The sequence below is a fragment of the Flavobacterium sp. KH_001 genome (assembly GCF_057840745.1).
In genome coordinates this window covers 576714-634384 of record NZ_CM174520.1, presented here as the reverse complement: position 1 = coordinate 634384, position 57671 = coordinate 576714, and the positions used below count along the sequence as shown (strand labels likewise).

At 34.3% G+C, this 57671-nt stretch carries 44 protein-coding genes, 2 tRNA genes and 3 rRNA genes (2 of these 49 cut by a window edge); 37 read left to right on the top strand and 12 right to left on the bottom strand.

Features of this window, described 5'->3' with window-relative positions:
* The 18 genes from AC3ITQ_RS02940 to AC3ITQ_RS02855 form a co-directional block, all read left to right on the top strand.
* Positions 1–1621 carry the 3' portion of a ribonucleoside-diphosphate reductase subunit alpha gene (locus tag AC3ITQ_RS02940; protein WP_489236748.1) on the top strand. 773 nt of this gene lie to the left of the window's left edge, so only the last 1621 of its 2394 coding nucleotides appear in the window; its start codon lies beyond the left edge, outside the window; the stop codon is at positions 1619–1621.
* Between the two features lie 132 nt (positions 1622–1753).
* Complete coding sequence (locus tag AC3ITQ_RS02935; RefSeq protein WP_489236747.1) at positions 1754–3634, top strand: AAA family ATPase; 1881 nt, start codon at positions 1754–1756, stop codon at positions 3632–3634.
* A gap of 328 nt (positions 3635–3962) precedes the next feature.
* The gene (locus AC3ITQ_RS02930) at positions 3963–4805 is read left to right on the top strand and encodes a prephenate dehydratase (RefSeq protein ID WP_489236746.1); all 843 of its coding nucleotides are present in this window, start codon (positions 3963–3965) and stop codon (positions 4803–4805) included.
* 131 nt (positions 4806–4936) lie between these two features.
* Positions 4937–6082 carry a pyridoxal phosphate-dependent aminotransferase gene (locus AC3ITQ_RS02925; RefSeq protein ID WP_489236745.1) on the top strand — a complete coding sequence of 382 codons (1146 nt, stop codon included), beginning with the start codon at positions 4937–4939 and terminating at the stop codon, positions 6080–6082.
* A 110-nt stretch (positions 6083–6192) separates the two neighbouring features.
* Positions 6193–7053 (top strand): prephenate dehydrogenase, encoded by an 861-nt coding sequence (locus AC3ITQ_RS02920; RefSeq protein ID WP_489236744.1) that lies wholly within the window; start codon positions 6193–6195, stop codon positions 7051–7053.
* 12 nt (positions 7054–7065) lie between these two features.
* Positions 7066–8148 carry a bifunctional 3-deoxy-7-phosphoheptulonate synthase/chorismate mutase type II gene (locus AC3ITQ_RS02915; protein ID WP_099709674.1) on the top strand — a complete coding sequence of 361 codons (1083 nt, stop codon included), beginning with the start codon at positions 7066–7068 and terminating at the stop codon, positions 8146–8148.
* A 304-nt stretch (positions 8149–8452) separates the two neighbouring features.
* Positions 8453–9436, top strand: coding sequence for a ribosome small subunit-dependent GTPase A (gene rsgA, locus AC3ITQ_RS02910; protein WP_489236743.1), 984 nt, complete (start codon positions 8453–8455; stop codon positions 9434–9436).
* Between the two features lie 30 nt (positions 9437–9466).
* Positions 9467–9829, top strand: a complete 363-nt coding sequence (locus AC3ITQ_RS02905) for a four helix bundle protein (RefSeq protein WP_489236742.1) — start codon at positions 9467–9469, stop codon at positions 9827–9829.
* 34 nt (positions 9830–9863) lie between these two features.
* On the top strand, positions 9864–10316 hold the full coding sequence (gene dtd, locus AC3ITQ_RS02900) for a D-aminoacyl-tRNA deacylase (protein ID WP_489236741.1): 453 nt from the start codon (positions 9864–9866) through the stop codon (positions 10314–10316).
* Between the two features lie 63 nt (positions 10317–10379).
* On the top strand, positions 10380–12287 hold the full coding sequence (locus tag AC3ITQ_RS02895; RefSeq protein WP_489236740.1) for a DUF3858 domain-containing protein: 1908 nt from the start codon (positions 10380–10382) through the stop codon (positions 12285–12287).
* A 7-nt stretch (positions 12288–12294) separates the two neighbouring features.
* Positions 12295–14319, top strand: a complete 2025-nt coding sequence (locus AC3ITQ_RS02890; RefSeq protein ID WP_489236739.1) for a DUF3858 domain-containing protein — start codon at positions 12295–12297, stop codon at positions 14317–14319.
* Between the two features lie 4 nt (positions 14320–14323).
* Positions 14324–16294, top strand: a complete 1971-nt coding sequence (locus AC3ITQ_RS02885; protein WP_489236738.1) for a DUF3858 domain-containing protein — start codon at positions 14324–14326, stop codon at positions 16292–16294.
* Position 16295: 1 nt separating this feature from the next.
* Positions 16296–18287, top strand: coding sequence for a DUF3858 domain-containing protein (locus AC3ITQ_RS02880; RefSeq protein WP_489236737.1), 1992 nt, complete (start codon positions 16296–16298; stop codon positions 18285–18287).
* A gap of 2 nt (positions 18288–18289) precedes the next feature.
* Positions 18290–18616: a nucleotide pyrophosphohydrolase gene (locus AC3ITQ_RS02875; RefSeq protein ID WP_012022600.1), complete on the top strand. Its 327-nt coding sequence runs from the start codon at positions 18290–18292 to the stop codon at positions 18614–18616.
* 134 nt (positions 18617–18750) lie between these two features.
* Entirely contained in the window at positions 18751–19974 is a 1224-nt protein-coding gene (gene aroA / locus AC3ITQ_RS02870; protein WP_489236736.1) for a 3-phosphoshikimate 1-carboxyvinyltransferase, read from the top strand.
* 340 nt (positions 19975–20314) lie between these two features.
* A complete protein-coding gene (gene queA, locus AC3ITQ_RS02865; RefSeq protein WP_026983475.1) occupies positions 20315–21364 on the top strand; it encodes a tRNA preQ1(34) S-adenosylmethionine ribosyltransferase-isomerase QueA in 1050 nt (349 codons plus the stop codon).
* Between the two features lie 174 nt (positions 21365–21538).
* A complete protein-coding gene (gene kynU, locus AC3ITQ_RS02860) occupies positions 21539–22816 on the top strand; it encodes a kynureninase (RefSeq protein WP_489236735.1) in 1278 nt (425 codons plus the stop codon).
* A gap of 238 nt (positions 22817–23054) precedes the next feature.
* Positions 23055–23480, top strand: coding sequence for a YMGG-like glycine zipper-containing protein (locus AC3ITQ_RS02855; protein WP_489236734.1), 426 nt, complete (start codon positions 23055–23057; stop codon positions 23478–23480).
* A 56-nt stretch (positions 23481–23536) separates the two neighbouring features.
* Here AC3ITQ_RS02855 and AC3ITQ_RS02850 read toward each other — a convergent pair whose 3' ends face one another.
* Positions 23537–25348: a hypothetical protein gene (locus AC3ITQ_RS02850; RefSeq protein WP_489236733.1), complete on the bottom strand. Its 1812-nt coding sequence runs from the start codon at positions 25346–25348 to the stop codon at positions 23537–23539.
* Between the two features lie 159 nt (positions 25349–25507).
* Entirely contained in the window at positions 25508–27070 is a 1563-nt protein-coding gene (locus tag AC3ITQ_RS02845; RefSeq protein ID WP_489236732.1) for a hypothetical protein, read from the bottom strand.
* Between the two features lie 113 nt (positions 27071–27183).
* On the opposite strand from AC3ITQ_RS02845, the gene AC3ITQ_RS02840 reads away from it, so the two are divergent.
* Positions 27184–29571, top strand: coding sequence for a penicillin acylase family protein (locus AC3ITQ_RS02840; protein WP_489236731.1), 2388 nt, complete (start codon positions 27184–27186; stop codon positions 29569–29571).
* Positions 29572–29666: 95 nt separating this feature from the next.
* Here the strand turns inward: AC3ITQ_RS02840 and AC3ITQ_RS02835 are convergent, their stop codons facing one another.
* From AC3ITQ_RS02835 to AC3ITQ_RS02805, 7 genes are all read right to left on the bottom strand, one after another.
* The gene (locus AC3ITQ_RS02835; protein WP_489236730.1) at positions 29667–30116 is read right to left on the bottom strand and encodes a hypothetical protein; all 450 of its coding nucleotides are present in this window, start codon (positions 30114–30116) and stop codon (positions 29667–29669) included.
* A gap of 159 nt (positions 30117–30275) precedes the next feature.
* Entirely contained in the window at positions 30276–31724 is a 1449-nt protein-coding gene (locus AC3ITQ_RS02830) for a serine hydrolase (protein WP_489236729.1), read from the bottom strand.
* Between the two features lie 231 nt (positions 31725–31955).
* Positions 31956–32456, bottom strand: a complete 501-nt coding sequence (locus AC3ITQ_RS02825; RefSeq protein ID WP_489236728.1) for a nuclear transport factor 2 family protein — start codon at positions 32454–32456, stop codon at positions 31956–31958.
* The gene (locus AC3ITQ_RS02820; RefSeq protein WP_489236727.1) at positions 32456–33988 is read right to left on the bottom strand and encodes a serine hydrolase domain-containing protein; all 1533 of its coding nucleotides are present in this window, start codon (positions 33986–33988) and stop codon (positions 32456–32458) included. The genes AC3ITQ_RS02825 and AC3ITQ_RS02820 overlap by 1 nt, the downstream gene beginning before the upstream one ends.
* A gap of 77 nt (positions 33989–34065) precedes the next feature.
* On the bottom strand, positions 34066–34812 hold the full coding sequence (locus tag AC3ITQ_RS02815; RefSeq protein WP_489236726.1) for a helix-turn-helix domain-containing protein: 747 nt from the start codon (positions 34810–34812) through the stop codon (positions 34066–34068).
* A 122-nt stretch (positions 34813–34934) separates the two neighbouring features.
* Positions 34935–35774, bottom strand: a complete 840-nt coding sequence (locus tag AC3ITQ_RS02810) for an alpha/beta fold hydrolase (protein WP_489236725.1) — start codon at positions 35772–35774, stop codon at positions 34935–34937.
* Positions 35775–35860: 86 nt separating this feature from the next.
* On the bottom strand, positions 35861–36454 hold the full coding sequence (locus AC3ITQ_RS02805; RefSeq protein ID WP_489236724.1) for a GNAT family N-acetyltransferase: 594 nt from the start codon (positions 36452–36454) through the stop codon (positions 35861–35863).
* A 393-nt stretch (positions 36455–36847) separates the two neighbouring features.
* Between AC3ITQ_RS02805 and AC3ITQ_RS02800 the strand changes: the two genes are divergently transcribed.
* Positions 36848–38191, top strand: coding sequence for an FAD-dependent oxidoreductase (locus AC3ITQ_RS02800; RefSeq protein ID WP_489236723.1), 1344 nt, complete (start codon positions 36848–36850; stop codon positions 38189–38191).
* Between the two features lie 98 nt (positions 38192–38289).
* On the opposite strand, the gene AC3ITQ_RS02795 is transcribed toward AC3ITQ_RS02800, so the two are convergent.
* A complete protein-coding gene (locus tag AC3ITQ_RS02795) occupies positions 38290–39807 on the bottom strand; it encodes a helicase HerA-like domain-containing protein (protein ID WP_489236722.1) in 1518 nt (505 codons plus the stop codon).
* A 380-nt stretch (positions 39808–40187) separates the two neighbouring features.
* Here AC3ITQ_RS02795 and AC3ITQ_RS02790 point away from each other — a divergent pair, with 380 nt between their 5' ends.
* The 8 genes from AC3ITQ_RS02790 (at position 40188) to AC3ITQ_RS02755 (ending at position 46672) form a co-directional block, all read left to right on the top strand.
* Positions 40188–41012 (top strand): MotA/TolQ/ExbB proton channel family protein, encoded by an 825-nt coding sequence (locus AC3ITQ_RS02790; protein WP_072969652.1) that lies wholly within the window; start codon positions 40188–40190, stop codon positions 41010–41012.
* Positions 41013–41059: 47 nt separating this feature from the next.
* Positions 41060–41686, top strand: coding sequence for an ExbD/TolR family protein (locus AC3ITQ_RS02785; RefSeq protein WP_375034028.1), 627 nt, complete (start codon positions 41060–41062; stop codon positions 41684–41686).
* A gap of 19 nt (positions 41687–41705) precedes the next feature.
* On the top strand, positions 41706–42263 hold the full coding sequence (locus tag AC3ITQ_RS02780; protein ID WP_375034029.1) for an ExbD/TolR family protein: 558 nt from the start codon (positions 41706–41708) through the stop codon (positions 42261–42263).
* Between the two features lie 37 nt (positions 42264–42300).
* Complete coding sequence (locus tag AC3ITQ_RS02775; RefSeq protein WP_489236721.1) at positions 42301–43098, top strand: energy transducer TonB; 798 nt, start codon at positions 42301–42303, stop codon at positions 43096–43098.
* Positions 43098–43328, top strand: a complete 231-nt coding sequence (locus AC3ITQ_RS02770) for a hypothetical protein (RefSeq protein ID WP_489236720.1) — start codon at positions 43098–43100, stop codon at positions 43326–43328. Before AC3ITQ_RS02775 ends, AC3ITQ_RS02770 begins: the two co-directional genes overlap by 1 nt.
* Before the next feature lie 2 nt (positions 43329–43330).
* Positions 43331–44254: a PstS family phosphate ABC transporter substrate-binding protein gene (locus AC3ITQ_RS02765; protein WP_489236719.1), complete on the top strand. Its 924-nt coding sequence runs from the start codon at positions 43331–43333 to the stop codon at positions 44252–44254.
* A gap of 16 nt (positions 44255–44270) precedes the next feature.
* Positions 44271–45938, top strand: coding sequence for a tetratricopeptide repeat protein (locus AC3ITQ_RS02760; RefSeq protein ID WP_489236718.1), 1668 nt, complete (start codon positions 44271–44273; stop codon positions 45936–45938).
* A gap of 101 nt (positions 45939–46039) precedes the next feature.
* Positions 46040–46672: a 7-carboxy-7-deazaguanine synthase QueE gene (locus AC3ITQ_RS02755; RefSeq protein WP_056187446.1), complete on the top strand. Its 633-nt coding sequence runs from the start codon at positions 46040–46042 to the stop codon at positions 46670–46672.
* A gap of 74 nt (positions 46673–46746) precedes the next feature.
* Here the strand turns inward: AC3ITQ_RS02755 and AC3ITQ_RS02750 are convergent, their stop codons facing one another.
* Complete coding sequence (locus tag AC3ITQ_RS02750; protein WP_489236717.1) at positions 46747–47292, bottom strand: YfiT family bacillithiol transferase; 546 nt, start codon at positions 47290–47292, stop codon at positions 46747–46749.
* A 19-nt stretch (positions 47293–47311) separates the two neighbouring features.
* A complete protein-coding gene (locus AC3ITQ_RS02745) occupies positions 47312–48019 on the bottom strand; it encodes a class I SAM-dependent methyltransferase (protein WP_489236716.1) in 708 nt (235 codons plus the stop codon).
* Positions 48020–48093: 74 nt separating this feature from the next.
* Between AC3ITQ_RS02745 and AC3ITQ_RS02740 the strand changes: the two genes are divergently transcribed.
* From AC3ITQ_RS02740 to lpxA, 9 genes are all read left to right on the top strand, one after another.
* Complete coding sequence (locus tag AC3ITQ_RS02740; RefSeq protein ID WP_053472553.1) at positions 48094–48588, top strand: YkgJ family cysteine cluster protein; 495 nt, start codon at positions 48094–48096, stop codon at positions 48586–48588.
* A 118-nt stretch (positions 48589–48706) separates the two neighbouring features.
* Positions 48707–49942 (top strand): ABC transporter permease, encoded by a 1236-nt coding sequence (locus tag AC3ITQ_RS02735; RefSeq protein WP_489236715.1) that lies wholly within the window; start codon positions 48707–48709, stop codon positions 49940–49942.
* 1010 nt (positions 49943–50952) lie between these two features.
* Positions 50953–52466, top strand: a 16S ribosomal RNA gene (locus tag AC3ITQ_RS02730).
* A 123-nt stretch (positions 52467–52589) separates the two neighbouring features.
* Positions 52590–52663: transfer RNA gene (locus tag AC3ITQ_RS02725), tRNA-Ile, on the top strand.
* Between the two features lie 108 nt (positions 52664–52771).
* Positions 52772–52845 (top strand) — tRNA-Ala (locus AC3ITQ_RS02720).
* 136 nt (positions 52846–52981) lie between these two features.
* A 23S ribosomal RNA gene (locus AC3ITQ_RS02715) occupies positions 52982–55866 on the top strand.
* Positions 55867–55994: 128 nt separating this feature from the next.
* Positions 55995–56104 (top strand): 5S ribosomal RNA (rrf, locus tag AC3ITQ_RS02710).
* Together the 16S, 23S and 5S rRNA genes with 2 tRNA genes alongside form the textbook arrangement of a ribosomal RNA operon.
* Positions 56105–56567: 463 nt before the next feature.
* Positions 56568–57131: a Crp/Fnr family transcriptional regulator gene (locus AC3ITQ_RS02705; RefSeq protein ID WP_489236714.1), complete on the top strand. Its 564-nt coding sequence runs from the start codon at positions 56568–56570 to the stop codon at positions 57129–57131.
* 59 nt (positions 57132–57190) lie between these two features.
* Positions 57191–57671: the 5' portion of an acyl-ACP--UDP-N-acetylglucosamine O-acyltransferase gene (gene lpxA / locus AC3ITQ_RS02700; RefSeq protein ID WP_489236713.1), read on the top strand. Its footprint extends 296 nt past the window's final position; the window shows 481 of its 777 coding nt (coding positions 1–481); it begins with the start codon at positions 57191–57193; the stop codon falls past the right edge of the window.

The following is a 57671-nucleotide window of genomic DNA, read 5'->3' as shown; positions in this document are numbered from 1 at the left end:
ATCTTACATTCGTGGTACAAACGGAACTTCAAACGGAATCGTTCCGATGTTGAGAGTTTTCAACGATACGGCTCGTTACGTAGATCAGGGTGGTGGAAAACGTAAAGGAAGCTTTGCGATTTACATCGAAACATGGCATGCTGATATCTTTGAATTTTTGGATTTGAAGAAAAATACAGGAAAAGAAGAAATGCGTGCGAGAGATTTATTCTTCGCCATGTGGACTTCAGATTTATTCATGAAACGTGTACAGGAAGATGCTAGTTGGACATTAATGTGCCCTAACGAATGTCCTGGATTATACGATGTTTACGGAGAAGAATTCGAAACCATGTATTTGGATTATGAATTTAGAGGAAAAGGTAGAAAAACCATTCGTGCACGTGAATTATGGGAGAAAATCCTTGAATCACAAATCGAAACGGGAACGCCTTATATGTTGTACAAAGATGCAGCAAACCGTAAATCGAACCACAAGAATTTAGGAACAATTCGTTCTTCTAACTTGTGTACAGAGATTATGGAGTACACTTCTAAAGATGAAATTGCAGTTTGTAACCTGGCTTCTATTTCGTTGCCAATGTTTATTGAAAACGGAAAATTCGATCACCAGGCGCTTTACAATGTTACAAAACGTGTTACTCGTAATTTGAACAAAGTAATCGACAGAAACTATTACCCGGTAAAAGAAGCTGAAAACTCTAACATGCGTCACCGTCCGGTTGGATTGGGAGTACAAGGTTTGGCTGATGCTTTTATCATGTTGCGTTTACCGTTTACAAGCGATGAGGCTAAAGTATTAAATCAGGAAATTTTCGAAACTTTATACTTCGCAGCTGTAACCGCTTCTATGGAAATGGCGAAAGAAGAAGGACCATATTCTACATTTGAAGGTTCTCCAATGTCTAAAGGAGAATTCCAATACAACATGTGGGGAATGAAAGATGAAGAATTATCAGGCCGTTGGGACTGGGCTTCATTAAGAAAAGAAGTTGTAGAACACGGAGTTCGTAACTCGCTGTTAGTTGCTCCAATGCCAACTGCTTCAACTTCGCAAATTCTTGGAAACAACGAAGCTTTCGAACCATATACATCAAACATTTACACACGTCGTGTATTGTCTGGAGAATTCATTGTAGTAAACAAACACTTACTTCATGATTTAGTAGAAAGAGGTTTGTGGAATGAGACTTTGAAACAAGAAATCATGCGTCATAACGGATCAGTTCAAAATATTGATGTGATTCCAGCAGATTTAAAAGAACTGTACAAAACAGTTTGGGAAATGTCGATGAAAGATATTATCGATATGTCACGTCAAAGAGGTTATTTCATTGACCAATCACAATCACTGAACTTGTTCATGCAAGATGCAAACTATTCTAAACTTACGTCAATGCACTTTTACGCTTGGCAGTCTGGTTTAAAAACAGGAATGTATTACTTGAGAACGAAGTCAGCAGTTGATGCAATTAAATTCACATTAAACAACGATAAAAAAGAAGAAACAGCTCCGGCTTTAGTTGCAGAAACTGAAGAGATCAATATTGAGGAATATAAAGCGATGTTGCTAAAAGCACAAGCTGCAGGTCCTGAGGATTGTGAGATGTGTGGGTCTTAATTTTCTTTTAGAAGAAAGATAATAGAGTAAAGAAAAAAGATTATATCTATTAAATAATTAGAGAAAGCAGTTGTTGTAATGATAACTGCTTTTTTTATTTAGGATTTATCTTGATTAAAAAACATACAATTTATGGATCAACAATTAATAAAATTCAAAACGTTTATAGAAGAATCTTTACATGACTTAAAATTTCATAAAGAAGTTGCTGTAGAATGCGAAATTGAAAAATCAATTCTTGATGATTTTGAGAAAGTGATTATTTTGACTGATTCTTTAATTGAGATTTCTGAGGAATATAATTTTTCAACTAATTATATAAATCAATTTACACAGAATGTAAATACATTTTTAAATGCTTTGCCATTTAGAGGGCAAACTAGATTAGATTTTGTAAATACAAATAAAATTCATTTTAAAAATCAGATTGAGAATAATTTTCGCCATATAAATTTGCAATATGAAAATGTAAATTTTAATTTGGAGTTTTTTAAGAAGATTAATTTTTTTTCTGATAATGTCGTTGCTATTGGCGCAAATGGAAGTGGGAAAACAACATTGTCAAATAAATTTAAGACCTACTTGTTAAATAACGGTGTCGTGATTTCTGCACAAAGGGTTTTATTTATTAGAGACATTATCGGAATTTCAAACCCTACAAAAACAAAAGAAGATTTAAATAAATATCAAAAAATTGACAAAACAAATAAGGACCCAAATAATTTCGATTATTTAAAATCTGAATTTGAAATTGTTCTTAAAAATCTTTTGGCGGAAAATAATTTCATAGGAAACGATTATAGAAAAAAATCAATTGTGCAAGATTCTGAGGGTAAATTAATATCTAAACCTCCAGTAACCAATTTAGATAAAACTTTTGAAATCTGGAATTCTTTAATCGAACATAGAAAAATTGATTGTATTGATGGAATGAATATTACATTGCAATTCCAATCTGCAAATCACTACTCAATTAAACAAATGAGTGATGGTGAAAAAGTAATGCTATTCCTTATTGCGCAGGTTTTGCAGGCTCCCAAAAATGGATTTGTAATTATTGATGAGCCCGAAATGTATTTACATAAAACCATTTTAAAAAAGTTGTGGGATAGATTAGAAATAGAAAGATCAGATTGTTTATTTGTGTATTTAACCCATGATTTAGATTTTGCTACTAGCAGGACCACTGCAAAAAAAATATGGATCAAATCCTTTGAATTTCCAGACAAATGGGAGATAGAAGATATTCCAAATAATGAGATACCGGAAGCTTTGTTGTTCGAATTGTTAGGAAGTAGAAAAAATATTCTTTTCTGTGAAGGAGAAAAAGGTAGTATTGATGAGAAAATTTACAACATATTATTTCCCAAATACACTATCACTCCAGTTGGTAATTGCTTTCAAGTTATTAATCACACAAAAGCATTTAATAAAATGCCTAATATTAATACAAAAGCTATTGGAATTATTGATGGGGATTATCATTCGGTAGAAAGAATAGAATCAATTAAAAAAGAGAATATTTATATCTACAAAGTTGCCGAGCCTGAAAATTTATTGCTTGATGAAGCGTTCCTTGCTAAACTTTGTAAAACAACTTTGACAGATTTGGCTAAAGTAGAATCGATTAAAAAGGAAATATTAACTGAATTATCTGCTAAAAAAGAGCTACAAATTTCAAATTATTTGTCAACAAAAATGAATTATTATTTTCAAAATACTCATGTTAAGAGGGGGAATGATTTGTCAATAATTAGTGCAAATTTCCAAAATTTCATTGAGGAGGTGAATTTGGAGCAATGGTATTCTAAAAGAGAAGAAGAAATAAATGAAATTATAAAAACTGAAAATTACAGTATGATTTTAAGTATATTTAATGACAAAGGTTTGAAGAAAATTGCCAATAAAAACTTTCAGATTAGTAATTTTACAGAACGAGCTATTAAGTTATTACAGAGTGACGGTTCAACTCATGAATTGTTAAAAAAGTATTTTCCAGAAGAAATATGCTAATCTTAGAAACTCAAAACCAATTGCCTAAATCGCATTTTAAGACTGATTTATTAAATTATCCTACAAAACTGGTAGATTTTGTTAAGAAATCCTTTTTTGTTTCATAAAATTCATTATTTTTTTTGGTGCACTAAAAATAATTTATACATTCGCAGAGAATTTAAATAATAACACAAACAAAATGGCATCTAACCGTTTTTATTTTAGCAACTCTTTTTATTTCTTCTTTAGTAGAAGTAAGGATTGTGCTATGGTTATTTGAGAAATATAAAAGACAAATAAAACTAATATACAATCCTGATGAAAATCAGGATTTTTTTTTGAATATATGACAACTAAAATTGCAATACAAGGTATAAAAGGTTCTTTCCATCATCAGGTAGTGAAGGAGTATTTCTCTGAAAATGTGGCTATTGATGAGTGTTTGTCTTTTGAAGAATTAATTGACAGCCTTCTTTCAGGAAAATCGGATCAGGCGGTTATGGCGATTGAAAATTCGATTGCAGGTCCAATTATTCCGAATTATGCTTTGATTGACAAGAACAATTTACACATTATTGGAGAGCATTATTTAAGCATTCACCAAAATTTAATGGCTTTAAAAGGTCATAAAATTGAAGATATAAAAGAAGTTCATTCACACCCAATGGCAATTTTACAATGTATGGATTTCTTAAAACAGTATCCAAACATTAAATTGGTTGAAGATAAAGATACAGCTGAAACTGCAAGAAGAATTCAGGAAAAACAATTAACAGGAATCGCTGCAATTGCAAGTAAAACGGCTTCTGAAATGTATGATTTAGAAATCATCGCTCCGGAAATTCAAACGATCAAAAACAATATGACTCGTTTTGTAATCATTAAAAAACAGAATTCATTTTTACCGGAGAGCGAAATCAACAGAGCTTCAATCAAATTTGAATTAGATCACAAAAGAGGAAGTTTAGCAGCAGTTTTGAATGTAATGAGCGACTGCAAATTGAATTTAACAAAGATTCAGTCGCTTCCAAAAATTGAAACACCTTGGAAATATTCGTTTTTCGTAGATGTAACATTTGAGAAATACGAAGATTTTGCAAAAGCCAAAGCGTTACTAAATATAATGGCAGAATATTTTAAAGTGTTAGGAGAATATAAAAACACTAAACCTTTGAGTAGTGAGTCATAAAGTCATAAAGTCATAAAGTTGGAAAGTCGAAAGTCTTAAAGTCCAAAAAGCTTAGAGCTTACTGTCTAAAGCAAAAATAAAAGTTTAAAAAGAGCCTAAAGCCTAAAGCTTACGGCCTAAAGCAAAAAATAATGATTACAACAGCAAAAAGATTAGATACAGTTGAAGAATACTACTTCTCATCAAAATTGAGAGAAGTGCGTCAACTAATGTCTGAAGGAAAATCTATCATCAATATGGGAATTGGAAGCCCTGATTTGAGTCCGTCGAAAGCAGTAATTGAAGCGGTTGCCGCGGCAATTCAAGATGAAAACGGGCATGGATATCAGAGCTATCAGGGATTACCGGAATTGAGAAAAGGAATGGCAGATTTTTATCAGAATCAATTTGGTGTTGCATTAAATCCGAATAATGAAATTTTGCCTTTGATGGGTTCAAAAGAAGGAATTATGCACATTTCGTTAGCTTTTCTAAATGAAGGCGATCACGTTTTGATTCCGAATCCAGGTTATCCAACGTATACTTCGGTAACTAATTTGGTTGGAGCGGTTCCGGTTTATTACGATCTGAAAGAAGCAAATGCATGGGAACCGGATTTTGAAGCTTTAGAAAAACTAGATCTTTCGAAAGTGAAAATCATGTGGCTGGGATATCCGCACATGCCAACAGGAGCGAGAGGAAGTTTAGCGTTATTTGAAAAATTGGTTGCTTTTGCTAAAAAACATAACATATTATTGGTCAACGATAATCCGTATAGTTTTGTTTTGAATGATAATCCGATGAGTTTATTGCAGGTTGAAGGAGCGAAGGAAGTGGCTTTAGAATTAAATTCATTAAGTAAAACATTCAACATGGCGGGCTGGAGAGTTGGAATGGTTTTAGGAAATCCTGAAATTATCGATGCAGTGCTGAAAGTAAAAAGCAACATGGACAGCGGAATGTATTACGGAATTCAGAAAGGTGCAATTGCAGCGTTGAATTGTGATAAATTATGGTTTGAAGATCAAAACAAAATTTACAGACGCCGAAGAGAATTGACAGAAAAACTAGCAGAAAAATTAGGCTGCGAAGTTTATAAAGAAGGAGTTGGACTTTTTGTTTGGGCCAAATTACCGGAAGGAATCGAATCAGCAGAAAAGTTCATTGACGAAATATTATACGAGAAACACATTTTTATCACACCGGGAACAATCTTCGGAAGCAATGGAGAAGGATATATCAGATTCTCGTTATGTGTGAAAGAAGAAAAAGTACAAGAAGCGATAGATCGGTTTTAAAGATTTTAGAATCAAGAATCAAGATTTTTGTCCAGATTGTTAGGCTGAGCGAAGTCGAAGCCCTTTTAATTGGAATTTGGAATTTAAAACTTGGAATTTAAAGAAATAGTATGAAAGTATACGTAATAGGAATAGGGTTAATAGGAGGTTCGATGGTGCTGGACATCAAAGACCAACATCCAAACGCGACTATTTTTGGGATTGACAGCAACGAAAAACATTTGCAGGAAGCAATTGATTTGGGTGTTATCGATCAGGCAGGGAACTTTGAAGATTTGGCTGGAGCCGATTTTGTAATTGTTTCGGTTCCGGTTGATGTGGCGCTGGTTGTTTTGCCAAAAGTATTGGATTTAGTTGGAGACAAAACAATTGTTTTTGAAGTGGGTTCAACTAAAAAACCAATTTGTGATGCAGTTGCCAATCATCCGAAAAGAAGAAATTTTATCGCAACGCATCCAATTGCAGGAACAGAGTTTTCTGGACCTTCGGCGGCGATAAGAGGTTTGTTTAAAGGAAAGACAAACATCATTTGTGAAGTGGAAAAAACCACTTTTAAATTGCAGGAAAAGGCGTTACAGCTTTTCAACGAAATCGGAATGAGGATTCGATATATGGATCCGACTTCGCACGACAAACACATTGCTTACGTTTCGCATTTGTCGCACATTAGTTCGTTTATGCTCGGAAAAACGGTAATGAACAAAGAAAAAGACGAACAGGATATTTTTGATATGGCGGGAAGTGGATTTGAAAGTACGGTTCGTTTAGCAAAAAGTTCTCCCGCAATGTGGACGCCGATTTTTAAGCAGAACAAAGAACACGTTATTGAAACATTAGAAGAATATATTTCAAATCTCAGTCGGTTTAGAGATTTGCTAAAAGAAGATAATTACAATGCCATTTTTGAAGAAATGGAAAGCACAAATAAAATAAAAGAAATACTAAACGGATTAACAACAACTAAAAAGTAAATTAGAATTAAGATGGAAAATAAGAAAGAAATGAGAAAGTGGTTAGAAGATTTCAATTTAAATCACCCACTTGTGATAGCTGGACCTTGTAGTGCAGAAACGGAAGATCAAGTATTAAAGATTGCTCATGAATTGAAAGATTCAAAAGTTAGTGTATTCAGAGCTGGAATCTGGAAACCAAGAACGCGTCCGGGAGGATTTGAAGGTGTTGGAGAAATTGGTTTAAAATGGTTGCAAAAAGCTAAAAAAGAAACTGGTTTATTGATGGGAACTGAAGTTGCGACTGCAGCTCACTGTAAACTGGCTTTAGAACATGATATCGACGTTTTATGGGTTGGTGCCCGTACAACTGCAAACCCTTTCGCAGTTCAGGAAATTGCTGATACTTTGAAAGGAACTGACAAAATCGTTTTGGTTAAAAACCCAGTAAACCCGGATTTAGCTTTATGGTTAGGTGGTGTTGAGCGTTTACACATGGCTGGAATTGAGAAGTTAGGAGTTATTCACAGAGGTTTCTCTACTTACGAAAAAACAAAATACAGAAACATTCCAGAATGGCAGATTGCTATCGAATTACAAAATAAATTTCCTGATTTGCCATTAATCATCGATCCATCTCACATTACCGGAGATCGTAAAATGATTTTTGAAGTAACGCAAGAGGCTTTAGATTTGAACTACGATGGTATGATTATCGAAACGCACTACGATCCGGACAACGCTTGGTCTGATGCTGCTCAACAAGTTACTCCAGATGCTTTGAAACAAATCATTAAAGATTTGACTATCAGAAAAACAGATGATACTACAGATGAGTACAGCCAAAAAATGACTAAACTAAGAGCTAATATCGACGTACTTGATGCTAACTTATTAGAGTTATTAGGAAAACGTATGAAAGTTGCTGACGAAATTGGTCAGGTGAAAAAAGATGCAAACGTGGCGATTCTTCAAAACAATCGTTGGAATGAAATCTTAGGGAAAATGATTTTAGAAGGTGAGAAAAAAGGTCTTACTGAAGAATTTGTTTTGAGAATGTTCAAAGCAATCCACCAGGAAAGTATTGGTCATCAGGAGAAAATTTTCAACGCATAATTTTCTCTAAAAACATATAAGTGATATAAGTTAAATTTGGTTTTATCTGAATTTTGTTATTTGGTTTTCTTATATCATAATTTTAAAAATAGATTGTTTTTTTAATCCCCATTTCTTCGAAAGAAGAGTGGGGATTTTTGTTTTATAATATATAGCCAACGGTTTCAACCGTGGTGACGTAATCAATAATCATAATCTTTATCCCTACGGATGAAACCTAGGACAATCTTTAAAATTATTCATTTATCTTTGCAAAGATTTAATTTCAATCTGAAATCTAAAATCTGAAATCTAAAATTAAAGAATGACAGGACTCGTATATAAATCTACAGGAAGTTGGTACACCGTAAAATCGGAACAAGGCGATTTTATAGAATGCCGTATGAAAGGGAAGTTTAGGATGAAAGGTATTAAAAGTACTAATCCTATTGCTGTAGGTGATATTGTCGATTATGAATTGGAAGAAACTTCAGATGCCGTAACCGGAACGATTTTTAATATTCACGAAAGAAAGAATTACATCGTTCGTAAATCGGTTAATCTTTCGCATCAAATGCATATTATTGCTTCGAATATTGATCGTGTGTTTTTACTTATAACGATTAATAATCCGCCAACAACCTTCAATTTTATAGATCGTTTTTTAGTAACTGCCGAAGCTTACAATATTGAAACTATTTTGGTTTTTAATAAGATTGATACTTTTGATGAACCAACTCTGGAAGATCAATTGTATATGCAATACGTATATCAGCAGATTGGTTACAAATGTCTAAGAGTTTCTTCAACTGAAATGAAAGGGGTTGATGAATTAAAGGAAATGATGATTGGTAAAGTAAGCATGTTCTCCGGACATTCAGGTGTTGGAAAATCGACTTTGGTAAATGCTATGGAACCTTCTTTGCATCTTAAGACCAAAACCATTTCTGAAGCCAGTAAACAAGGTCAGCATACAACGACTTTTGCCGAAATGTATGATTTATCCTTTAATGCCAAAATTATTGATACACCCGGAATTAAAGGTTTTGGAATTGTGGATATGGAGAAAGAAGAAATCAGCGGTTATTTCCCTGAATTTTTTAGATTAAAAGATCAGTGCAAGTTTAACAATTGTTTGCATAAAGAAGAACCGCATTGTGCTATTAAAGCCGCATTAGAAAGAGACGAGATCGCGTGGTCCCGTTATAATAGTTATTTGAAAATCCTCGAAGGCGATGAAGAAAATTATCGCACAGACACTTATGATGAGGATCGTAAAATTAGCGATGAAACAAGAAATCAGAAGTAATTGTGAATTGTAAATGGTTAATTGTGAATTATGGCTGATAACGTTATAAAAACAAAATCTTTTAATTTTGCTTTGAGGATTATTAAACTGTTTCAGTTTTTAAATCAAGAAAAAAGAGAGTTTGTCTTAAGTAAACAATTACTTCGTAGCGGTACTTCTATAGGAGCATTAGTTCGTGAATCAGAACAGGCAGAAAGTAAAAAAGATTTTATACATAAACTTGCCATTGCACAGAAAGAAGCAAATGAAACGGATTATTGGTTAGAATTGTTGTTTCAGTCCGATTATTTAAATGAATCTCAATTCAAATCAATCAAATCTGATATTGTAGAAATCAATAAAATTCTAGCTTCAATCATAATTACAACGAAACAAAAATTAACTTCAATATAAATTCACAATTAACCATTCATAATTCACCATTTTCATGAAAGTTGTTCTTCAAAGAGTATCACAAGCATCCGTAACTGTCGAATCTAAAATTGTTGCCGATATTCAAAAAGGATTATTAGTTTTAGTCGGAATAGAAGATGCCGACACTCAGGAAGACATTGACTGGCTGGTTGGAAAAATCATTAAAATGAGAATTTTTGGTGATGAAAATGACGTAATGAACTGCTCGGTTCAGGATATTGATGGTGATATTATTGTGGTAAGCCAATTTACACTTCACGCTTCTACAAAAAAAGGCAATCGTCCATCCTACATAAAAGCCTCAAAACCAGAGTTTGCTATTCCAATGTATGAGACCTTCGTAAAATCCCTGGAAAAAGACTTTGATAAAAAAATACAGACCGGAATTTTTGGTGCTGATATGAAAGTCAGCCTGTTAAATGATGGGCCTGTTACAATTATAATGGACAGCAAAAACAGGGAATAAAAAATACTAAACAAATGTTAAGAATTTCTAAAAATAATATATATTTGAAGAAATTACTTACTAATGAAAAGCCCTTTTTTTGCGTTAATTTTTTTATTGTTTACGCTTATTTCTTCTGCTCAAAAGAGCGATTATTCTGTATTAACTATTTCAGATAGTCTTAAGGCAAATGCAGATGCTGTGGTCCGTTTAGATAAAATGGATATTGTCATTACTTCGCAACGCAGTATGAATATTAAAGTACAAAGAGTAGTAACGGTTTTTAACGGAACGGGGTTAAGTGATATCGATGCTTATCAGGGGTATGATAAATCAACTTCAGTAAAAAGTATTGAAGCAATTGTTTATGATGCTTTTGGCAATGAAATCAAGAAAGTTAAAAGAAAAGATTTTAAAGACCAGAGTGCTGTCAGCGGAAGTACTCTTTTTTCGGACAATCGTGTGATTTTTTTAGAATATACTCCGGTTTCTTATCCTTTTACTGTGGTTTACAATAGCGAGATTGAAAGTTCAAATACAGCTTTTTTACCTCAATGGTATTTCTTGGGAGGTTATGCTGTAAGTATTGAGAAATCTGTTTTGAATGTTACTTTTCCTAATAACCTCGGATTCAAAAAGAAAGAATTCCATTTTTCGGGTTATGCAATCAAGAAAACTTTAGATACGGATACGCAATTAAGTTATGTTGCGACTAATATATTAGCTCAGAAATCGGAAAGTTTAAGTCCGTCTGGCAGGGATCTTTTTCCCAGAATTATGATGGGTTTAGAGAATTTTCATTTAGAAGGTGTTGACGGAACTGCTAAAACCTGGGAAGCTTTTGGGAGATGGTACAGTGACAAAATTCTAACAGGAACCACCGATTTATCAGAAGAAACTAAAGTGAAAATAAAAGCATTAGTAGGAGATGAAAAAGATCCGATAAAAAAAGCAAAAATCATTTACGACTATGTTCAGAAGAAATCAAGATACGTAAATATTGCTGTTGGAATTGGAGGATGGAAGCCGATGCTGGCAACGGATGTAGATCGCTTAGGTTACGGAGATTGTAAGGCTTTGTCAAATTATACTAAGGCACTTTTACAAGCTGTCGATGTTCCTTCCTATAATACGATTTTATATGGTGATACTTATAAGTCTGATATCCAGTCAGATTTTGTCTCCATGCAGGGAAACCATATGATCCTGGCAATCCCGAACGGAGATAACTATACTTTTCTGGAATGTACGAGTCAGGATGATCCTTTTGGATATCAGGGAACTTTTACAGACGATCGTGATGTTTTGGTAGTTAAGCCGGAGGGCGGAGTAATTGTCAGAACTAAAATTTATGAAGACAAAGGTAATAGGCAAATTGATAAAGGAATTTTTACGATTGATGAAAGCGGGAATTTTTCGGGTTCAGTTTCGATACTTTCAGAAGGCTCAAAATATAGTTTAAAGCAAAGACTGGAGAGTTTTCAGCCAACAGAAAAAGAATCGCATTATAAAAAATACTGGGATAATATCAATAATTTGAAACTCGGAAAAATAGCTTTTACAAACGATAAGGAGAATATTCGTTTTACAGAAGATCTTCAGGTTAGTGCTACAAGTTACGCATCGATATCAGCAAATAAAATGATTTTTGCAATTGATGCTTTTAATCAAAACACAGGAAATGTTAAGCGAATCAGAAATAGAAAGAATCCATTTCAGGTTCAGCGTGGTTATTTAGACACAGATGAAATAGAAATTAATTTACCAACTGGTTTTACTATCGAGTTTATTCCTTCAAACTATGAATTAAAAGGAAAATTTGGAGAGTATAAGACAGAAATTATTAAAAAAGAAAACAACAAACTGCTTTACAAACGCTCCATGTTTGTAAATAAAGGTAATTATTCAAATAAAGAATATGACGAATACCGCCTTTTTATGGAGCAAATTGCAAGAAATGATAACGCAAAAATTATACTAACCAAGAATTAGCCACAAAATGAAATGTATTAAATTATTTACTCTATTAACTGTTTTGTTCTTTTTTTCGAGAACTACTGCTCAAGAATTTAAATTAGGAAAAGTATCCATAGCTGAATTAGAGCAAAAAGTACATCCAAAAGATTCATCGGCGTCAGCTGCTATTTTGTATAAAAAAGGAAGTTCGAGAATTGAATACAATCAGAATGACGGTTTTGTTACAATTACGGATGTCGAAACAAGAATTAAAATCTATAAAAAAGAAGGGTACGATTGGGCGACCCACGAAGTTTGGTATTATAATAATACTAACTTGTCTGAGAAAGTGTCTTTTAATGATGCCGTTACTTATAATTTAGTCAATGGTAAAATTGAGAAAACTAAATTAAAAAGTGAAGGCATGTTTGATGAAGTTCTTAATAAATTCAGAGGACAGAAAAAAATAACAATGCCTAATGTTAAAGAAGGCTCGGTGATAGAATTTAAGTATACGATTAGGAGTACCGCCAGAATGATCAGAGAATGGAATTTTCAAACCAGTATTCCTGTCAACTATTCTGAATTTATAACATACATTCCGGAGTATTATACTTTTAACTCTCAACAAAAGGGCTATGTTTTTCCTAAAGTAACTGTCGAAAAAAATAGTAAATCGATCGTGTTAACTTCTAAAGAAAGAGTTTCTTCAGGAGGTCTTCTGGGAGGAACTACAAAAACAGAATTTTCTCAGGATAAAATAGATTATATGGAGACAAAAACGACTCATATCGCAGAGAATTTTCCGGCGATAAAAGACGAGGCTTTTGTTAACAATATTGATAATTATACTGCTAGTATTCAATATGAATTGGCTATGGTAAAATTTCCAAATGAAACAATTAAGTCTTATTCTACAGATTGGAGTTCAGTTGCAAAAACAATTTACGATTATGATACTTTTGGACCCGAATTAAATAAAACGGGTTACTTCGAAGAAGATTTAAAAACAGTATTAGCAGGAAAAAACACGCCTGATGAAAAAATATTAGCGATATTAAATCATGTAAAATCGAATATAAAGTGGAATAAATATACAGGTTATGATTGCGATCTTGGAGTCAAAAAGGCTTATAAAGAAAAAACAGGAAATATTGGCGATATCAATTTAATGTTGACTGCTATGTTGCGTTACGCTGGCTTAACAGCGAACCCGGTTTTAGTAAGTACGCGCTCTAACGGAATTGCATTATTTCCTAACAGAACTGCTTTTAATTATGTAATTGCTCAAGTCGAAACACCAGAAGGAAATGTTTTATTAGATGCTTCTGATAAATACTCGGTTCCAAATGTTTTACCTTTTAGAACTTTAAATTGGTATGGAAGATTGATTCGTAAAGACGGAACTTCTGAAGAAGTAGATTTAATGCCTAAGAAATCATCAAATGATATGATTTTTATGAATTATAGTATTGATGCTGAGGGTAAAGTTACAGGTAAAACAAGAAGACAATGTACAGATTACAATGCCTTGATTACAAGAGATAATATGGATGGGGTTGTAGAGGAAGAATATTTGGAGAAACTAGAAAATGAGAATAATAAAATTGAAGTAAGTGAATATGCAAGGAAGAATGAGAAAGATATTTTGTTGCCAATGATCGAGACTTATACGTTTACTGGAAATAATTTGTGCGAAATGATTGGCGGAAAAATTTATGTAAATCCGATGCTGTTTCTTACGAATAAAGAAAATCCATTTAAACAGGAAGTAAGAGAATATCCAGTGGATTTTGGATTCCCATTTACTGATAAATATAATATCACAATTAAAATACCGGAAGGCTTTGTAGTTGAAACATTGCCAACACCTGCTGTAATTACAATGGAAGATAATATAGGTACCTTCAAATTTAATATTGTTGCAAATGATGGAACTTTACAATTGGTAGTTTCACATCAAATTAATGAACCAATCGTGTCAACTGAAAAATATGAAATGCTAAAAGAATATTACAAAGGAATGGTTGCAAAAGAAACAGAGAAAATAGTTTTAAAAAGAATATAAAAAAATGAGATTACGATTAATGGTTGTATCAGCTTTATTGGTTTTTGGGGCTTCAAAAGTCAATGCTCAAAATTATGAGTTGGGAAAAGTTACAATTGCTGAATTACAAGAAAAATCGAATGCAAAAGATACAGCGGCTCCGGCCGCTATTTTGTTTAAAAAGGGAAGGACCTTTTTTACTTACAGTCAAGGTAAGGGTATCGTCGCTAATAACGTTTATGAATTCAGGATTAAAATTTATAAAAAAGAAGGATTAAAATGGGCGAATCAGGAAGTTTCTTATTATGTAGGATATGAGAATCTGAATGATGATACTGTGAATTTTTCTAATGCTGCAACATACAATCTGGAAAATGGAGAAATTGTAAAAACCAAACTGAATAGTGAGGGGAGTTTCAAAAGTAAAATAAACAAATATTGGAACCAGGCTACTATTACTTTGCCAAATGTAAAAGTGGGTTCTGTTATAGAATTTAAATATGTTTTGAAATCAGAAAACATAGTAAAACTTCCTGATTTTGATTTTCAATATAATATTCCGGTCAATTATTTTGAATATAAAACAGAGATTCCTGAATTCTTTATTTATAAATCCTTGCTTGTTGGAACTTCAAAAATAGAAACAAATGCAGAAATAGTTTTGAGCAGTCAGGTATTTGCAAGTGGTTACAAACAGATTAACAGTTTCTATACTTCAAAAGATATTCCGGCACTTAATGAAGAACGATTCGTTGATAATATAAATAATTATAAAGGATCGATTCAAAACGAATTGGAAAGAGAAAGATATCCTGATAAACCAGTTGTAAATTATACCAATACATGGGAAGGTGTCGCAACTTCAATTTATAAGAGTAAAGATTTTGGAGAAGAACTTAAACAAAGGGATTATTATTCAGCTGATTTAAAAGAAATATTACAGAAGACAGACTCTAAAAAAGAACGTTTAAGTTTGATTTTTCAGTTTGTTCAATCCAGAATGAACTGGACCGGAAAGAAAGGGTATTTGGTAGATAAAGGCGTAAAAAAAGCTTATGAAGAGAAATCAGGAAATATTGCCGAAATAAATTTCATTCTCATTTCGATGTTGAAAACTGCAGGAATCGAAGTAAATCCGGTTTTAGTAAGCACTGTTGAAAATGGCGTTCCTGTATTTCCAAATCGAACTGTTTTTAATTATATCATTGGTGCTGCTGAAATTGAGGGTCAGAAAATTTTGCTTGATGCTACAAGTAAGTTTACGACACCTAATATTCTGCCATTAAATGTTTTAAACTGGAAAGGGAGACTTATCAAAGAAGATGGCTCTTCTCAGGAAATTGACCTGATTCCAAAAATAACTTCAAAAGAAAATTATACAATAACAGCAAGTATAAACCCTGATCTGGGTGAAATTGACGGAAGGTTACGCATCAAGAAAACGGACTATGAGGCACTTCGATTTAGAGAAATAAATTCAAATAATAACGAGAATTCTTATTTGGAAAAATTAGAGAACGATTTAGGTAAGATTGAAATCGAAGACTATAAAATTGAGAATAAAATTGGAGATTTATCAAAACCAGTGCAGGAGGAATTTAATTTTAAGGCCAGAAATTCTTATGATATTATTGGTGGGAAAATATTTTTAAAACCAGTACTTTTTTTTACTGATGTCACTAATCCATTTAAGCAGGAAAAGAGACATATGCCTATTTATTTTGGGTATCCGGGTCAGGAAACTTATAACGTTTTTTTAGATATTCCGAATGGTTTCGTTGTTGAATCGCTTCCAAAGCCAATGCGAATTGTAACAGAAAATAGAGATGCCTCTTATACAATGAATATGATTTCTGAAGAAAATAAAGTACATATTCAGGTTGTGAAGGAAATAAACAAATATATTTTTGCTACCGATGATTACGACATGTTGAAAGACTTCTTTCAGAATATAATTGTGAGTCAAAATGAGAAAATAGTTCTAAAAAGAATCTAGTATGAAATTCCAAAAAAATGTATTTGTTATTGTTTTATTTTGTTGCCTTTCTAAAATTAATGCACAGGACAATAAACTAGGAAAAGTAACGGTTGAAGAATTAAAAGAAAAAGTAAATCGAAAAGACACAACTGCGGCAGCAGCTATTTTGTTTAAAAAAGGAAAAACCTTTTTTACTTATAATAAAAAGAATGGTTTTTCAGCTAATCATGTTTATGAATTTAAAATTAAAATTTATAAAAAGGAAGGACTTCGCTGGGCTGATCAAAAAGTAAGGTTTTATATTGGCTACGAAAAGTTAAACGACGACCAATTGGAGTTTTCACAAGCTATTACTTATAATTTAGAAAATGGAGTAATTGTTAAAACAAAAATGGACAATCAAGGTACTTTTAAGAAAAAGGTAAATAAATACTGGAACGAAAAAACCATAACATTACCAAATGTAAAAGTCGGGTCGATTATTGAGTACAAATACATTTTGAAATCAGAGAATATTGTGAAGCTTCCTGATTTTGATTTTCAATATGAAATTCCGGTAGTTTATTTTGAATATAAAACGGAGATTCCTGAGTTTTATATCTATAAAACAATTTTAACAGGAGAAACAACAATAACATCAGATTCTAAACTAGTCTCAGGAGGCCAAAGTTTTGATAACGAACATAATCAGACCAACACGATTTCGTACCAACAAATTAATTCTTTTTACACAGGAAAAGATATTTCACCATTACTATTTGAACCTTATGTAAATAATATTGATAATTATAAAGGAAGTATTCAATTCGAACTTGAACGGGTACGATATCCTGATGAGCCTGTAAAGGATTATGCTTTGACATGGGAAGGTGTAGCCTCAACAATTTTTAAGGACAAAGATTTCGGCAAAGAACTCAGTCAAAATGATTTTTTGATAGAAGATGTCAAAGCACTTGTAGGCAATGTAGAATCTCTCAATGAAAGATTGAATATTATTTTCAAATTCGTTCAGAATAAAATGAACTGGAATGAAGAAAACGGTTATTATACCGATAAAGGAATTGTAAAAGCATATGCGGACCAAACCGGGAACATAGCCGAAATTAATTTTATCTTAATCAATATGTTGAAATTGGCAGGGATAGAGGTAAATCCGGTTCTGGTAAGCACTGTAGAAAATGGAGTTCCGGTTTATCCTACAAGAACTGGTTTTAATTATGTTATTGCAGCCGCTGAAATTGATGGGAAACAAATTTTGCTGGATGCAACTCATAAATTTACGTCACCCAATATTCTTCCCTTAAATGTTTTAAACTGGAAAGGCAGACTTATTAAGAAAGATGGTAAATCGCAGGAAATAGATTTATATCCTGCTTCATTGTCTAAAGAATTTTCAAATACTATAGCCAAATTAGATGCTTCCGGCAAAGTAGAAGGAAAGGTTAGAGTACAAAGAACAGATTATGACGCCTATAGTTTCAGGGTTCAGAATGCTAATAAAAATCAGGAAAATTATCTTGAAAAATATGAAGCGGAATTAGGAGATTTGAAGATATCAAATTATGCAATTCAAAATAAGGAAACAAATCTCGTCAATCCTATTATAGAGAATTTTTCTTTTAGCTCAGATAATCAATCTGAAATTATTGGAGACAAAATATTTATAAATCCACTTTTGTTTTTTACCAAATCTAAAAATCCTTTTACACAGGAAAAAAGGCAAATGGCAATTTATTTTGGCTATCCAACACAGGAGAAAATCAATTTGAATTTAGATATTCCTGAGGGATATATAGTCGAATCAATGCCTAAACCTATCCGTATTTCTTCTGAAGATAAAGAGATCGTTTATATTTTTAATATTTCAAACGAAGGGAATAAAATTCAAATTAGTTGTGTAAAAGAGATTAACAGTAGTATTTTTGCAGCTGATGAGTATGCCGGATTAAAAGATATTTTCCAGAAAATGCTTGCCAGTCAAAATGAAAAAATTGTTCTTAAAAAAATATAACAATGGATTTGAAAAATGCCCAACTTGATGTAGATACCTGGATAAAAGAGCACGGTGTTCGCTATTTTAACGAATTGACCAATATGGCGCAACTTACCGAAGAAGTAGGTGAAGTAGCCCGAATTATTGCACGCAGATATGGCGAACAATCAGAAAAGGAAAGCGATAAAAACAAAGATTTAGGCGAAGAATTGGCCGATGTTGTTTTTGTAGTTTTATGTCTGGCTAACCAAACCGGAATAGATTTACAAGCTGCGTTTGATAAAAAAATGGATTTAAAGTCTGTTCGCGACAAAGACCGTCATAAAAACAACGATAAATTAAAATAATTGTGAAATATCACTCATAAGTTTTGAATTATGAGTTTTGAATTTTGAATTATGAATGGGGAGTGGTAAATTGCGGGGCTGAATTATGTTTGCAATCATTCATAATTCATAATTTACAACTTACAATTAAAAAAATGAATTTACTACTTCAAACAACTCAACATAATTTACAAGGACAAATTGCAGTAACAGGATCAAAAAGCGAAACGAATCGTTTATTGTTGTTAAAAGCATTGTTTCCAAATATTACACTTGCCAATACTTCAAATTCTGATGACAGCGAAGTAATGCAAAAAGCTTTGATTGGAAATGACGAAATTGTAGATATCCATCACGCCGGAACAGCAATGCGTTTTTTAACCGCTTATTTTGCTGTGAATGAAGGCAGAGATGTAGTAATGACGGGTTCAAACAGAATGCAGGAGCGTCCGATAAAAATTCTTGTGGAAGCTTTGGCACAATTAGGTGTTGAGATTTCATATGAAAAAGAAGTAGGTTATCCACCGATAAAAATTAAAGGAAAAAAAGTTACCGCTTCAAAAGTAACTTTGGCAGCAGATGTAAGTAGCCAGTATATTTCAGCACTTTTATTAGTGGCTTCAAAATTAGAAAATGGTTTAGAACTGACTTTGGAAGGAGAAATTACTTCTATTCCATATATCAAAATGACTTTGGCTTTGCTGAATGATTTAGATATTCAAACCAGTTTTGAAGGAAATGTAATTAAAGTTTATCCGAAGGAAAGCGTTGCTTCAAAAGAAATGGTTGTAGAATCAGATTGGAGTTCAGCATCTTACTTTTTCAGTTTAGTGGCTTTAGCTGATACAGCATCAATAACTTTAACTAGTTATAAAGAAAATAGTTTACAAGGAGATTCTGAGTTGGTTTCACTTTATGAGAAATTAGGAGTAAAAACTACATTTCAGAACAACAAAATGACCTTAGTGAAACAAGAGAATTTCAAATACGAAACTGTAAATTTTGAATTGAACAACACACCGGATATTGCGCAAACAATCGTTGTGACTTGTTTAGGTTTGGGAATCGGTTGCCATTTAACAGGTCTTCATACTTTAAAAATTAAAGAAACAGATCGATTAGAAGCACTTAGAATCGAGCTTACAAAATTAGGCGCTAATGTTTCTGTAACAAATGATTCCTTGACTTTAACAGCTTCAGAAAACATCAACCATAATGTGAAAATTGCAACCTACAACGATCACCGTATGGCAATGGCATTTGCACCATTAGCACTGAAAGTTCCAATAATCATTGAAGATGCCGGTGTAGTTTCAAAATCATACCCGGATTTTTGGAATGATTTAAAAACATTGAATTTCCAAATCTCAGAATTGTAAAATTTTCCACCATATAAGAAATATAAGTTCATTTAAACAAAGTGAGCGTAATTTGAATAGCCCCTGGTTTTAACCAGGGGTTTTTTTATATGATCTTTTTTCGGCTTTAGCCAAATAATTGAGTTGCAATTCTTAAAGAATCCAATTTAAATGAACTTATATTTCTTATATGGTGAAAATAATAGTTTTTAACGAGTTCAAACCATCAGTAAATCAACGACTTTTGAAAATAAACAGCAAAACACTTGACAACGCCTATCTCACAATCGTATATTTGCACACGATTTATAATTTTAGATATAAAATCTAAGATCTACACTTTAAAATCAACAATTCAAATATGAAATTATCACATTTTCAATTTAATTTACCAAAAGAACTTTTAGCGGAATTTCCAGCAGAAAATAGAGATGAGTCTCGTTTAATGGTAATTGACCGTGCAAAACAAACTATAGAACATAAAATGTTTAAAGATGTTATCAATTATTTTGATGACGGAGACGTTTTAATTCTTAACAATACAAAAGTTTTCCCTGCTCGTTTGTACGGAAACAAAGAAAAAACAGGAGCGAGAATTGAGGTTTTCTTATTAAGAGAATTAAATTCAGAGCAACGTCTTTGGGACGTTTTGGTTGATCCGGCTAGAAAAATCCGTATCGGAAACAAACTTTATTTTGGTGATGACGATTCGTTAGTTGCTGAGGTAATTGACAATACAACTTCTCGTGGTAGAACTTTACGTTTTTTATATGACGGTTCTTACGAAGAATTCAGAAACAAATTAACAGAACTTGGAGAAACTCCAATTCCTAAATACATCAACAGAGAAGTAACTGCTGAAGATGCTGAAAGATACCAAACTATTTATGCAAAAGAAGAAGGAGCTGTTGCTGCACCAACTGCAGGTTTACACTTCTCAAAACACCTTTTGAAAAAATTAGAAATCAAAGGAGTAAACTTTGCTGAGGTTACACTTCACGTTGGTTTGGGAACTTTTAATCCGGTTGAGGTTGAAGATTTATCGAAACACAAAATGGATTCTGAGGAATTGATTATCAAACAAGAGGCTTGCGATATTGTAAACGAAGCAAAAGCAAAGAAAAAACGTATCTGTGCTGTTGGAACAACTTCAATGCGTGCTATTGAAAGTTCAGTTTCATCTCAAAATACTTTAAATCCTTACGAAGGTTGGACAAATAAATTCATTTTTCCTCCTCACGATTTTAGTATCGCAAACTGCATGATCACGAATTTCCACACACCAAAATCAACATTATTAATGATGATTTCTGCTTTCTGTGGACATGATTTAATGAAAAAAGCATACGACGAAGCAATCAAAGAGGGATACAAATTCTATTCTTATGGAGACGCGATGTTGATTATCTAATTTATAGAAGTATTAAATATTTAAAAACCTGTCAGTCATGACGGGTTTTTTTGTGTTTTAAAAGTTTCAAGTTTCAGGTTTCAAGTTTCAAGTTGTGCTCAACGTTAAACTTGAAACCTGAAACTTGAAACAAAAGAAACATTTCCCTATTTTTACGCCTCAAAACAAAACGCAATGACTTTTCAAAATACACGCGAATTCGCACGAGAGCTTGATTCGCAAGACACTTTAAATCATTATCAGGATGAGTTTATTTTCCCGAAAGTGAATGACAAACGCGTAATCTATTTCACAGGAAATTCTTTAGGATTACAGCCAAAACGTACAAAAGCTTATGTTGACGAAGTAATGAGCGATTGGGCAGAACTGGCTGTTGAAGGTCATTTTTATGCACAAAAACCATGGTGGGATTATCAGGAAAGATTTGCTGAACCGTTAAGTAAAATAGTGGGAGCTTTGCCTTCAGAAGTTACGGTAATGAATACTTTGACTGTGAATCTTCATTTATTGATGGTTTCTTTTTACCAGCCAAAAGGCAAACGTTATAAAATTATCTGCGAAGAAAAAGCTTTTCCTTCAGATCAATACATGTTTCAAAGTCAGGTTCATTTTCATGGATATAAACCAGAAGATGCAATTGTAGAAATCAAACGTCGTGAAGGAGAACATAATATTCGTCTGGAAGATGTTTTAGCAAAAATTGAAGAAGTAGGAGATGAATTGGCTTTAGTTTTAATTGGAGGAGTAAACTATTATACCGGACAAGTTTTCGATATTAAAACCATTACAGCAGCCGGACAAAAAGCTGGAGCAAAAGTGGGATGGGATTTAGCGCATGCGGCCGGAAACATAAAATTAGAATTGCACGATTGGAATGTAGATTTCGCTGCCTGGTGCAGTTATAAATACATGAATTCGGGACCAGGAAATGCTTCTGGATGTTTCGTTCACGAAAAACATCACAATGATCCTGATTTACCAAGATTTGCAGGTTGGTGGGGACACAACAAAGAACGTCGTTTTAAAATGGAACCAACTTTCGATCCCGTTCACGGAGCTGGAGGGTGGCAAATTAGTAATCTTCCGGTACTTTCTTTAGCGCCTTATTTAGCATCAGTAGAAATGTTTGCTGAAGTTGGAATGGATGCTTTAATTGCCAAAAGAGACCATATTACATCTTACTTAGAATACATTTTACATGAAATTGATAAAGAAGTTAAAGGTAATTTCGAAGTTATTACACCTTCAAATCCTTTGGAAAGAGCTTCTCAATTATCTGTCTTTTTACATGGAGAAGGAAGAAGTTTATTCGACTATTTAATGAAAAACGGAGTTATTACCGACTGGCGTGAACCAAATGTAATTCGTTTAGCTCCGGTTCCTTTATATTGCTCATATGAAGATATGTACGATTTTGGACAAATTTTAAAACAAGGAATTTTAGGAAAATAAGTTAGCTATAAGAAAGAATTTCGTAAAGTCGCGAAGGCGCAAAGTTTTATTTCTTTGTGACTTCGCGACTTTGCCATTATAGACAGGAGGTAACTTTGCGAACCTTTCGTAAAAACCTTGCGATCTTTGCGGTTAAAATGTCAGATCATGAAATTCTGTAAGCTTTCTTCCAAATCATATAACATCAACAAAAAGTATCTCCTTTACTTTGTAGTGTATAATCATTAAAACTACAATCATGAAAGCCTTTTATATATTATTTGCCGTATTATCTATTGTTTCTTGTCAAAACCAAGGAAAAGAAGATATTAATAAAGCAAAACAAGCCAGCATTGATTCCATGAAAGTTGAAATCAATAAACAGCGTGTTATTGATTCCATGAAAACGGAAATGGCTCAAATCCAAGAAGAACAGAAAGTAGAAGCACAAAAAGTTGTAGTAGTTCATCAACAAGACGGAACCGCAACAACAACCACAACAACCAAAAAGAAAGGTTGGAGTTCTACCGCTAAAGGGGCTGTAATTGGTGCCGGAGTTGGTGCTGCAACTGGAGCCATCATTAGTAAGAAAAAAGGTGAAGGTGCCATTATTGGTGGTTTGGCCGGAGCCGGAGTTGGAGCCGGAACAGGTGCCATAATCGATGGCAGTAAAAAGAAAGAATAAAATATAATTATATAAAAAAGAAACCCCGGTTTAGAACTCTAAATCGGGGTTTCTTTTTATGCCATTTCATGCGAAGGAACTTCTATAGAGGTTAGTTCTAACTTATAAAAATCAATTTGATATTTAATTTTTTCAGTCTCACTTTTAAAATAAAAAGTAGATTCAAACAAATTGTGATAATATTCAATTCCTTCTAAAAGATTTGCTTTAAAGCTATTCAATTTCTTAAGCTGATTGGCGGTGATTTCTCCTGAAATAGTTTCAATCTCATTTCTAAAGTATTCAACATACATTTTCAATTCCTTTACAAATAAATTGGGACGATTATTAGCCCTTAAAACCGACTTATTTCCGTAAATGTGTTCTACCATATGTTTCAAAGAAACTTCCTGATCAAAGTAAGCCATATTAGGCCCAGGGCAAATTACAACACCTTGCGCCTGACCTTTTATTTTGATATCATTTTCTAAATAGGAGGAATTGGCCAAACCAACACATAAACACGATTTTTCAGTGATTTTTATTTTTGATTTTTTAAAGGCATCGGCAGAAAGTGTTTCTTTTATGTTTTCTAATTCTGCTAATTTGATGTCCTGATATTTTTTTGAAGCAGTGCAAATTCCGTGTGGATCATATTCTTTGCTTAGTGCCAGAAATTTTTTCGGGCATGAACTTCCAGCTTTATTTTCGTGAATTCGTTTCTGTTTCAAAATTTCATTTGTTGTTCCTTTCAAAGTATTAAATGGAACTCCCAAAGGTGAAATATGACTTAAATATAAATCTCTTTCTTTGGCTTTGATCAATAAATTTCGTGTGGTCTGATCGACAGAAGTGGCTTCTGGAACCAATAAAAATGGTGTTCCCCAGCCTACAGAGTCGACATTGTAAGTATCCAATAAAAATTCATGTTCTTCAGAAGTACCAACGCCGCCCTGAACTGTAATTTTTAGATTTAAAGGTTGATCAGGAAAAGACGCTCCTTTTTGCTGTAATGCCTTTACCATTAATTCATGGGCGGATTGAATTAACTGCTCTTTTCTCTGTTTGAATTCCTCGAGGATTGTACCTAATAAAAGTCCGTCGGTAGCAAAAGCATGTCCTCCACAATTTAGGCCTGATTCAATTCTATACTCAGAAACCCAAAGTCCTTTTTTGGCTAAAAAATTTCCCTGAATCATAGCGGAACGGAAATCACTTACTTTTAGAATAATTTTCTTCTTAAGTTGATTATTTTCATTCGGAAAGAAATCAGAAAAATTCTCAAAATAACTATATAGCCTTGGGTTCATTCCGGCAGAAAGTACGACTGAGGATTCAAGATTACTGTTTGCAAAACCTCTTAAGGCTGCATGGGCATCATTAAATTCAAGCGGTAATTGTTCGTTTTTAATGAAATTATCCTTGTCTAGTTTCGTCATGATATTCACATCAATTTCTCCAACAGAAAGATGCGATTCAATATAATTTTGAATATTTTCCTTGAATGAAATTCCGTCTTCCAGTAAATTTTGAAAACCTTTTTTGATGTCTGAAGTATTGGGTAACATCGACATAAAGTTTTCTACAGCAGTTTTACTTTCAGCTAATTCCGTTTTAAAACTTTCAAATTTTTGTTTGACAATTTTGTCGACTAGATTTAAATAGGATGTAATTCTTTCCGCACGATAATCGTGAAATTTCTGACTTATTTCTTCGTAGGGAAGATTAAATTTCGTGCTATAGAAATTACGCATTTTCTCAATGAGATCATCATCAGCAATCGAAATTACCGATGAAATTCCATATTGCGCTACTCTAATCGGACTGTCAATCGTATAAGCAAGCCCCATCACCGGAATATGGAAAGTATGTAAGGGTGTTTTTTTCATTTGTTTTCAATTAAAATAAAAACAAATGTTGGAAAAAGGATTTTAAAAAAAGCTGATAATTATCAGTTTACAATATAATGCGGTAAAAAAAGTCGCCACGAATTCACGAATTATAATCTAATAAATTCGTGAATTCGTAGCGGAAAAATATTCTTAAAACTAAATCAAAATCTTCTTTAAAGATTCTGCAATGCTTCTCCATAAAAAATTATAAAAGGACTTTTCCTGGATTCGTTCTAATTCAATATCAGCTGTTTTGGCTTTTTCTTTTGAATCATTTTTGACCAATAAATTAACGATCGCAGATTTTAACTTAGCTTCTTTTTCAGGATCTTTTTTCTTGTATAATTTGACTTTTAAATCATCATAATCTAAAGATGCATTTCCTTTTGAAACATTATCATTTCCATAAAAATTGAATCTATATTTATTGAAAACTCCAGTAAAGGAAGCATTCATGTAAGGTTTACTGAAAGCACCCATAGCCGCAATGTCAAAATTTGAAATAACGCCCTGAATATGAAAATTGTCCTTTTGATCCAACACATTAAAACTCCAGTCAACATCTAAAGGCGAAGTTTTCATGAATTGACAATTGATTTTGATTTTCACATCGGCAGTCTTTTTTAAACCGAAACCACTTCGAAGGTTGGTTGCCTGTAAATTAAAATGATCAAAATTTAATTTTCCGGGACCTTTAGAAAAATCAATTTCTTCCTCATAAACCAGTTTTGATTTCAAAACCTGTAACGTATCAATTTGTAAAGGAAATTTAAGGTTTCGCAATAAATGATTATAAAGGTATTTTTTACTTAAATCATCTTTTGGCATTTTTCCACGATAAATATTCGCGTCAAAATGATTCATCACAATCGAATTTGCCTTGAAGAAAAAACGATCATTTTTAAATCCCCAATCCATTTTGTTGATGTGGATGGAATCTATTTTTAGCGTATAAATATCTTTTTCTTTTTCTAGTTTTTGAACAAAGGTTTTTCGGTTATATTCGGGCAGCATTGAAAACTTCTTTACTTTCAGAAAATTGTTTTCCGTGCTGATTTGACCAATATCCATTCTGTAAAATTGATTTGGTTTATAGTATAAACTATCACAAACCAAAACGTATTTTTCATACTGCATCGGGATTTTTTCCTTTAAGGTTGCATCTGTGATTAAAATACCTTCGAGTTTCAGCAGAATATTTTTGACACTGAAAATTGGTTTATTATTTTTTAAGTAAACAATATCAACGCTTCCGTCGTTTAAATAAATATTCGAAACCGCAACGACTTTTCGAAACGGCTCAATAATTTCAGTTCGAATGCTTTTGCTGTTGTTTAAAAGCTTGTCATTCTTTTTATATAAAATAACTCTGGGTTTATTAATGATGATGCTTTCAGCCTGAATAACATCGCGAAAAGCCAAATCCCAAATATTAAAATGTTTAATGGTAATAGATTCAATTTTAGAAAAAATCCCTGTCTTTACTTTGCTGTTTTCAAGCTGATTTTTTGGATGAACTAATAAAGTCTGAGCATAGATATTTCTCGACCAAAGTGAAACTTCAATTTTCTCATAATTAATATGATAAGCCGTTTTGTTTTTTTCTTCAATAATAATCGGCAGCTGTTTTTTAATCCAATAATTCAGTCCGAAATTGATTAATAGCACAAAAACAAAGATTGAAATTACACCGATCGCTATTTTTTTGTAGATTGACATTTATTGTATTGATTTTAAATATAAATTTAGACTTTTAAACAATGATGTTCTTATAGGATTACGTCTTTAAGTTACATCATTATCGAATCATTTGTACCTATACTTTTTTAAATATGAAGAAAATTAAAAAAATACTGTTGGTTGTAGTAATCATAATTGTCCTTTTAGGAATAGGTTTATGTGCCTATATTTTTCATTTGAAGCCTAAATATGAAGGTGAATTAGAGTTGAAAAATCTGCAGAAAGAAACCACAGTTTATTTTGATGACTTTGGGGTTCCTCATATTTATGCTGATTCTGAAAAAGATGCAATGACAGCTTTGGGTTATGTTCACGCACAGGAAAGATTATGGCAAATGGAATTGCTTCGAAGAATTGCACCGGGAAGATTATCAGAAATATTCGGATCAGTTGCACTTAAAAATGATATGTTTTTCTCCGGAATTGGTATCGAAGAAGCATCGGCGAAAGCCATTGCCAAATTAGATAAAAATAGTGAAAGCTATAAGTTAACGTTGGCCTATCTGGATGGAATAAATCAATATTTGGAGGAAGGCGTAACGCCAATCGAGTTTACTTTGGTGGGTGTAAAAAAGGAAAAATTTACGATAAAAGACGTTTATAATATTTTTGGATATATGTCTTTCAGTTTTGCGATGGCTCAAAAAACAGATCCGTTATTGACTGATCTTCGTGCCAAATATGGCGCTGGATATATTAAAGATTTGGGAATTGAAGGAGAATTTAATACAACCAAAATTAGAAGCTCAAAAGAGAATCTGGAAGAGTACAGCGAGATTTCAAAATCAGTTGCAAGTTTGTTGGATAAATCTCCAATACCACCATTTGTGGGTAGTAACAGTTGGGTCGTAGGACCAAATAGAACAAAAAACAAAAAAGTTATTTTTGCGAATGATCCTCATATTGGGTTTTCGCAACCGGCCACCTGGTATGAAGCCCATTTAATAACGCCAGATCATGAATTGTATGGTTGTTATTTGGCAGGAACTCCATTTCCGTTATTGGCCCACAATCGTGATTATGCTTACGGTTTGACAATGTTTGAAAACGATGATATCGATTTTTATCAGGAAACAAACAAAACGGATGATGCCAATCAATACCAAACACCAACCGGTTTTGCTGCTTATGAATCCAGAAAAAAAACAATAAAAATAAAAGATACTTCAGATGTGGTTTTAACGGTTAAGTCAAGTCGACACGGACCAATTATGAATGATTTGCTAGCAAACCTAAAAAGCAAAAAGCCAATCGCAATGTCCTGGATTTATACCCAACAACCCATTCAGATTCTGGATGCAGTTTACGGACTTTCGCATGCGAAAAGTAAAGACGATTTTAGAAAAGCCGTACAATTGGTTGCTGCACCGGGATTGAATGTAATGTATGGCGATGCCAAAGGAAATGTGGCCTGGTGGGCGACAGGAACGCTTTATAAACACAATAAAGGAGTAGATTCATTTTTTATTTTAGATGGTGCCAGCGGAAAAGAAGATATTACAGAATATTTAGATTTTACTAAAAATCCATCGGCTGAAAATCCGAAATGGGGTTATGTATATTCGGCCAATAATCAACCGGAAGCTGTTGATGGTTATTTATACCCTGGCTATTATTTGCCTGAAGATCGCGCCAAAAGAATTTCAGGTTTAATGGATGCAAAATCAGATTGGGACAAAGAAGCGATTAGTAAAATGATTTTTGATAATACATCTTCTGTTGCGACTGGAGTTGTTCAGAATTTAATTGCGAATCTGGATGCTAAATCGGTTTCAACTGAAGAAAAAGAAGTACTGAATGTTTTGAAAGCATGGAAAGGAAGTGCCAATTTAGAAGATGTTGCCCCAACTATTTACAACAAATGGATTTATTTGTACTTGAAAAATACTTTTGAAGACGAAATGGGTAAGGAAGATTTTACTATTTTTCTTGGAACACATTTAGGAAAACAAATCATTGCCAGACAAATTGTTAATGAGAGTTCACTTTGGTGGGATAATATCAAAACCAAAAATGTAAAAGAAACCAGAAATCAAATTGTTTCAAAATCGTTTCATGATGCCGTTTCGCAACTTACAACACAATTAGGAAATACTATTTCCGATTGGAATTGGGGAAAAGTACATACTGTAGAACACGAACATCCGCTTGGAAAAGTGGCTGCACTTCGCAAATTATTCAATGTTGGACCATTTGCCGCTCCCGGATCAAATGAAGTGATTAATAACCAGTTTTTTGGTTTTAATGACGAAGGGAAATATTACGTAAAAGGCGGCCCTTCAACCAGAAGGGTTGTAGATTTCTCTGATGTTGAAAACAGCTGGAGCATTATCCCAACAGGACAATCCGGAAACCCATTTAGCGAACATTATCACGATCAGGCCGAAATGTTTAACGCCGGAAAATTCAGAAAAATGAAACTGAATAAAGAAGAAATCATAAAAACATCAACGAAGTTGGTTTTGAAACCAAAAAAGTAAAAAGGTTTCAAGTTTCAGGTTTTCTTTGTTTCAAGTTAGGTTCTAAGGTTTAGTATAAAAACCTTAGAACCTTAATATCTTAGAATCTTAGCCCCTTACTTAGAGATATATTTCCCCTTAACAATATCATTTGCAAAAATATTCAGATTATTAAGCAACACTTTATTTGTTGTCATAATGTTTGTGGTCTGATACGCAGTATCTTTTTCGTAAGCTTTTAATAAAGTCTCTAGTTCGACTTCATCATAAAAAGCAAAAATATTGTAGATGGCGTCTCTGAAATTTTTGTAATTGATACTTTCTGAAATTTCCATTGCTTTTTGCTCGTTCCAGCCTTCTTTAGCAGAAGTTTCATTTATTTTCGTTAAGCAATAATCAACAACATAAGCTTTATAATGCGCCGCTTCGATAATTCTGTCGACTATAATTTTATTTTGCTGAGTCGGCATTGCCGGAGGTGGAGGATTTGTTTGAGAAATTGAAATAGTTGGAATAAAAAGACATAGCAATAAAGCTAAAAAGGCGAACTTTTTTAAATTTTTCATAGGTTATTTTAATGTTTTTGGGCGGGGCTAAAATAGTGTTTTTTAAAATAAATTATCAAACTTGATTGTTAGAAATTGTAACAAAAAAAACTTCGATAATACCTTTTTTAATTGGCACTATCGAAGTTGGTTTTGTAATTTTTGAGGTCTGCTATTTTATTATTTTGAAATTTCTGCTAAAACCTTTTTCCCTGCTTCATTTTGTGGGTCCAGTTCAATAGATTTGCTATAATTCGCAATAGCCATGTTTTTGTCTCCATCGGCTAAATAAGCTTCACCAAGACTGTCATAAACATTGCCAGATTTAGGAAAGTTCTCGACATTGATTTTGAAAACTTCAATCGCTTCTTTCTTTTTCCCGTTTTGTAATAATTGATATCCAACACCATTTATTTCATTTTCTTTAATACCATAAGTTGGATCCTTTTTTAGTTTTTTATAAGTGTCAGTTCCGGCGGCAGCGCCTTTCTCTGAGTAGACATTTAAAAGTTCTAATGCCAAAGATTTTTTAGGCTGATCAAAAGGCTGGTTGTATAAAATAGCTCTAATGCCTGCGTTCATTTCATCAAGAATAGTTCCGCCAGTATTATTTAATAAAACTACTAGATTTTTATCGGCAGGAATGCGAGAAATAACCGTATTGAATCCGTTAATTCCACCACCGTGTTCAATGATTTTTAATTTAGGTTTTTCTCCATTTGTAGTTTCTTCTAAAAACCATCCGTAGCCGTAAGAACCACCTCCGGCTTTTATATAAGGTTTGAACAACGATTCCATAGATTTTTCAGAAAGCAATTTGGTAGTATAAAGCGCCTGATCCCAAATATATAAATCTTCAACAGTTGAGTATAAAGATCCTGCTGCATACGGAATACTCATATCTAAATAAGCAGAATTCACAATTTTTTTGCCTTGTTTTTCGTAACCTGCTGCTCTGTTTTTGAGTATAACGTCACTGTGATCATATCCTGTATTAACCATTTTTAAAGGTGTAAGAATAGTTTCCTGCAAATATTGCTCATAGGTTTTGCCTGAAACTTTTTCGATAATATATCCTAGTAAAAAATAACCGGAATTGCTATAATTGAATTTTTCACCAGGCGTAAATTCAAGTGGCAAACTAGAAAATGTTTTTACAAATTCTTCTGGTGAATAAGGGTTTCTACTTTTCTCTTTAAAGAAATTTGGAGCCGAGGTATAATTTGGAATTCCGGAAGTATGTGTTAACAAATGATGAATCGTTATTTTATCACCGTTTGCTTTTGGATAATCAGGTAAATAAGTCGTTATCGGAACATCAAGTTTTAGTTTTCCGTCTTCTGCAAGTTTAACAAGTAAGAAAGCCGTAAATTGTTTGCTTATCGAACCTAATCTGAATTTGGTATCAGGCTGATTTGGAATATTCCATTCCATGTTGGCAGAACCATATCCTTTTTTTAGAATAACTTTTCCATTTTCAGATACAAGTGCCGATCCATTTAATTGACCATATTCTTTGTATTTGCTTAAAAGTGCATCAATTTGTTTTGCTTTGTCTTGTGCTAAAACGCTAAAAGTAGAAAGTGCAGCTATAAAACACACTGCAATTAGTTTGATTGATTTGTTCATGGTCATTGATGATTATTGATTAAGATTAATGATTCGTTGTTTGATTTTTGATTGATGATTGAAACTATTTAATCATCTAAATTTTAGTTTGTTATACGAATGTACAAATTAAAAAGGATGATGATGTTCGCGTTCGATTCTTGTTAGACGATTCAAAAGCGATTTGGTTTCACAGCAATCTGCTTTTTTTTGTTTTTCTTTAAAAAATAATAAATGAGACAAAAAAAAGAGCTATTTTTTAATAGCTCTATGTTCATAACTAACAATTCTTTTCAATACCCAATCTTTGTCTTTTCTCTCCCAAATATGAACAAATTTTCCAGTTCCACTCGGCTTTCCATCAACATATAAAGTGTGTTCGCCAATTTGTACAGCTCCAAAATTGCCTAATTTATCTATGGTGCAGGAGTTTAGTTTTCTAGTCAGTTTCTCAGATCTTCCACATTTATCCAGTAATGATTTTATTTCATTTCCTTTTGAGGTGTTTAACCCGGAACGATCGTCGTAAAATTCTATATCATCCGCAATTATTTTTTTGAAAAGTGCAGCATCACATTGATTAAAAGAAACATCAAATAATAAACTGTCCATTTTAATAATTTCTGTTTTTAAAACGTTCATTTTTAAAACTTCACTATTGGTCTGCGCTTTTGCTTCTCTGCTTAAAAAAAGCATGAAAAGAATTAATATATTCATCATGGGTTCCATAGTTTTGATTTTATTAGTTTTCATTATTTTGTTTCAATATCAATTAGCTTTTGTCCATTTTCCCCAAGATAATTCAAAAGAAGTTTTTCATAAACCTTGTAGCCATCATCAACATTTGTAAAAATAATCAAGCCTTGTTTTGTTTTTGGAAGAAGAAAAAATAAGGTTTGAACACCTTGGTCAGCACCACCGTGTGACATGGCATAATTATCATTTCCTAAATCATATATTTCAAAACCCAAACCAAAGTATTTGTCTTTTTTCTTTTGAGCAACCTGGTGTGAGTTCATTTCCTCATATACTTTTTTGCTCAAACCATCACTACTCATTACACTACATAAAAAAGTGCCATAATCCTGAATTGTGGTTAATAAATCATCAGCAGCATTTGCGGTTTTGTTTTTAACGGGTTCGTAAGCATTCCCCTTGTTGTCGTAGTTAACCGCATATCTGGAAACATCGCTTATGTCATTCCAAATAAATTTGGTGTCATTCATTTTTAGCGGTTTAAAAATCAATTCATCCGCTAATTGATCTAATGTTTTATGGAATTTCTTCTCTATTGCTAGTCGCAAATATTCCATTCCTTCGCCTGAATAGGAGTATTGGGTTCCGGGTTTAAATTTGAAATCTAGCTTTTTAGATTCGTTCATAAATCTCCAATTCGGAAAACCAGTTTGATGACTTAAGACAATTCTTGTAGTCAGCAATTTATGATTCGGATCGCTGGCAATATCCGGATCGATCCAATATTTATCTAAAGGCTCGTCTAAATTCCATTTTCCCTGGCTTACCAATTTCAAAGCTACGATTGTAGTAACAGGCTTGGTTAGCGAAGCTACATTCCAAATGGTGTTGTATGGCGCAGCAATTCCTTTTTTAAGTTCGCCAAATATCTTTATTTCCTGAAGTTTTCCGTTGTTGATAATTCCAATTCCTAAAGTTGGAATGTTATTTTGGACTAGCCATTTTTTAATTTCTTCATCATTATCAAAAATGGATGAGTTTGTGCCAGCAGTACTTGTTAACTGATGATCGTAACTAAAAGATCTTCTTAGTTTCCAAACACCATTTTGTAAAAGCCAAACATGAGTAAATTTTGCGGTACTGCCAAAATGTTCTTTTGCATCCGCTAATGATTCATTTTTGCCTACTGATTTTTCATAAAATTGATGAATACCCATTTGCATAGCACCGTATAAAACACCTTTTTTGTATAAAGGATAAACCTCTGTGCTATTTGGGACTAAAGATCTTCTGGCTTTATATGTAGTTGGTGAGCCGCACAAACCTTTTTTAAAATTACGAAGAAATTCAGTTTTATCAGAAATGCTGTCTTTATCATGGTAAAATTCAAAATCGGCTGTAAATAGATTTTCGAACTGTGAGCTATCGCAAGTATTGAAGCCAACATTAAAAAGAAGACTGTCTTTTGACATAATAGTTTTGTACAATTCCGAGTTTTTTTCTTCCTGAGAGAATCCAAGTTGGATTTGGAAGAACAGGATTCCAATTAAAATGGTTTTTAAATGGAAAATTGATTTGTTGATTTTCATTTTGTGATTGATTGTTGATTGATGATTTTGCAAAATTAAATCAATCGTTCATCACAAAATTGTACAAATGCGAAATGTTATCTTTTTTTGGAAAGAAAATACAAATCCGAATTGAACATTTTTGGAGTTGTTTTCGTCACATCTTTAAATTGCTTTATAAAATGGGACTGATCAAAATATTGGTTATACAGTGCAACATCGGTTAGTTTTAATTTATCTAAACCAGAATTCACCATTTGATCGACCGATTTTCTGAATTTCAGAATCTGAATGTATTTTTTAATCGTGAGTCCGGTTGCTGATTTAAATTTGATTTGAAGTAATCGCTGTGAAACATTTAAACTTTTCCCGATTTCTGAAACTGTAATTTCTTCATGGTGAAGTTTAATGATTTCGCAGATTTTTTCAATTGTATTTTTTGAAGAATTAATAGTATCTAATTCTTCGAAATAAATATTAATCGTATTTAATAAAAAGGAAATAACACCGTTTAAATGAGCTTTAAAAGGCAATTCAGCGGAATCAATTTTGATTATAGAATCGGTAAAATTGTTTAAATCATATTTTGGGAAAAACGAAAGTGTCCAGGCGTGTAGTTGTATAATCGTAACTTTAGTTTTCGGTTGAATATTGACCAAAACTTTATTGGTCATTTGCGAACAAAAGTAAAATCCTTCGTTCATTACATATTTGTTTTTACTGGTATGAACTTCTATCGCATTTCCGCTTACAATGGCGAGATTAAAACAGCCGTTGGGTAAAACTAGTTTGTTTTCAATAAGGCTTTCGCCGATACTGTTGTCGAGACACCAAATTTTATTCACGAACCGCTCGCAAGTTTTGCTGACATAATGTTCGGAGTATAGGTTCATTTGGATGTTGTTAAAAATTAAGTTAAGCCATTTGATTAAAAAGGGAAAGACTGAATTAACAGCCTTTCTTGTAATTATCTTTTAACTTTTCCTGTAAATATATCTATAGTCGAAGTTTTCTTAAAAGGGTCGTTGAAAAAACTTAGTACCACTAAATTAAAAAGTTCAGGTTTTTCATAGGAACCGAAATGGGTTGCTCCTGGCATGACAAAAAAGTTCGAGTTTTCGATATTGCTAAAGATTTCAATAGAATGTTCTAATGTAATGGCATCTCTGTCGCCCGACATGATTAAAACTGGGCATTTTATTTTTTGCAAATCTTTATCTTTAATATCTGGCTGATAAGCTAATAGAGTGTAAAGGTTTTTAGTTCTCGGATCTTTTGTTGCTTTTAAGGTATCCATTACTAGCTTGTCGATTTCTGGGTAAACAGCTTTTTTGCCCGGATATAAATTGGCACCAAAAGCCGCTAATTTTGAGACTTTGTCAGGATTGTGAATAGCTAAAAGTAAACCCAAAATTCCACCGTCACTTTGTCCCCAAACATTAGCGTTTTTGATTTTAAGAGAATCTAATAAAACGCTTACATCATTTGCCATTTCATTGTAATTTAATTGTTTATTCGAATTATCAACCGATTTTCCATGACCTCTGCTGTCAATAGCTATTACCTGAAAGTACTTTTTGAAATATTCAATTTTTTTGCTGTGCCCCTTAATAGAACCTCCATTTCCATGAAGTAAAACTAATGGTTTTCCGCTACCATAAATTTCATAATACATCTGCATACCGTTGATTTGTTTAAAATTTCCGGCTTCTTTATTATTTCCATACGGAATTGTGGCTTCGGTTTGAGCTGAAAGTTCTGCAAAAGTTAAAAAGAGAACTGCAAATAAAAGGAATGGTTTTTTCATGTTTTTGGTTTATTGAAAATAATGATTAATCACTAATGTTATTAGACGACTTATTTCTTTTTTTGTTTCAAATTGAATTTGTTTTTCTATAGGAATTCTGTGAAATATTGTCGTTTAGTGGTTTCCCATTCTTCCAAAATTACGCTAAAATAAACATCATTTTTACTTCTTCCTTCAGAATCCACATAATTATTTCTAAATAGTCCTTCTTTAACCGCACCCAATTTTTCAATTGCTCTTTGTGATTTTTTGTTTTCCAAATCAGCACTGAATTGTATTCTTTTGAATTGAATGTTTTCGAAACCAAAATTCAATAATTCATATTTACAGGCTTTGTTTAAACCAGTCCCCTGAAATGCTTTTCCGTACCAGGTCCAGCCAATTTCACATTTTTGACTTGCGTGATTTAGGTATCCATAACGAGTGCTTCCGGCAACTTTGTTGGTGGCTTTGTCAATAATTAAAAAAGGATAGCAAATTCCGTTTGCCTTTTGTCTTAAGGTATTTTGAATATAATTTTCGAATTCAGTTTCAGTTCGTATATACATTCCCATGTATTTCCAGATTTCATCATCGAAAATAATTTCTTTGAGTTCGATGTTTCTTTCGTTTTCAAATGGAAGTAATAAAACGCATTCATTTTCTAGAATAATATTTGATTGTAATAGTTCGTTATTCATTGGTTTATGTTTTGCCACAAAGACGCAAAGACACTAAGTTTTTTTACAAAAACTGAACTTAAAAATAAAACTTTGTGCCTTTGCTCCCGATATCTATCGGGATTGCGAGATTAATTCTTTAACGAAAGTAGTCCTTTTCATATTCCTAATAAAGCTATAAAAACTGGATTTTGTTATGAAATCGAGTCTTGCATGAGGGATAGAAGCGACATCTCCCGATTTAGAAAAACAAGGCTTTTTAGCCGCCGTTGTTGTTAATCGGGAATATAGTGGATAGCCCGACCCGCTTTTTTCGGCGGGTCATGCCCATATAAATCATAAATATTTCCTTTATTTTTAAGCTCTTGTAGAATTATTACTTATTTTTACGATCTTATATTTAGATTTTTCTTGATGCAAACTTCACTAAAAATTGCCGTTGTAGGTTCTGGATTGGTAGGATCGCTGTTGGCAATTTATCTTAAAAAAGCAGGTCACACCGTTCATGTTTATGATCGTAGTCCTGATATTCGCAAAATTAATTTTTCGGGTCGTTCTATTAATCTGGCTATGTCTAATCGTGGCTGGAGGGCGCTTGATGGCGTTGGCGTTGGCGATGCGGTTCGTGAAATTGCGATTCCGATGGACAAACGTGCGATTCATTTAGTCGATAAACTCAATTTTCAGAATTACGGACAGGAAGGCGAATCGATTTATTCGATTTCAAGAGGAACGTTAAATCGAAAAATGATTGATCTTGCAGAACAAGCCGGAGCGGAGTTTTTATTTGATCAGAAAATCTGGGATGTGACGCTAAGTGATGCGACTTTGCATATTGGCGAAACCGAAAGAGGGGAGTGGGAAGAGAAAAAATACGATATGGTTTTTGGAGCCGATGGTGCTTTTTCGAGAATTCGTCACAGAATGCAACGCCAGAGCATGTTTAATTATTCGCAGGAATTTTTGAATATGGGATATAAAGAGTTGAATATTCCGGCTAATGCCGATGCTACTCATAAATTAGATAAAAATTCGTTTCATATTTGGCCTCGTGGTAAATACATGTTGATTGCGCTTCCTAATTTAGACGGAAGTTTTACGTGTACCTTATTTATGCCTTTTGAGGGCGAAAATTCGTTTGAATCGTTGACCGACCGAAAAATGGTGGAAGATTTCTTTGAGAAAAATTTTCCGGATTCGATTGAAGTGATTCCGAAGCTGGCAGAAGATTTCTTTAAAAATCCGACCAGTACTTTGGTAACAATGAAATGTTTTCCGTGGACGTATGAAGATAAAATTGCTTTAATTGGAGATGCCTGTCACGCCATTGTTCCTTTTTACGGACAAGGAATGAATGCTGGTTTTGAGGATATCACGGTTTTGAATGAAATGATCGAAAAATACGGAAATGACTGGAAAAAGATTTTTTCTGAATATCAAATTTCACGTAAACCAAATGCTGATGCCATTGCAGAACTATCCTATCGCAATTTCATGGAGATGAGTACAAAAACGGCTGATGAGAAATTCTTATTACAAAAGAAAATCGAAAAAGCATTCTCAGATAAATATCCTGATAAATGGATTCCGCTTTACAGTCGTGTAACTTTTAGTGATCGCCCGTACGCAGAAGCCTTAGCGATTGGCGATTTCCAAAACGGAATTATGGAAGAAGTTTTAAAACTAGATAATATTGAAAATATTTGGAACACACCAGTAGTAGAAAATAAGATTTTGGAGTTGTTGCAAAACGCATAATTTTTTTCTTTTTAACCATATATAAGTGATATAAGTTCATTTTGATTTATGCGCACAGCATTAGATTAACTTATATCACTTATATGGTGAGATATTTTTTACTTCTTGAAGATTTTGGCTAGTACACCAAAAACACCTCTTATAAAGGTAGCACTTGTCACGACTTTCAAAACTGATTTCCCGACAACACTTGCAGTACTTGGTTCAGATTTAGATGATTTTGTTGGTGCCTGTTCTTCTTGTTCGGCTGCAGCCTGAGTCGCCTCTTCGATTTTTTTGTTCAGCAATTCGTAAGCGCTTTCGCGATCCATTTCTTCGTTGTATTTTTTAACCAGTTTCGATTTGTTGTTTATTTCGTCGATTTCTGTTGACGTTAAAATATCCATTCTGCTTTCAGGCGCGCGCATCATAGTCGCAACAAGTGGGGTTGGAACTCCTTTTTCGTTTAAGGCTGTAACCAAGGCTTCTCCAATTCCTAAACTAGTTAGCAGTTCTTCCGTTTTATAATAAGCAGAAGTAGGGTAGTTATCGGCTGTTTTTTTAATGGCCTGGCGATCGTTTGCTGTAAAAGCACGTAAGGCATGCTGAATTTTTAAACCTAACTGCGCTAAAACACCGCTCGGTACATCCATTGGGTTTTGCGTTACAAAATAAACACCAATACCTTTAGAACGAATCAGTTTTACAATGGTTTCAATTTGCTCTAATAATACTTTACTGGCTTCATTAAAAATTAAATGCGCTTCATCTATAAAGATTACCAATTCAGGTTGTTCAGAATCTCCTTTTTCAGGCATTTTTTGGTAGATTTCAGCCAATAGGCTCAACATGAAAGTCGAGAATAATTTAGGTTTATCCTGGATATCCGTCAAGCGGATAATGTTTACGTAACCTTTTCCATTTTCATCGATTCGCATTAAATCATCAATTTCAAAAGATAATTCTCCAAAAAACAAATCGGCTCCTTGTTGTTCTAACTCGATGATTTTTCTTAAAATCGTTCCGGTTGTAGCCGTTGAGATTTTACCATAACTCTCGGCAATTTCGTCTTTACCTTCTTCTGTAATATAATTGATGACTTTTTTAATGTCTTTTAAATCTAATAAAGGCATTTGGTTGTCATCGCAATATTTAAATATTACAGCGACAACACCGGCCTGAGTGTCATTAAGATCCAAAATCCTGGAAAATAATACTGGACCAAATTCAGATACAGTTGCACGGAGACGAACGCCATCTTGTTTTGACAAGGACATTAATTCAACAGGAAATGAAGCTATATTATAAGGTAGGTTTATTTTTGCATGTCGCTCAGTAATAAAACCTTCCTCTTTTCCTTCTTTGGCAATTCCACTAAAATCACCTTTTATATCCATCATCAAAACAGGAATTCCGGCATTGGACAATTGTTCTGAAAAAACCTGAATTGTTTTGGTTTTCCCTGTTCCGGTTGCACCGGCAATTAGTCCGTGGCGATTTAAGGTTTTAAGAGGGATTTTTACATGAGCCTCTGCAATTGCTTCTCCATCCAGCATGGCACCTCCTAAAGTGATACTATCACCTTTAGAAAGATAGCCTGCATTTATATCTTGAATGAAATTATCTTTTTTATTCATGTTTTTATTTGTAATTTAGATGATTATAAGAGTATTGCTTTGTTTTTTAACAATTTGTCATTATTTTTTTTAGTAGGAAAAAGCTTTTTCGAATTAAAAATACAATAAAAAAAAATTTCGCAACTTTTTAAGAAGATATCAACGGAATCTTTGAATATTTACTAAAACGTTGTAATTTTCCCATAAATCGTTCTGTTTTTTGTTTTATCACAAAAACAGGTTGGGCAATTTAATGAGATATTTTTTAAATTGACGTTAAATTTCCTTCAATAAAATTAAAAAAAGTTTTTTTATTTAAACTAAACGTATAAATTTGCTCCTCTACAAGTTAAATATAACTAAAAAATAAAAATTATTTAAAACTATTAAAATTAAAAAAAATGGCAAACGTTAAAGTTAAAAAAGAAAGCACTTCAAATGGAGGAGGAATGATTACTGGAATCATTATTGTTGCGTGTATTTTAGTTGGGGTGTTTATTTGGAAAGTAATCATGGGAGATTCTGCGAACTTTGAAGGTGGAAATCCAGAAACAGGTCATCCGATCAATACATTAGGACAAGTATATAAAGGAGGATTTATTGTACCAGTATTATTAGGTATGTTTTTAATGGTTGTTGTTTTTTCAATTGAAAGATTTATCGTTATCGGAAAAGCTGCTGGAAAAGCAAACTTAGATACATTTATGAAAAATGTACAAGCTAGTATCAAAGAAGGAAACATCGAGGCTGCTATTGCTTCATGTGACAAACAACAAGGTTCAGTTGCAAATGCAATTAAATCTGCTTTGATTAAATATCAAGATGTTAAAAAAGAAGGTTTCAACAGTGAAGAGGCTTCAGAAGTAATCCACAAAGAAATCGAAGAGGCAACTTCATTAGAAATGCCTATGTTAGAAAAAAATATGACTATTATCTCTACTTTAGTATCATTAGGAACTTTAGGAGGATTATTAGGAACTGTATCAGGTATGATTAAAGCGTTTGGTGCGTTAGCTTCTGCTGGAACTCCAGACCAGGCTGCTCTTGCAACAGGTATTTCTGAGGCACTTATCAACACTGCAACAGGTATCTCTACTTCTATCTTAGCTATCGTTTCTTACAACTTCTTTACTGCTAAGATTGATGATTTAACTTACTCTATCGATGAGGCTGGTACTACAATCGTGAATACTTACAGAAGATTCAGAGGAAGTTTGAAACAATAATTAATTTTTGATTATAATTAATTATATCAAAATAAAAATAAAAGAGAATGGCTAAAATAAAAATGAAAAAAAAGTCAACATCGACAGATATGACTGCCATGTGTGATGTTGCGTTCCTTTTGCTTACGTTCTTTATTTTGACCGCTACTGCTAAGGTGCCTGAAGCACTTCCTGTAGATATGCCTGCTTCTGTTGCTGAATTTAAATTGCCTGATACTGATTTGGCAATTATTACAGTAGGAAAAGGTGCTGACGGGAAAAGCAAAGTGTTTTTTGACCTAAAAGGGAGAGAGATTCGTAAAAGAACTCTTGAAGGAATGGGAGCAAAATTCGGCGTGACTTTTACAGAAGATGATAAAACTAAATTTGCTTTAATGGATGACTTCGGTGTACCTGTTGCAAATTTAAAACAAATCATTGCTATGAAAGCAGCTGATAGAGTGAAAGCAGATCAACCTGGAATTCCAATCGATTCTTTAGACAATCAATTAAAAGAGTGGCTTTTAGTTTCAAGAAGAGCTGCTATTGACCTTGATGATAAAGAATTGCAGATTGCAATTAAAGGAGATGCTAAAGAACAGTATCCACAAATCAAAAAGATCATGGATATTTTACAAGATCAGAAAATCAATTCCTTTAACTTAGTTACAGGTACGAGAGGAAAAGACTTTTAATTAAAAAAGATACACTAAAATGGCTGAATTAAATACCGGCGACGGTGGTGGCGGAAAAGGTGGAAAAGTAAGAAGTAAAAAGCAAAATTCGAAAGTCGATTTAACGGCGATGGTGGATTTGGCATTCTTATTGATCACATTCTTTATGTTAACCACATCGTTGTCAAAACCTCAATCGATGGATTTGTCACTGCCAGATAAAGATCCGGATTCGACGAAAACAGTAGATACTAAAGTAGATGAAAATCGTACGATGACTGTAATATTAGGGGAAAACAACAAATTGACCTATTATATGGGATTGTTAGCTTCACCTATTGCTGGGCCTAAAGATCTACCATATGGTAAAGATGGTATTCGTAGAGAACTGCTTAAAAGAAAAAAATCAGTTTTAGAATATTCTGCAGCTTTAGGGAAACCTAAAAATGGAATCATCGTTATCATTAAGCCAACTAAAAAATCGAATTACCGAAATTTAGTTGATATCTTGGATGAAATGGCTATTACTGGAGTAGAAACTTATGCAATTGTTCCTGAGTTTACACCAGAGGAAAATAAATTGATAGATAAAAAATAAGAGTTATCTTGTTTTAACATCCTAATAATCAAGAAAAATGAAATTAGATATTATAAAAAATCAGTGGCTTGATATCGTATTCGAAGGGCGTAATAAGATATATGGTGCATATGAGTTGAGAAAATCGAACGGCAAGACTACGGTTAAGGCGCTTATTATAGGTTCGATCATTTTTAGCTTTGCTGTAGCAGCTCCTCTTATTGCTAGTTTTTTACCGGATTCTGGTGAAGAAGAAGTAGATAACAATGTTAAGATCGCTACAGTAAAACTACCTCCTAAAAAAGAGGAAGTAAAACCTAATCAACCACCACCACCGCCACCACCACCAAAAGTGGATCAGGTGAAGTTTACAAAACCTGTGGTTGCGAAGGCAGAAGAGGTTACAGAAGATCCTCCAAAAATTGAGGAACTTAAAGATAAAAAGGTAGGTTCTGAAACTATTAAAGGAGACCCGGATGCAGTTTTAACTGTTGATGAGCCAGTAGGTACTGGAACTGCTGCGGTAGTAGAAGAAGATAACCAAGTATATAATACAGCTGGTATCGAAGTAAAACCAGATTTCCCTGGAGGAATTGAGAAATTCTACAAATTCGTAGGAAACAATTACAAAACTCCGGAAGAAGAAGGTCTAAAAGGTAAAGTTTACGTTACGTTTGTAGTTGAAAAAGACGGTTCATTAACCGACATTAAAGTTTTAAGGGATATCGGTTACGGTACAGGAGCAGAAGCAATTCGTGTTCTTAAAAAATGTCCAAAATGGACTCCTGGCGAGCAAAATGGTAAAAAAGTTAGAGTACTTTACTCTCTTCCTATTACTATTCAATCTGCAGAATAATGTTGAAGGATATACTTAATAATATGCAGAAGAAATCGCTCAAAGAGCGATTTCTTCTTGTTTTAGGAATACTGTTTTTTTTAATATATCTTGTGCTGGGTTTAATGATTATGTTCTGGAAGAAATTGCCATTAGATATGGAACCTAAGTACAGATATGCTTTTGGTGGTTTGTTGATCGTTTATTCAGCAATCCGTTTTCTAAGATTAATTAATTCAAACGCAGAGTAAATATGTTAAAATATAGTAGAGTTTTCGGTTTGGTAGTTTTTGTTTTTTTGTTTGCCATGTGCAACCAAAAAAGCAAGAATGAATCAGATAAAGAAACAATTCTAAAAGGATCTATTGCCATTACAGTTGATGAAACAGTTAAACCAATTGTAGATGATCAGGTTGCTGTTTTTGAAGGAACTTACTATGATGCAAAAATTACAGTTAAGCCAAAATCTGAAGCAGAGGTCATAAATGATTTATTAAATCAAAAGACTGAAGTTGTGGTTACGACCAGAAATTTGACTAAGGAAGAATTGCAAAAATTCGAAAAAAGTAAGATCAAGCCACGGGTTACGCCATTTGCAACTGATGCAATTGCTTTAATTTCGAATAAGAGCAATAATGATACATTAATTGCGTTGAAAACTGTACTGGATTTAATGCAAGGCAAACCGGATGGGAAAATTAAGGGGCTTGTTTTCGATAATCCAAACTCAAGCACAGTTCGCTACATGAAAGAATTGGCAAAAGTAAAAGAGATTCCGTCTAGTGGTGTTTTTTCTTTTAAAACCAACGAAGAAGTGATTAAGTTTGTTTCAGAGAATGATGGAATGATTGGAATAGTTGGTGTTAATTGGTTGTCCCAACCATCGCCAAATATGATTGAAACAATTAAAAAAATCAACATATTAAGTGTAAAAGGTTTAAAAGGTGATAAGTATTATGATCCAAGTCAAACAGACATTGCATTAAAAGAATATCCTTTGGCACGCGATTTGTTTATAATAAATTGTCAGGGTTATTCTGGATTAGGAATGGGGTTTGCTTCATTCATTGCAGGTGACATTGGTCAAAGAATTGTATTAAAGTCTGGATTAATGCCTGTCAGAACTCCAACTAGAAAGCTGAAAATTAGAAATCAGATTATTAACGATAAAGAATAAATTAATTACAATAAAGATGAATAAATTTAAAATTTTTAGTCTTGCCTTAGTTGCTTCAGCTTCTGTTGCAAAAGCGCAAGATATAAACCAGGCCAAGAAGGCAATTGATGCTGAACAATTTGAAAAAGCTAAATCTTTGCTGAAATCAATCATCAAAGCAAAACCATCAGATGGAGAAGCTAATTTTGTTTTAGGTAATGTATACTTAAATCAGGCAATTGTTGATTCTGCTAAAATTTATTACTTAAATGGAATAGAAGCGGCAGACCACAAAAACTTAAATTATATTGGTTTAGGTCAATTAGATCTTGACGCAAAAAATGCAGCTTCGGCTCAGGCAAATTTTGGTTTAGCTACAAAAGATATGAAGCGTAAAGATGTAAATGAATTTATTTACATTGGTAGAGCTTATATGAATTCTACAAATCCTGATTATACAAATGCTATTGCAAGTTTAAAGAAAGCTTTATTATTAGAGCCTCAAAACGCAACTGCACTTTTGGCAATTGGGGATGCTTATTATGGAGCAAATAATCAAAATGATGCTTACAAAGCGTATCGTGATGCATTTACTGCTGATCCAACGCTTTTAAGAGCAAAAATGCAATTAGGTGTTTTGTTAAAAGGTGCTAAATCTTACGATGAAGCAATTAAATCTTTCAATGAAGTTATAGCTATTGATGCTAATTACGGACCGGTTTACAGAGAGCTTGCTGAAACGTATTACAAATGGGCAAGAAACAAACCTTCTACAAGACAGGTGAATTATCAGAAAGCAATTCAAAACTACGAGAAATACTTGAGTTTAACAGATTATTCTATGAACTCTAGAATGCGTCACGCAGATTTCTTGATCTTAGTTGAAGATTATAAAGCTCTTGAAAAAGAAGCTAATAAAATGATTGAGTTAGATAAAGTTAATCCTAGAATTTATAGATATTTAGGATACTCTGCTTACGAAAATGGTAATTATGATATTGCTATTAAATCATTAGAGGATTACATGAAAGTGCCTTCTAACAAAGTTATCGCAAAAGATAATTTATACTTAGGATTTGCTAAAATTAAAAAAGGAACTGATGCTGCTGGTGTAGTTGATCCTGCTGCTTTTGAAGCTGGTTTGGCTGAAATCAAAAAAGCTGTTGCAGTAGAGCCATTAGCTGTAGAAGATCTTGGAGATTTTGGAAAAGAATTGTTTGGTAAAAAACAATACAACCAAGCTGCTGCGATTTATGAATTGAGTACTAGCAATACAGAGCAAAAAAATTATCTAAATGATAATGTATACTATGGTATTTCTCTTTACTATGCAAATGCAAATAAAGAAAAAACTGCGATGGATGCTGCTGCTTTAGCTAAGGCTGATGCTGCTTTTGACAGAGTGTTGGTTGCTTCTCCTACTTATGATGAGGCTTACTTATACAAAGGTAGAATCAACAACTTATTGGAGAAAGATGATTTAATTATCAAAAACTACCAAGAGTATATCAATAAAATAACTGCAAAAGGTGCTGAAGAATTAGCAAAACCTGCTACAGTTAAAAAAATTGTAGAATCGTACAATTCAATTGGTGCTGCTTATGCTAACACTGACAAAGCAAAAGCTATTGAGAATTTCAATAAAAGTTTAGTTTTAGATCCAACTAACGCTTATGCTACTCAATCTGTGAAAGCTTTAAAATAAGAAAAGTTATTTGACTAAATATAAAACCGATAGTTCCTTTGAACTGTCGGTTTTTTTTGTTCCGTATTTAATTGACTATCTTTGCACTTTAAAATAAAATAATGTTATCAAAAGAAATACAATTAGAAGTTAATAAAGGAGCGATGTTGCCTTTGATGGAAGAGTTTTATACCATTCAGGGAGAAGGTTTTCATACAGGCACTGCTGCATATTTTATTAGAATTGGAGGTTGCGATGTGGGTTGTCACTGGTGCGATGTGAAGGAAAGTTGGAATGCAGAATTGCATCCGCCAACAAGTGTTGATTTAATTGTAAAGAATGCTTCAAGTTATGCAGATACCGTCGTAATTACTGGTGGAGAGCCTTTAACCTGGGACATGAGTTTGTTGACACAGCAATTAAAAGATAAAAATTTAAAAGTTCATATAGAAACTTCAGGTGCTTACCCGCTTTCAGGAACCTGGGATTGGATTTGTCTTTCGCCTAAAAAGAATAAGTTACCTACTCAAACCGTATATGATAATGCACACGAGTTAAAAGTAATTATTTATAATAAACATGATTTTATCTTCGCAGAAGAGCAGGCAGAATTGGTAAACGATAATGCTATTCTATTCCTTCAGCCGGAATGGAGTAAAAAAGAAGAAATGACGCCGCTAATTGTTGATTATGTAATGAACAATCCAAAATGGAGAGTTTCACTTCAGACGCATAAATATTTGAATATTCCTTAAATAGAATAAAAAAATCTCTTCAGCTGAAGAGATTTTTTGTTTTGTATACCTGTGTAAAAAAGAAACAATTTTGTTTAGTCCCAGTTTTTATATTTTTTTAAAGTGGTAATGTGTGCTAAATGATGATTTCCATGCCAGGCATAGGTTCCGATAATTTGTTTAATTTGATATTCAGAATTATTTTCCGGATGGATAAATGATTTTCCTAAATCAGTTTCTGATAAATTTTTCATTATAAAACCTAAACGGTAATGTAGTCCCTCCAGTAAATTTAATGTTGGTTGAATCGGCATCTTTAAATTATCGGGTAATTCAGACCATAAAGTTTCATCATAGGCTTTTATTACAGGATTATTTTCGGTCAAAGCCCATTTAATTCGAATAAAACAATTCATATGACTTTCTGCGCAGTGATGTATTAACTGACGAACCGTCCATCCGCCGGGACGATACGGTGTGTCTAATTGTTCATCATTCAAATGAAGCGTTTCTTTTCTTAGGCTTTCAGGAAATGATTCGATTTCAGCAATTCTATCTGAAATATATTCAGGTGTAAAAGCTCTTGGTGCTTCAAATTTCCCAATCGGAAATTTTAATTTCTCTAAATCTAATTCTTCCATAATAGTCGAGTGATGTTTTTTATATTGAAAGTCTGGCTAAATAATCGTAATGCTCACCTTCTAAAATAAGTTCGCATTTTAGTCCATTCGCAATAGCTGCGTTTTGTAAAGTGTTATAATCAAGATATAACCAATCAAAAGGTTCTTCTTTTTCTCCTTTGTACGAAATATTAAATACTAATTCACCGTAGTAATCATTATTAGACGGAATCCATTTTCCTCCGTCTTCATCTTCGTCAAACATATAGATAATATCAGAGCTGTCTAATAAAATTTGACCACCAGGGTTCAAAAGCGATTTCAATTTTGATAAATATTTATTGCAGTTATCTAATTTTCCAAAAATACCGACTCCATTCATTAATAATATAATGGTGTCGAATTTCTCTCCTTCAAAATCTAATATATTCTGAACTTTTGCATTTTTAACACCGCGAAGTTTGCAGGTTGCTATTGCTTTCTCCGAAATATCAATTGAAGTTACCTCTAAATTACGATCATTTTGTAATGATAAACTATGGCTTCCGGCTCCGCAACCTACATCAAGTGTTTTTCCTGTGACTAATTGAAGTGCTTTTTGTTCCAGTTTAGGCATTTCATTATAAGAACGAAATAAGTAATCGACACTCATTTCATCTTCTTCAGAAATAGAAGTTTCCGTTATTATATCTTCAGGCGAATTATTGGTCTGAAAATCGTACATCGCTTTTCCAAAAAGATCTTTCATGGTAATTTAGTTCAAAGTTTAAGGTTTCAAGTTCAAAGTTGTTTAATTTTGCAAATCAACTTTAAATTTTAAACTTGAAACAAATTTTAAATAACTTAAATAAGTTAGCCAAAGATAAGCATATCGAAAACAAAAAGTATTTTGATAAGCTGAAAAAGAAGCAGCCGAAGAATTTAGATTACGTCATGCAGGACTTACATGATGCCGAATTTAAAAAAACGGATTGCCTGCAATGTGCCAATTGTTGTAAAACAACCGGGCCGTTGTTTACTTTGGCCGATATTGAAAGAATTTCAAAATCTTTCAGACAAAAGCCACAGCAGTTTATTGATCAGTATCTTCGCATTGATGAGGACAAAGATTATGTTCTCAAAAGTGTCCCTTGTACTTTTTTGGATAGTGAAAACTATTGTATGATTTACGATGTGCGTCCAAAAGCCTGCAGGGAATTTCCGCACACAGATCGTAAAAAGTTTCATCAGATTGCAGATCTTACTTTGAAAAATGTTGCCATTTGTCCGGCAGCATATAATATAGTAGAAGAAATGAAAAAGAAATTACCACTTTAGAACTTAAATGTTTTGTAATTGTTTTTCGTAACAATTCTTTTTTGTTTTTTAAAATGTATTTTTGAAGGCAGATGAATTCCAAATAAAGGACTAAACTACTAATCAGATAATATAAAAATTGAATCTAGAATATTTTATAGCAAAGAGACTTATTACTGCCAAAGATTATAAAAGCAGTATTTCGGCACCAATTATAAAAATTGCCATTTCGGCTATTGCCATTGGTATTATTATGATGTTAGTTTCAGTAGCAACCGGAATTGGTTTGCAGCAAAAAATACGCGACAAAGTTTCTGCTTTCAATGGGCAGGTTATTATTTCGAATTACGACAATAATAATTCTGAAGTAACTTTGGTTCCTATTTCTAAAAAACAAGATTTTTATCCCAATTTCAAATCAGTTCCTGAAGTGAAACATATTCAGGCAATAGCAACTAAGGCGGGAATCATTCGAACTGAAAATGCTTTCGAAGGAATTATTTTCAAAGGAGTTGGTGCCGATTATGATTGGAATAATATAAAAGAATATTTAGTAGAGGGCAAATTGCCTGATTTTACCCAGGAGCTAAATGAAGAGGTTATAATTTCGAGATTTCTTGCTGATCGTCTAAATTTAAAAGTAGGAGATCAATTCAATACTTTCTTTATAAAAGAAGAGCAAGGCAAAATGCCAAATAGCCGCCGATTTAAAATTAGTGGAATTTTTAATTCAGGTTTTCAAAATTTCGATGCAACTTATATTATAGGAGATATTCGCCACATTCAAAGAATTAATAAATGGGCTCCAGATCAGGTCGGTGCTTTTGAGGTTTTTGTGAAAGACTTTACCAAAATTAAAGAAACAGGAGATGAAGTTTACGAGCAAACTTCATCGACGCTGGATACAAAAACAATAATCGAAAAATACAGTTACATTTTTGACTGGCTTCAGCTTTTCGATTTCAATATAATAGTTATTCTTGCTGTTATGATACTAGTAGCTACAATTAATATGGTAGTGGCATTATTGGTCCTTATTCTAGAGCGGACTCAAATGATTGGAATTCTAAAAGCACTGGGAGCAAATAACTGGACAGTTCGTAAAATATTTTTGTACAATGCATTTTACCTTATTATAAGAGGACTCTTCTGGGGGAATTTAGTTGGTATCTCTCTATTGCTAATTCAGCAGCAGTTCGGAGTGATCCATTTAAATCCCGAAAACTATTATGTCAACGTAGCACCGGTATATATAAACTGGGGCTATATAATATTGCTGAATTTACTAACCGTTACAATTTGTTTCCTGGTATTATTAATTCCGTCCTATATCATAACGAGAATCTCGCCGGTAAAAGCCATTCGGTTCGATTAATATTTAAAACATAACGATTCCAAGCCCGACAAGTTCTTAGAGCCTGTCGGGTTTGTCTTTTTTTATGTGTTTAATGAGTATTGATTTCTACTATTATATATAAGAAGGATTCTTTAGGGAAGAATTATTATTTTAATCAGGAGCTGTTTTCCGCTATCCGCTGCAATCTTTTGTGGTGAACCCCACCACAAAAGGATTTTCGCTACTATCGGGGCTAGGGGAGTTGTTTTCAAAAGAAGTGCTACTTATATATAATAGTAAGAAGAAAATAGAAAAAAGAGACTTTGTGCCTTGGTGTCTTGGTGGCAAAGGCGGAAAAAGGCAAAAAAGGTGGTAATACAATATGTTGTAAAGTTCTCATGAAAGAATGTATTAGTGTGTGAAGTCCATAAAAATGGCATATTCTGAAATAAAAGAATTGAGAGAAATACAAGTACTACGGAATATTCTTATAAATTATAAAAAAGTTAAAAAGCTAAGTTTTGAGTTATCAGAGTGTTAAGAAAAAGTTTTAAAAAAGATCAAAAATAGTTCGATTAAAAGCTTGCGGAACTCAATAAAGGTGCTACTTTTGCACCCGCAACAACGACAGACGTTCACTGAAATACTGACAAGCATACGAATTAATACTGAAAAAATATTTTCAAAAAAAGATTCCAAAAAGCTTGTGAGATTTGAAAAAGGATGTTACATTTGCACCCCGCAAAACACGGAAAGTTCATTGATAGATTGGTAAATAAGAAGAGGAAATTGAAATGAAAATTTTTCAAAAAAAACTTCAAAAAACATTTGCCAGTTAGAAATAAGTTTTCTACTTTTGCACCCGCTTTGAGAAACAAATCAAAGCAACAAAATTGAAACACGTTCGTAGACATATTGAATTGACAGCCGCTTTAACAGAGATGTTAGAGCAAAAGAATAAAGAGTAAGATAATCGAGAGATTTATAAAAGAACCGATAGAGACTGATTCGAATAATAATTAGTTCTGATTTATTAGAACAAACAATATACGATGAAGAGTTTGATCCTGGCTCAGGATGAACGCTAGCGGCAGGCTTAACACATGCAAGTCGAGGGGTATAGTTCTTCGGAATTAGAGACCGGCGCACGGGTGCGTAACGCGTATGCAATCTACCTTTTACAGAGGGATAGCCCAGAGAAATTTGGATTAATACCTCATAGTATTACGAAATGGCATCATTTTGTAATTAAAGTCACAACGGTAAAAGATGAGCATGCGTCCCATTAGCTAGTTGGTAAGGTAACGGCTTACCAAGGCTACGATGGGTAGGGGTCCTGAGAGGGAGATCCCCCACACTGGTACTGAGACACGGACCAGACTCCTACGGGAGGCAGCAGTGAGGAATATTGGACAATGGGCGCAAGCCTGATCCAGCCATGCCGCGTGCAGGATGACGGTCCTATGGATTGTAAACTGCTTTTATACGAGAAGAAACACTACTTCGTGAAGTAGCTTGACGGTATCGTAAGAATAAGGATCGGCTAACTCCGTGCCAGCAGCCGCGGTAATACGGAGGATCCAAGCGTTATCCGGAATCATTGGGTTTAAAGGGTCCGTAGGCGGTTTAATAAGTCAGTGGTGAAAGCCCATCGCTCAACGGTGGAACGGCCATTGATACTGTTAAACTTGAATTATTAGGAAGTAACTAGAATATGTAGTGTAGCGGTGAAATGCTTAGAGATTACATGGAATACCAATTGCGAAGGCAGGTTACTACTAATGGATTGACGCTGATGGACGAAAGCGTGGGTAGCGAACAGGATTAGATACCCTGGTAGTCCACGCCGTAAACGATGGATACTAGCTGTTGGAAGCAATTTCAGTGGCTAAGCGAAAGTGATAAGTATCCCACCTGGGGAGTACGTTCGCAAGAATGAAACTCAAAGGAATTGACGGGGGCCCGCACAAGCGGTGGAGCATGTGGTTTAATTCGATGATACGCGAGGAACCTTACCAAGGCTTAAATGTAGATTGACCGGTTTGGAAACAGATCTTTCGCAAGACAATTTACAAGGTGCTGCATGGTTGTCGTCAGCTCGTGCCGTGAGGTGTCAGGTTAAGTCCTATAACGAGCGCAACCCCTGTTGTTAGTTGCCAGCGAGTCATGTCGGGAACTCTAACAAGACTGCCAGTGCAAACTGTGAGGAAGGTGGGGATGACGTCAAATCATCACGGCCCTTACGCCTTGGGCTACACACGTGCTACAATGGCCGGTACAGAGAGCAGCCACTGGGCGACCAGGAGCGAATCTATAAAACCGGTCACAGTTCGGATCGGAGTCTGCAACTCGACTCCGTGAAGCTGGAATCGCTAGTAATCGGATATCAGCCATGATCCGGTGAATACGTTCCCGGGCCTTGTACACACCGCCCGTCAAGCCATGGAAGCTGGGGGTGCCTGAAGTCGGTGACCGCAAGGAGCTGCCTAGGGTAAAACTGGTAACTAGGGCTAAGTCGTAACAAGGTAGCCGTACCGGAAGGTGCGGCTGGAACACCTCCTTTCTAGAGCCCCAATTGTTAGTATTAATACACGATGGGGAAAAAAGAAGAAGCTTTATAGGTTTTTAATTTTAAGACTATTTTACTCTTGCTGTTAGTTCAAATAATAAATTTTAAGTAAAACAGAGTCTCGTAGCTCAGCTGGTTAGAGTACTACACTGATAATGTAGGGGTCGGCAGTTCGAGTCTGCCCGGGACTACTATTTAACTTAAAAAAAGGAAATTCTGGAAGTTGGAATTCACCAAAAGAAATTAGAGAAGAATTAAGAAATCTAAAATCTGAATTCTACAATCTAAGATTGAAAAATGGGGGATTAGCTCAGCTGGCTAGAGCGCCTGCCTTGCACGCAGGAGGTCAACGGTTCGACTCCGTTATTCTCCACTGATTTACTGTGAAGATAGTAAATAAAAGTTCATTGACATATTGAGATAAGAAAATAATAAAAAGTAGAAAGCGTTTTTTACTATTTATAGTAGAAAACAAAAAAAAACGGTCTTAATTAAATTTAAGATTGGTACAATAAGCAAAATAAGGGCGTATGGGGGATGCCTTGGCTCTCAGAGGCGATGAAAGGCGTGATAAGCTGCGAAAAGCTACGGGGATCGGCACACACGAATTGATCCGTAGATACCTGAATGGGGCAACCCACTATGTTGAAGACATAGTACACCGATAGGTGGGCAAACCCGCTGAACTGAAACATCTAAGTAGGCGGAGGAGAAGAAAACAAAAGTGATTCCGTAAGTAGTGGCGAGCGAACGCGGATTAGCCCAAACCAATGATGTTACGGCATTGTTGGGGTTGTAGGACCACGACATTTTATGTACAAGGAACCGGAAGTTACTGGAAAGTGACGCCATAGAGGGTGATAGCCCCGTATGGGTAACGAGTATAATAGATAGTGGTATCCTGAGTAGGGCGGGGCACGTGAAACCCTGTCTGAATTTGGCGGGACCATCCGCTAAGGCTAAATACTCCTGAGAGACCGATAGTGAACCAGTACCGTGAGGGAAAGGTGAAAAGAACCGTGAATAACGGAGTGAAATAGATCCTGAAACCATACGCTTACAAGCGGTCGGAGCCCTTTCGTGGGGTGACGGCGTGCCTTTTGCATAATGAGCCTACGAGTTAACGTTGCTGGCAAGGTTAAGTGGTTAAGCCACGGATCCGTAGCGAAAGCGAGTCTGAATAGGGCGCTTTAGTCAGTAGTGTTAGACGCGAAACCGTGTGATCTACCCATGGGCAGGATGAAGCTGTGGTAACACACAGTGGAGGTCCGAACCGGTTGACGTTGAAAAGTCTTCGGATGACCTGTGGGTAGGGGTGAAAGGCCAATCAAACTCGGAAATAGCTCGTACTCCCCGAAATGCATTTAGGTGCAGCGCTGAATTTAAGTTATATAGAGGTAGAGCTACTGATTGGATGCGGGGGCTTCACCGCCTACCAATTCCTGACAAACTCCGAATGCTATATAATGTTTCTCAGCAGTGAGGGCTTGGGTGCTAAGGTCCAAGTCCGAGAGGGAAAGAACCCAGACCATCAGCTAAGGTCCCCAAATATACGCTAAGTTGAAAGAACGAGGTTTGTCTGCCCAGACAGCTAGGATGTTGGCTTGGAAGCAGCCATTCATTTAAAGAGTGCGTAACAGCTCACTAGTCGAGCGGACGAGCATGGATAATAATCGGGCATAAGCGTATTACCGAAGCTATGGATTTACAGTTTACTGTAAGTGGTAGGGGAGCATTCCAGCAGGGTTGAAGGTGTATCGTAAGGTATGCTGGACTGGCTGGAAAAGAAAATGTAGGCATAAGTAACGATAATGCGGGCGAGAAACCCGCACACCGAAAAACTAAGGTTTCCACAGCTATGCTAATCAGCTGTGGGTTAGTCTGGTCCTAAGGCGAACCCGAAAGGGACAGTCGATGGCTAACGGGTTAATATTCCCGTACTACTAATTACTGTGATGGGGTGACGGAGTGATGAAAGCGCCGCGAACTGACGGAATAGTTCGTTGAAGTACCTACCTATAAGCTGCGCAGGCAAATCCACGCGGCTTGGGGAAATACGATAGTACTCGGAGTCTTCGGACAAAGAGATAGTGCGCCTAAGGGCTTCCAAGAAAAACCTCTAAACTTCAGGTAATTAGTACCAGTACCGTAAACCGACACAGGTAGTTGAGGAGAGAATCCTAAGGTGCTCGAGAGATTCATGGCTAAGGAATTAGGCAAAATAGACCCGTAACTTCGGGAGAAGGGTCGCCCTGTAGCAATACAGGGCCGCAGTGAAGAGGTCCAGGCGACTGTTTATCAAAAACACAGGGCTCTGCAAAATCGTAAGATGAAGTATAGGGCCTGACACCTGCCCGGTGCTGGAAGGTTAAGAGGAGATGTTATCTTCGGAGAAGCATTGAATTGAAGCCCCAGTAAACGGCGGCCGTAACTATAACGGTCCTAAGGTAGCGAAATTCCTTGTCGGGTAAGTTCCGACCTGCACGAATGGTGTAACGATCTGGACACTGTCTCAGCCATGAGCTCGGTGAAATTGTAGTAACGGTGAAGATGCCGTTTACCCGCAGTGGGACGAAAAGACCCTGTGCACCTTTACTATAGCTTAGTATTGACCTTGGATAAATGATGTGTAGGATAGGTTGGAGACTGTGAAGTGGCGTCGCCAGGCGTTGTGGAGTCATTGTTGAAATACAACCCTTTGTTTATCTGAGGCCTAACCCCATATTGTGGGGGACATTGCTTGGTGGGTAGTTTGACTGGGGTGGTCGCCTCCAAAAGAGTAACGGAGGCTTCTAAAGGTTCCCTCAGTACGCTTGGTAACCGTGCGTAGAGTGCAATGGCATAAGGGAGCTTGACTGAGAGACATACAGGTCGATCAGGTACGAAAGTAGAGCATAGTGATCCGGTGGTTCCGCATGGAAGGGCCATCGCTCAAAGGATAAAAGGTACGCCGGGGATAACAGGCTGATCTCCCCCAAGAGCTCATATCGACGGGGGGGTTTGGCACCTCGATGTCGGCTCGTCACATCCTGGGGCTGGAGAAGGTCCCAAGGGTTGGGCTGTTCGCCCATTAAAGTGGCACGCGAGCTGGGTTCAGAACGTCGTGAGACAGTTCGGTCTCTATCTACTGTGGGCGTTAGAAATTTGAGTGGATCTGATTCTAGTACGAGAGGACCGAATTGGACAAACCTCTAGTGTATCTGTTGTCCCGCCAGGGGCACCGCAGAGTAGCTACGTTTGGAAGGGATAAGCGCTGAAAGCATATAAGCGCGAAACCCACCACAAGATGAGATTTCTTTTAAGGATCGTGGAAGATGACCACGTTGATAGGCTATAGATGTAAAGGCAGTAATGTCATAGTCGAGTAGTACTAATAATCCGTAAGCTTATGTACACCCTTTTCTCCCGACTCCGGTCGGGAGAAGAAACTTTCTAAATCAATACTTTTTTCTTTATCTCAGTATGTTAAGATATTGTGTAATGTTGTTCCGATAAATCGGAATACCCATTGCAAAACGACCTTAAGGTGGTTATTGCGGCGGGGCTCACCTCTTCCCATCCCGAACAGAGTAGTTAAGCCCGCCTGCGCAGATGGTACTGCAGTTATGTGGGAGAGTATGTCGTCGCCTTTCTTTTTAAAACCCTGTTTCTAACGAAACGGGGTTTTTTGTTTTACAATACTTTATGTTTTTACCGCAAACAAAGCAAAGGTTTTTATTATCGGTGTGTACAACATACCTGTTTAAGTTCGCAAAGGTTTTTTTGTGGCGAACTGGTGTATCCTCTTACTTAATTCTTCTGAAAACGGTAGTTCTCGTTTACCCGAAACCGCGTTAGGGATGGCAGCGGCATGATATTGCGATATCTTAAACTTCTTTCTAAATCAAAATACCTATACAAAAGATATAGCGGACAGCCTGACCCGGAGGGAAACGCGCAAATTAATATCTACTTCATTATTTTTTTATTTCGAAATTATTTTAAACTTTTTTCTTGTAAAGGATTAAATTAATTGAGCAGAATTATCATCTTGTTTGATAATTTTAAAATACATTCTTAATTATAGTGGTAAATTAGCTGGAAACTTGTTTAGATATGATTGAATTAATTATAGTTATTAACAGCTTTCAAGAACTGGATCCAGAAACAAAAAAAGCAATAGAGAAATATTTTGTTGTAGAAAAGTTTAAAAAAGGTGAATTCATTGTTAAGGAAGGTAAAATATGCAGGAAAGTATATTTTATTGAATCTGGCGCTATTCGACGATTTTGCCTTGAAGAAGGAACTGATGTTACAAAATGGATCTATACCGATAATCAATTCGTAACATCATTAAGTAGTTTTTTTGAGCAGAAACCTTCATTTGAAAGCTTCCAAGCTTGCGAAGAGACTATTTTATATTCTTTATCCCATTCGGATGAATTAATTCTCTTAGAATATCCGTTATTCTTAAAGTTTCATATTAAACAGCTTAGACTTTATCTCTCTAAGATTAATGAATTTCATCATCTATTTGGGCAAATGAGTGCACAGGAGAAATATACTTATCTTGTAGAATCGTTTCCACAGATGATTTTAAAAAGTAAAATAAAACATATTGCCTCATTAATTGGTGTAAGTCAGGAAACTTTAAGTAGAATTCGCGCATCAATTAATTGACTTTAGATCAATAAAAATCATTTGCTTTTTAGCCACATTTGCTTTTAAATAAATGATAATTGAAAAGAAATAAAGTAATAGGAAAAAAAGCTATAATTGGCAATAATGTTCATATTGGTAATTTTAGTACAATTGAAGATAATGTAGTTATTGGTGATAATTGCCGGATAGGAAATAATGTTTCTATTCTTAATGGAACAAGGATTGGTGAAAATTGCCAAATACATTCTGGAGCTATACTAGGAGGTATTCCGCAAGATCTAAAATACAGAGGTGAGAATACTTTATTGGAAATTGGAAACGATAACATTATTCGGGAGTTTGTAACGGTTAACAAAGGAACGTCATCTAAAGGGAAAACTACTATTGGCAACAATAATTTATTGATGTCAAACGCTCATATTGGACATGATTGTTTTATCGGGAATAACTGTATTATTGGATTTAATGTTGGAATGGCTGGTGAAGTTCTGGTGAGAGATTGGGCTAATATTAGTGGCCTGACTGCTATTCATCAGTTTTCGATTATTGGAGAACATT

What these genes read in the sequence shown, in the direction of transcription:
- AC3ITQ_RS02935 (WP_489236747.1), top strand. Translation starts at nt 1,754, where the DNA reads ATGGATCAACAATTAATAAAATTCAAAACGTTTATAGAAGAATCTTTA.
- AC3ITQ_RS02930 (WP_489236746.1), top strand. Translation starts at nt 3,963, where the DNA reads ATGACAACTAAAATTGCAATACAAGGTATAAAAGGTTCTTTCCATCAT.
- AC3ITQ_RS02925 (WP_489236745.1), top strand. Translation starts at nt 4,937, where the DNA reads ATGATTACAACAGCAAAAAGATTAGATACAGTTGAAGAATACTACTTC.
- AC3ITQ_RS02920 (WP_489236744.1), top strand. Translation starts at nt 6,193, where the DNA reads ATGAAAGTATACGTAATAGGAATAGGGTTAATAGGAGGTTCGATGGTG.
- AC3ITQ_RS02915 (WP_099709674.1), top strand. Translation starts at nt 7,066, where the DNA reads ATGGAAAATAAGAAAGAAATGAGAAAGTGGTTAGAAGATTTCAATTTA.
- rsgA (WP_489236743.1), top strand. Translation starts at nt 8,453, where the DNA reads ATGACAGGACTCGTATATAAATCTACAGGAAGTTGGTACACCGTAAAA.
- AC3ITQ_RS02905 (WP_489236742.1), top strand. Translation starts at nt 9,467, where the DNA reads ATGGCTGATAACGTTATAAAAACAAAATCTTTTAATTTTGCTTTGAGG.
- dtd (WP_489236741.1), top strand. Translation starts at nt 9,864, where the DNA reads ATGAAAGTTGTTCTTCAAAGAGTATCACAAGCATCCGTAACTGTCGAA.
- AC3ITQ_RS02895 (WP_489236740.1), top strand. Translation starts at nt 10,380, where the DNA reads ATGAAAAGCCCTTTTTTTGCGTTAATTTTTTTATTGTTTACGCTTATT.
- AC3ITQ_RS02890 (WP_489236739.1), top strand. Translation starts at nt 12,295, where the DNA reads ATGAAATGTATTAAATTATTTACTCTATTAACTGTTTTGTTCTTTTTT.
- AC3ITQ_RS02885 (WP_489236738.1), top strand. Translation starts at nt 14,324, where the DNA reads ATGAGATTACGATTAATGGTTGTATCAGCTTTATTGGTTTTTGGGGCT.
- AC3ITQ_RS02880 (WP_489236737.1), top strand. Translation starts at nt 16,296, where the DNA reads ATGAAATTCCAAAAAAATGTATTTGTTATTGTTTTATTTTGTTGCCTT.
- AC3ITQ_RS02875 (WP_012022600.1), top strand. Translation starts at nt 18,290, where the DNA reads ATGGATTTGAAAAATGCCCAACTTGATGTAGATACCTGGATAAAAGAG.
- aroA (WP_489236736.1), top strand. Translation starts at nt 18,751, where the DNA reads ATGAATTTACTACTTCAAACAACTCAACATAATTTACAAGGACAAATT.
- queA (WP_026983475.1), top strand. Translation starts at nt 20,315, where the DNA reads ATGAAATTATCACATTTTCAATTTAATTTACCAAAAGAACTTTTAGCG.
- kynU (WP_489236735.1), top strand. Translation starts at nt 21,539, where the DNA reads ATGACTTTTCAAAATACACGCGAATTCGCACGAGAGCTTGATTCGCAA.
- AC3ITQ_RS02855 (WP_489236734.1), top strand. Translation starts at nt 23,055, where the DNA reads ATGAAAGCCTTTTATATATTATTTGCCGTATTATCTATTGTTTCTTGT.
- AC3ITQ_RS02850 (WP_489236733.1), bottom strand. Translation starts at nt 25,348, where the DNA reads ATGAAAAAAACACCCTTACATACTTTCCATATTCCGGTGATGGGGCTT.
- AC3ITQ_RS02845 (WP_489236732.1), bottom strand. Translation starts at nt 27,070, where the DNA reads ATGTCAATCTACAAAAAAATAGCGATCGGTGTAATTTCAATCTTTGTT.
- AC3ITQ_RS02840 (WP_489236731.1), top strand. Translation starts at nt 27,184, where the DNA reads ATGAAGAAAATTAAAAAAATACTGTTGGTTGTAGTAATCATAATTGTC.
- AC3ITQ_RS02835 (WP_489236730.1), bottom strand. Translation starts at nt 30,116, where the DNA reads ATGAAAAATTTAAAAAAGTTCGCCTTTTTAGCTTTATTGCTATGTCTT.
- AC3ITQ_RS02830 (WP_489236729.1), bottom strand. Translation starts at nt 31,724, where the DNA reads ATGAACAAATCAATCAAACTAATTGCAGTGTGTTTTATAGCTGCACTT.
- AC3ITQ_RS02825 (WP_489236728.1), bottom strand. Translation starts at nt 32,456, where the DNA reads ATGAAAACTAATAAAATCAAAACTATGGAACCCATGATGAATATATTA.
- AC3ITQ_RS02820 (WP_489236727.1), bottom strand. Translation starts at nt 33,988, where the DNA reads ATGAAAATCAACAAATCAATTTTCCATTTAAAAACCATTTTAATTGGA.
- AC3ITQ_RS02810 (WP_489236725.1), bottom strand. Translation starts at nt 35,774, where the DNA reads ATGAAAAAACCATTCCTTTTATTTGCAGTTCTCTTTTTAACTTTTGCA.
- AC3ITQ_RS02805 (WP_489236724.1), bottom strand. Translation starts at nt 36,454, where the DNA reads ATGAATAACGAACTATTACAATCAAATATTATTCTAGAAAATGAATGC.
- AC3ITQ_RS02800 (WP_489236723.1), top strand. Translation starts at nt 36,848, where the DNA reads ATGCAAACTTCACTAAAAATTGCCGTTGTAGGTTCTGGATTGGTAGGA.
- AC3ITQ_RS02795 (WP_489236722.1), bottom strand. Translation starts at nt 39,807, where the DNA reads ATGAATAAAAAAGATAATTTCATTCAAGATATAAATGCAGGCTATCTT.
- AC3ITQ_RS02790 (WP_072969652.1), top strand. Translation starts at nt 40,188, where the DNA reads ATGGCAAACGTTAAAGTTAAAAAAGAAAGCACTTCAAATGGAGGAGGA.
- AC3ITQ_RS02785 (WP_375034028.1), top strand. Translation starts at nt 41,060, where the DNA reads ATGGCTAAAATAAAAATGAAAAAAAAGTCAACATCGACAGATATGACT.
- AC3ITQ_RS02780 (WP_375034029.1), top strand. Translation starts at nt 41,706, where the DNA reads ATGGCTGAATTAAATACCGGCGACGGTGGTGGCGGAAAAGGTGGAAAA.
- AC3ITQ_RS02775 (WP_489236721.1), top strand. Translation starts at nt 42,301, where the DNA reads ATGAAATTAGATATTATAAAAAATCAGTGGCTTGATATCGTATTCGAA.
- AC3ITQ_RS02770 (WP_489236720.1), top strand. Translation starts at nt 43,098, where the DNA reads ATGTTGAAGGATATACTTAATAATATGCAGAAGAAATCGCTCAAAGAG.
- AC3ITQ_RS02765 (WP_489236719.1), top strand. Translation starts at nt 43,331, where the DNA reads ATGTTAAAATATAGTAGAGTTTTCGGTTTGGTAGTTTTTGTTTTTTTG.
- AC3ITQ_RS02760 (WP_489236718.1), top strand. Translation starts at nt 44,271, where the DNA reads ATGAATAAATTTAAAATTTTTAGTCTTGCCTTAGTTGCTTCAGCTTCT.
- AC3ITQ_RS02755 (WP_056187446.1), top strand. Translation starts at nt 46,040, where the DNA reads ATGTTATCAAAAGAAATACAATTAGAAGTTAATAAAGGAGCGATGTTG.
- AC3ITQ_RS02750 (WP_489236717.1), bottom strand. Translation starts at nt 47,292, where the DNA reads ATGGAAGAATTAGATTTAGAGAAATTAAAATTTCCGATTGGGAAATTT.
- AC3ITQ_RS02745 (WP_489236716.1), bottom strand. Translation starts at nt 48,019, where the DNA reads ATGAAAGATCTTTTTGGAAAAGCGATGTACGATTTTCAGACCAATAAT.
- AC3ITQ_RS02705 (WP_489236714.1), top strand. Translation starts at nt 56,568, where the DNA reads ATGATTGAATTAATTATAGTTATTAACAGCTTTCAAGAACTGGATCCA.